Here is a 57,671-nt window from a genome sequence, read left to right as displayed (position 1 = left end):
TGGTCAAGTAAGAAAATTACATGTTATTTTAAACATAAATGATAAGAAAGCAATAAGCATGAACTACACTAGTGGTGTTGCTGTAGACTATTTGCCGGTCTGCGATATGTTAGAAGAAGTCAGTGATAAATATAACATTTGTTCTATTCGAGCAGATGCGGCTTATGATATAAAAAGTGTGTATAAAGAATGCAGAAAATACAATATTGTGCCTATTATTCGCCCTAGGAAGGATACTAAAATTTGTTTAGCTGACTACTTATCAGAAAGAAACAAGTATATTAGTAGAATTAGGTCATATGAGAATTATGAAGATGGTATTAATGAATGGAAGAAAAAAGTTAAGTATGGAGCACGGTCTTATATTGAAGTCTTTTTCTATAGGTTGAAGCAAATATTTGGGTTTGGCTTGAAAAATAAATCAGAGGTAAATCGTGAAAAAGAGCTGTTAATTAAGTGCTACTTACTGAACAAATTTACTGATATTGGTATGGCTAAATTTAAATTAGCTGCGTAAGTTCATTGTGATTTACATGCCTATCAGTGCTATGCAACAAAGCCTATCTGAATACGAAAAAATAAGAGAAGAGCTACGGAAAAGCAAGTATTTACATATAGATGAAACAAGCCATAGGAACCAGGGAAAGAAAGGTTGGAGTTGGGTAGTAACGAATAAAACAGCAACACTTATGAAGTTAGTTGGATCTCGCGGAAAGAAGATATTAAAAGGGCTATTGCCAGAGTATGATGGAATAGTTATAAGCGATAGGTATGCTGCGTATAATTACTTTAATCGTGAAAACAGACAGATATGCTGGGCCCATTTAGCAAGGGACTTTGAAAGGTTTTTTTACAGTAAAAATGTTGAAGTGAGCAGAATTGGCGCAGCATTAAAATCGCTGAGCAACAGGGTATTTGTGGTAGATAGAGCACGTAAACAAAACCTGATAGACAATTTAAGATTTTTCCGGTTAATGAGGAAGATTCGAAAAAGGGTGAAACATTTTTTGCGAGAGATAACAAGGGTTGCAAAAGGAACTCAGGCCTCGAGAATGGCTGCCAATATACTACGTTCTGAAGATATGATGTGGAGATTCGTGCGCAATCCTGATCTGATCGAGACAACCAATAACCTTGCAGAACGTCAGGCTAGACGGTACGTCATTTATCGTAAAAATAGTTTTTTCACTTGGTCAGAACGTGGAGAAAAGTTCATTGAAAGAATGCTTTCGATATTTTTGACTGCACGTTTGAATGATCAGAATCCTGTCCAGAAACTACAGAATTTAGTCGCTATTCCTGCCTAATTGGGAATATTCCGTGAACGGTTACCTGCCGACCCCCTCGGTGTAAACGAGATGCTCTACCAACTGAGCTAACCGCCCTTTTCTTGTTTGTGGATTGGTGGAGGCAAGCGGGATCGAACCGCTGACCTTCTGCGTGCAAAACAGATGCTCTACCAGCTGAGCTATGCCCCCAACTTTTGCTTAAAGCATAAATCACTCAGGCTGAAATGCAAGAAATATTTATTTGTGAGGCTATTGCTAAATAGTGCACAAATTCTGCATTTATGTATAATTCTCTATCTTTTTAGAGTTGTACGTCAGCTTTACCAAATGAATCTTTGAATTAACAAGAAGTTTTCCTTCAAAAATTTTTAATTAAATTATCACTAATACAGTACATTATATAATTTATTTAACCACACATGAAAATTTTAGTTTGATTAAAATGGATAAAAACTATATTACTGTTTAGTATAGCTGAAAAATAAAATGATCCCGTAGCTCAGCCGGTAGAGCAACTGACTTTTAATCAGTGGGTCACGCGTTCGAATCGCGTCGGGATCACTTAGAATCTTAAAAGCATGCTAAAAGAACAGGACAAAATATTCACAAACTTAAATGGTAAAGAAACACCACTACTTGAGGGTGCAAAAAAACGTGGTAGTTGGCAAAAAACAAAGGAATTACTGGATTTAGGATCAGAAAAAATCATTGATGAAGTAAAGAAATCTGGCTTGAGAGGTCGAGGGGGTGCAGGATTTTCTACTGGCCTTAAGTGGAGCTTTATGCCTAAAAATCCTCCAAAAGCATATTTAGTAGTCAATGCAGATGAGTCAGAACCTGGTACATGTAAAGACAGAAACATATTACGATATGAGCCACACAAGCTACTTGAGGGAATTCTTCTGGCTGGCAGAGCGATCAGCGCATCAGCTGCGTATATTTATATCAGGGGTGAATTTTATAATGAACATTTAGTTCTAAAAAAAGCACTTGAGGAAGCCTATAAAGAAAACTTAATTGGAAAAAATGCCTGCAAGTCAGGTTATGATCTTGATGTGTTTATCCATAGGGGTGCAGGAGCTTACATATGTGGGGAAGAAACAGCTCAACTCGAATCCATTGAAGGAAAAAAGGGCTTTCCTCGCATGAAACCTCCATTTCCCGCAGGTGTTGGACTTTTTGGCTGCCCCACTACAATAAACAACGTTGAAACTATATCTATGGTTCCAGATATCCTAAATCGCGGAGGAGAGTGGTTTGCATCTCTTGGTAAACCAAATAATACTGGCACTAAGGTCTTTTGTATTTCAGGGCATGTAAATAATCCATGTAATGTTGAAGAAGAGCTAGGAATTTCACTACGTGAATTAATTGAAAAATATGCAGGTGGAGTGCGAGGAGGTTGGGATAACTTACTTGCTGTAATACCTGGTGGGTCTTCAGTACCATTAATTCCAAAATCTATATGCGATACTATTGAAATGGATTTTGATTCATTGAGAGCTGTACAATCAGGGCTTGGTACTGCTGCTGTGATAGTGATGGATAAATCAACTGACATAATAGCTGCAATAGAAAGATTATCACATTTCTATATGCATGAGTCCTGTGGGCAATGTACACCATGTCGTGAAGGTACTGGATGGATGTGGAGAATTATGAGAAGAATGGTAGCAGGAAATATTAAACCTGGTGAAGTAGATAAGCTACTTGACCTTACAACTCAAATAGAAGGACATACAATTTGTGCGCTTGGCGATGCTGCAGCTTGGCCAGTGCAAGGGCTAATCAGACATTTTCGTCATGTAATTGAAGATAGGGCAGTAACTTAACTTACACTTTTAAGTCGTTTTACTACTTAGCAACCAGAGTTAGAAAATATTGATTTCCTTCCCTTTTAGGCGCTAGCTCTACCTTTGCAATATCTTCAGTGTCTCGAATTAGCCGTTCTAATTTTTCCACTCCAACCTCAGTATTTATAAGCTCTCTACCTCTAAATTTCATTGTGCACTTGATTTTATGCCCAGATATAAGAAAATCTCTTGTTTGACGCAATTTTGTTTCATAGTCATGATTATCAATATTGGGGCCCAGCTTAATTTCCTTTATAGTTAATGCTCTTTGTTTCTTTTTTGCCTCGCTTGCCTTCTTTTTTACATCATATTTTTGTTTACTGTAGTCGAGTATTTTACATACTGGAGGAGTTGAATCAGGTGCAATTTCTACCAAGTCTAAATTGACACCTTGTGCAACTTCCAAAGCTTGTCTTAATGGCACAATTCCAACCATTTTACCATTATGATCAACTAAGCGTACTTCCTTAGCTGTGATGAATTCATTAATTTTGTTTTTATTATTCTTTTGAACTTGCAAATTTTTCTCCCTTAACTCAAATTAATACTTTTTAAAAGCAATTCAGTAGCCTTTTCCAAAGGAAAAGACTCTTGTTCTTCTGACCCTAAATTTCTCACTGACACAGTTCTATTGATGATCTCATTTTTACCTATAACCCATAATATAGGTACCTTATTTGAACTATGCAAGCGTATCTTATAACTAATTTTTTCATTGGTCAAATCGGTCTTAATTCTAACACCTTGTTCTTTTAAAATATTGCTGATTTCAGTAGCATAACCATCAGCTTCATTTATAATGGTCAGAATAGCAAGTTGCGTTGGAGCAAGCCAAATTGGAAATTTTCCTGCATAATTTTCTATCAAAATCCCAATAAAACGTTCAAAAGTTCCAAGAATTGCTCTATGTAGCATAACAGGGTGGTGCTTTTGTCCGTCTGCTCCTATATAAAAAGCTCCAAGCCGCTCCGGTAAAATAAAATCAACTTGCAACGTTCCACATTGCCAATTTCTACCTATTGCATCTTTCAAAACAAACTCTAACTTTGGACCATAAAATGCACCTTCACCAGGATTAAGTTCATAACTAAGCCCTGCTTCTTTAACTGCTTCAAGCAGTGCTCTTTCAGCTCTATCCCACACTTCATCATTACCTGATCTAGTATCTGGACGGTCTGAAAATTTCACAGAAATTTCATTGAACCCAAGTTCTGAATATACTTCTTTTAAAAGGTCACAAAACTTTACAGTTTCAGAATTCACTTGTTTTTCCATACAAAAAATATGTGCATCGTCTTGCGTAAAACCACGCACTCGCATCATTCCATGCAATGAGCCTGAGCTTTCATTTCTATGGCATGTGCCAAACTCTGCCATACGTATCGGTAAATCACGATAGCTTCTGGTGTGAGAATTAAAAATCTGCACATGACAAGGGCAATTCATGGGTTTTATTGCTAGCTTTTTACTTTCAGATTCATCAATAATGAACATATTTTCACGAAACTTATCCCAATGTCCCGATTTTTCCCACAGCTCTTTGCTTACTAAAATAGGTGTTTTTACCTCAAAGTAGCCATTGTTCATTAACTTTTTTCTGATGTAAGACTCAAGAACATTATATAAAGTATATCCCTGTTCATGCCAAAAAATCTGCCCAACAGCTTCCTCTTGAATGTGAAATAAGTCCATATCCTTAGCAATTTTGCGGTGGTCGCGTTTTTCTGCTTCCTCCAGACGTTTAAGATAAGTATTTAATTCATCCTTATTTCTCCACGCGGTGCCATATATTCTTTGCAACATTGGGCCCTTAGAATCGCCACGCCAGTATGCACCTGCTACTTTCATAAGTTTAAACGCTTTAACTCTGCCAGTTGATGGTGAGTGCGGACCACGACATAGGTCTACAAAGTTGCCTTGTTTATAAACAGTTAGGTTTTCGTTTTCTGGTATTGATGAGACAATATCAACCTTGTATCTTTCACCTATATCACTAAAGAAATCAATTGCCTGCTTACGAGTCCAAACTTCTCGGACGAATCTGTGGTTACTTTTTATAATTTCCTTCATTTTTTTTTCTATTGCAGTAAGATCGTCCGTGGTAAAGGCACGATCTGTAGCAAAATCATAGTAGAAACCATCTTGAATTGTTGGCCCGATAGTAATCTGAGTATTAGGAAAGAGCTCTTTTACTGCCTGCGCCATTATATGAGCAGCATCATGCCTTATTATATCTAAACCCGCTTCGTCACTCAGTTGTATTACCTCTATCTCTGTATCAGATTCAATTTCACGTGAGAGATCATACAACTCACCATTTACCTTAAAGGCAATTGCTTCTCTCAAAGCATCCGGTTGTAATATATCAAAGCCAGTGACTCTACCACTGTATTCTTTTACTTTTTGTTCGGATAAAAAGGTAATTTTTATCATTCATTAGACCTTTTGTCATCCCAGTGCTTGACACTGGGATCCATGTTTCTTTCTTTTCTAGATTCCAGCGTCACGCGCTGGAATGACACCAAAAGGTGAGCTACTGATCTTTCAGTTAAATAACAGTTGTACAAGAGATCTATTACATACTTGCTGTAAGAAATTTTAATTGTTGACATACCTAGTTAATAATACGGCCTGTTCTTTTTTAACCTGAGTGCAATTGCTTCTTCCCAAACTTCACCATTACGCAATAGCTTTTCTTTATTGTACATTAGCTCCTCTCTTGTTTCAGTAGCAAATTCAAAGTTAGGACCCTCCACAATTGCGTCAACTGGACATGCTTCTTGGCAAAGTCCGCAATATATGCATTTTGTCATGTCAATATCATAGCGTGTGGTGCGGCGACTACCGTCTTCTCTTTCCTCTGCTTCAATAACTATTGATTGAGCAGGGCAGATAACTTCGCATAACTTACAAGCTATGCATCGTTCTTCACCATTTGGATACCTACGCAACGCATGCTCACCACGAAACCTTGGACTTAAAGGGCCCTTCTCTATAGGATACCTCAAAGTAACCTTTGGCTTAAACATATATTTTAATGTAATAACAAACCCTTTAATTAACTCTACAAAAGACCAGTACCAAGCTAATTTCTTGAGCATAAAATATTTAAAACTTGTGTCAGCCATTATAAATCATATTATCAGTTTTCAAAATAAATATTTTCACCTGGGTGACTTTTTAGGTATTTTGGTTTCTTAAGTGTAATATTGCTAAGTAGTTTATATCAATAATGACAAACACAAATGAAACTATTTTCGCTTTATCGACCGTATTTGGTAAGTCAGGAGTTGCAGTAGTCAGAATTTCAGGCAACTACGCGCTTAAAGCTTTAAATCATTTTCATATTAAGAAAGAAATTAAACCAAGATTTGCTACTTTAGTTGATCTATATGATGATTCCAGTCAATTGATAGATAATGGAATAATCATCTATTTCCCTGCTCCAAACAGTTTCACTGGCGAGGATGTTATAGAGTTACAAGTGCATGGAAGCAAGGCCGTCATAAAAATCATCTTGGAGGAATTATCAAAAATTTTCGTTATGGCCAGGCCTGGAGAATTCTCACTTAGGGCTTTTCTAAATGGTAAATTTGACTTAACGCAAATAGAAGGGATTGCAGACTTAATTGATGCTGAGACGAAAATGCAAGCTAAACAAGCGATTAAGCAGATATCAGGAGAATTGGAGAGACTATACAGCAATTGGAGGCAAAGATTAATAACGATACAATCCAAAATCGAAGCATATATAGACTTTCCAGAGAACATTTGGGCAGAAAAAAGTGAATTGGAAAAAATTAATAATGAAGTGCAATCTCTCGTGCAGTTGATACAAGAGCATTTAAATGATAATAGACGGGGCGAAAGGTTGCGTGAGGGTTTACATATTGTAATAATTGGTGAACCAAATGTCGGTAAATCAACTCTGTTTAATTTCTTAGCCAAGCGTGATATTGCTATTGTTTCTGAATATGCAGGCACAACAAGAGATATACTTGAAGCTCATATTGACATTGGTGGATACCCAATCATTCTCTCTGATACTGCTGGAATTCATGAGAGTTCAGATCCAATAGAATCAGAAGGTATAAGTCGAGCGAAAAAAAGGTCTTTTGAAGCTGATTTAAGAATAGAACTATTTCCTTTTGAACAGCGTCATAATATCAATTGCAACGTTGTAAATAGCGATACTATTTATGTATTGAGCAAAGCTGACGATGTTATCAATAATCACAATATAAAAATTAATGGCATAGATCTTTTACCCATTTCTATTCTAAAGGGAATAGGTACAAACAAATTGATCTCTCTCATAAAAGAGAAGGCAAAGGAAAAATTTGGGCATGATAGAGACACTCCTGTGATTACTCGGCAAAGACATAGGAATCACATGCAGAAAGCACTGGAACATTTACAGCGTTTTAATATCTATAATCCAATTGAGTTGATATCTGAAGACTTGAGGCTTGCTGCATTTGAACTTGGTGCAGTAATTGGAATTATTAATGTTGAGGAAATATTGGATAGTGTGTTTAGTAGCTTTTGTGTAGGCAAGTAAGATTTTTATAGATTGCTTGAAATTAAATATTGTGGTAAAAAAGAGGTGGACGGATGGCCGAGCGGTTTAAGGCACCAGTCTTGAAAACTGACGTACGTGATGAGCGTACCATGGGTTCGAATCCCATTCCGTCCGCACAGCATCTCGCTATGATAGCTGATTTTTAGAGCTTATTTGGACTATGTGGTTCATAACGCTGGAAATCTTATCTAATCTAGCCACATCTTTTAAAAATACATCCCTTTGTAAATTGACCTTGTTAGCAAAGAAAGCTAATATCTATAAATAGATCACCATCTGAATATGGAAACCGATATCGTAATAATAGGTGCAGGGCCTGTTGGAATATTCACTGCTTTTCAAGCGGGAATGCTTGATATGAGATGTCATGTAATAGATGTTTTGGATCAAGCAGGAGGACAATGCACAGCTCTTTACTCAGAAAAGCCAATATATGATATACCTGGTTATCCTGTAATTACTGCCCAAAAATTAATTGAGCGACTAATGGAGCAAGCTTCACCGTTTGAGCCTGTTTACCATTTAAGTCAAAAAGTGGAAAAGATTTCAAATAACGAAGGTGAAAACTTTACTATCATAACGAACATAGTTACAGAGGTAAAATGCAAAGCCGTTATCATTGCTGCAGGTAACGGAATGTTTGAACCTAACCGTCCACCCTTAAGTGGTATATTAGAATATGAAAATAAATCTGTATTTTATAATGTAAATAAAATTTCTGATTTTCAGGACAAAACTATAGTCATTGCAGGGGGGGGGGATTCTGCAGCTGATTGGACTGTAGAACTTTCTAAAGTTGCAAAGAAAATTTATGTGATACATAGAAGAAAGGAATTTCGCTGCACTCCTGAAACTAGAAATAAATTAGAATCACTTGAAAATAATGGAAAGATAGAACTGGTAGTGCCATATCAATTACACAAACTAGCAGGAGGTAATGGGCAATTGAGCGCAGTGATAGTAAAAAACATTGCCTCTAAGGAAGAAAAAGAAATATCCGCTGATTTTTTGCTGCCATTTTTTGGATTGTCAATGAATCTTGGACCAATAAACAGTTGGGGTATAGAGTTAGAACATGGCCGCATAACTGTCGACCCAGTTACACTTAGAACCAGTAGAGATAGAATATATGCAATCGGAGATATAGCTACTTATCCAGGCAAACTAAAATTGATACTAAATGGCTTTGCTGAGAGCGCCATGGCTTGTTATCACATATACAAAGTAATTCACAATTCTCCAGTTAATTTTCAATATTCAACTTCAAAGGGAATTCATCGAAATTAAAGAGTAAAGAGATCCATGAACCTGCATGCAGTTATCTCAAGCATAAGGGAATACAAACGAAAAAGATTACTTTACAAATTCCCCCAACTCCCTTGCCATGACGTCCAGTACAATGTTGCAAATTAAAAATCTCTCCATCCTGGGCTGGTTCTTCGATTCTAAATGCCACCTCTACCTGGTCATGACTAATCTGAATTCGTTCTACTAATGCTTTAATGATACCACGCTTAGTTTGCCAATCTAGCTGTTCCAAGTTCGATTTTATACTAGTATAAAGACTCTTTATACTGTTGATGATAAGGTTCATTCCCTTCTCTATTGCTTTTTGATCAACTACCTTTTTCTTCTCTTCTTCTATCCCTCTTAAGCGTTCCCTCATTCTTTTCATCGTCTGTTTAAATTCTTCCTCACTTATATATCCTTTATCTCCTACATTTTCTTGACTATAATAGTCTTCCATTAACTTTTCGATGCCTTGTTTTATTTGATTTTCCCTTCTTGCAAACTTCTTATCTGATGATTCATCATTTTTATTTTCTGCAATTCTACGGTGATACTCATTTTTTATTATCTCTGGGTTTTTTAGTAAATTTTTCACCTTTTCCCATATAGCTGTTTCTAACATATCTGTACGGACCAATTTATTAGTACACTTCTCCCTACCATCAGTAATACGTATAGTACTACTACAGCGATAATAGCTAAACTTTTTTCCCTCAACTCCACATTGTGCACCACTATACGCATATCCACAGTTTTGACACACAACTAGACCTTGTAATAGATATTTCTTTTTTCCTCCCTCTCTCTGCATCCTTGCTCTTTTTCTATTTTCATCCAGTTGCTTTTGTACTTTATTAAATAACCCTTCATCAACTATTTTTGGTACTGGTATATAAATCCAGCTGTCCTCATCTGTGCGACAGATAGAAATCTTTTGTTTATTTCTTTCTCTTTTTTCAACCCTCTTTAATTTACCAAACGCTGCTTGTCCTTTATATGCTGGATTTCTTAACACCTTCCAAATTATTATTGGACACCACACCTTCTTTCCAGTTCTTGTTCTAATTGACTTATCTCTTAGTCTACGTATCACTTCCCTTATACTTATTCTCTCTTGCCCTACCCACATGAATATCTGCTTTACTATTTTTGCTTCCTCTTCATTTATTTCAAACTTTGTCTTTTCTCTATCTACATGCTTTATACGATTATAACCAAAAGGTGCAATGCCAATTACACTTACACAGCCTTTTTTTGCTCTATGGAGTTTTCCCCTACGACTACGTTCCATAATCTTTGTACACTCATATTCTGCCACTAATCCTTGCATTCCCAATAACAATTTAGACTCTGGATTATTTTCAGTCTTATGATTTAAGAATATTACTTCTACTCCTGCTTTTTCAAATTCATCAAGTAATATCATTTGATGTGCAGATTTTCTTGATAGTCGGTCAGGTGAATGAATATAAATTTTATCAATTTGATCTTCTCCTACTTTATCACGTAATGCATCTAAACCTTCACGTTCTAAACTCCACCCACTAAGCCCATCATCCTTAAATTCATACTCATTCAATAACTCATGCTTATCTGCAGCAATTCTATGCTTGAGCTCGGCAATTTGACTCTCTATTGTATTGTTCTGCGCTTGACTCTTCGATGAAACTCTTGCATATAAGGCCACTGTTATCATTTTTCTTTATCTCCTTTTCATTGTTTCTTTTTACCGCATACCTTAGTAACAGCTCATAGGCGTCTGCTAGATGTTGTTCCGCTAATTCATCTGGCTCGTATCGGCAAGTTAATGTTCTTTTTCTCATAGTTTCTCCTGCAAATGTTTTTGTAGTGCAAGGAGCCTTACCACTCCTTTTTTCCATCAATCCATTTACTCTTATGAAAAAGACCAACTTTTATCAGCTACAGCCTTCAAATTTGGTCTAGCCCTTCCTTTACCAACTGCTGTTGCGCTTTCTGATACGACTCTTATTTTTTTAACAAACTTTCCATTTTCTCTGTTTCTTTCTTTAATACCTCGGCTATTTCTTTGCTATTTTTCGCATAATCCATCGCTGTTATTCCAAATTTATCTGCTTGCTCTATTTCAGCCCCTGCTTTTACTAGCTCCTCCACTATTTCTTTTTCTCCTACCATACATGCAAGATGCAGCGGAGTGCATTTATTGCCATACTCTTCAGCATTTACATTCCCTCCTGATTTTATCAATTCTCTAACTGTTTCTAGACGTTTCTCCGTTATCGCTAGATGCAGTGCTGTATGTCCTCTTACATCTGCTGCATTCACATCTACTCCTTTTTCGATTAATAACCTCACTGTTTTTACCTCTACTGCATAATGTAGAGCTGTTCTTCCTTTTTCGTCTCTTTCATAAATATTTTTAAACGAGTTCTCTAATAGTGACTTATCTTTTTTACCCAGCTTTACCATAACTTACCCCACCTTTTCTTTAAACCTAAGCCTTCCTTTTTACCACCTCATCTATCATTGCATTCACTTGGCTGATTATCTTGCTTGCTAAATTTTGACATTCTTTCTTTATTAGCGATTTGTCTCTCTTCCTTATTTCTCCTATCTCTATTATTTTTAGCTCCGGCAAATAACTCCCATTCAACATGTCTGCTATTTCTCCCACTAGCCCCTCTATTCCATAGCACGTCAGTTCTCTACTTTTTGTTATTCCTCCTTTTTCTCTCAAAAATTTACTCGCCTTTTCACTCTCTTTGCTATCACATAGACGATACTTTTCACTTTCCCAGATGTAATACATTGGCGTTGCGCCGTACTTATTCAGTTGATTAACTTCAGCTCCAGCCTTTACCAGCTCTTTTATTATTTCAACTCCTGCTCCTTTGCACGCAGAGTGGAGTGGCGTACATCCAGTGACATATTGAGTGGCATTTACTTCTGCTCCTTCTCTTAGCAGCACTTTTACATTTTCTAAACTTTTTGCGAATACTGCACAGTGCAGAGGTGTATAACCATTTTTATCTCTTGCATTAACCTCTGCCCCTTTTTTTATTAATAACCTCACTGTTGTGTAATCGGAGATTTCTACTGCTTGGTGCAATATCGTCTCTCCTTCTTCATTTCTTTTATTAATATCGTTACTTGATACTTCTTTAAAAAACTTACTCTTGCTAAAACTGTTTGGTAGAAGCTGTAGCTTTACTCCTCTCGTTTGAGTTTTATTACTACAACTCCCCCTAAAGAACCGTGCTTGCAGATTTCCCGCACACGGCTCATCAATATTAGTTTTCACAGTCGTCCCTCTTATGCATATAAAGAAAAATGTATTTTTGGCTTTGGTAATGGATTTACTTCTACGTAGTGTACAAACTGTTCCCAGGTCATACTCTTTTTCTGACTACGCCGATTTATCCATTTAAATGCTAGCTTTCTTACTGATGTATAAAATTGTTTTAAACACCAATAATTTCCGCTAATACCAAAGTAGTTATAGTGTCCTGTTAATTTAGCCTTCAGTACTTGCCACCAATCTTTAAGTCGAATACTTCCGCGGACTTTTTCCAACCACTCTTTGATTTCTTTTAGTTTTCTGGCTAGATTTAACTTTGAGGTTTTATGTCCCATCATTAATCTACCAAGACGACTTTTTGCACCATAGTGCGTAAACCCCAGAAAATTGAAACTTTCCGTCCTTCGTTTCTCTCTTATCGCTTGTTGCCACTCCCTCTTGCCAAACTTTACTACTCTGGTCTTGTTTTCAGATACTTCCAACCCGAATTTATTTAACCTTTGTTTCAGTAATTCCAGAAATTCTTCCGCGTCTACCTTACTTTCGCAACAAACCACAAAATCGTCGCAAAACCTTATTAGTTGTATATATCCTCTGGATCTTGGTTTAAATTTCTTTTCAAGCCATAAATCCAACACATAATGTAAGTATATATTTGCTAATACAGGACTTACTATACCACCTTGGGGTGTACCTTGTTTTGTTGCTTCATAATATCCAGCTTCAACTATCCCTGCCTTAAGAAAACGCTTTATTAACCACAGTAAATTTGGGTCAGTTATTCGTTCCCTTAGACATCTCATTAGCCATTTATGCTGTATATTATCGTAGAACTTCTTGATATCCACTTCTACAATGTAGTTTATTGGTTTGTACCTAACTGCTTTATCTAGTGCATTTACCGTTTGATGACAGTTTCTTCCAGGTCGAAATCCATATGAGCTGTCCAGAAAGTTTGCCTCGTAAATATTTTCTAATATCTTCTTCAGCATAATCTGTACCAACTTATCCTCAGTTGATGGTATTCCGAGTCCGCGTTTCTCTTTACTTCCGGCTTTTGGTATATACACCCTCCTCACCGGTTGTGGTTGATATTGCTTTCCCTTCATACTATCCACTAGTCCTTCCAGTCGCTCTTTTAGATTTTCTCCGTAAGCTTCCACTGTTACCCAGTCTATTCCACAAGCCTTGTTACGCTTTAGCTCTTTATAACACTCTGCAAGGTTTCCTACATTTATTAGATGTATTAGCGATGTGAATTTCAGTCGCTTATCTTGCTTTGCTCTTACTGCTATCTGGTTTAGTTTATCTTGCATGTTATTCCAACCTCCGTTGTATTGGCATAGCAATCCCTATACCAGTTACTATATTGCTGATCGCTTCCCCTTGTACGTGGCTTTCCCACACTCCGAGTACTATCAATCAGTCCGACTTCCTCTGCATCTTCCGCTAGTTCTTGCCTTTGTTGACTTGTTCCAGCGTACCTTTATAGGAATGCATAGGATCTCCCAAGTTCACTTGAAGTCCATTTCAATACATGGCACGGTCTCAGATCCCGATAGAGTGAGTGATAACTCGCCTTTGCATTATCCCTCATGCTGTCTTCCACCGAAATGAAAATGTCGACCTCTATGTCTTCAGGTATTTCGGGACTCAATCCCTTCACTTTCGTTGTACCCTGCATTGTCCATTCCACTAGCTCTATTACACTCGTTACCTCATGCAACATAGTGGTCTGTTCTAAACTGTTGGCTAGACTTTGTTTATGTTGGATTTTCACCAACTGTTCTCCAAGCACTTCTTGGCGCACCATTTCATACCTCACAAAATTAGCTTTTCTAGCGTCAGATAAATTTCTTATATTTACCTGCTGCTATTCAAGTCATGTCTATTTTAGCATAAGAAAGCAAGTCTTTTTCTTTTTATTTCATACACTTTTACCTATTATTAATATAATATATGAGGATCTAAATATAAATGCTTAGCTTATTAGAGATATTACTTGACTACTTTTCCAACTTCTGTGCAAATGTCGATGTTCGTGCCACCTAAGTACTCCTGGGTAAAACACTAAAATGTAATTTTCTAATTCGTGTATTGAGTCTTTTTGCTCTGAATCTGAGTCATTTTTATAGTAAACGTTGTGTTCTGCTAAAACATATTTTCTGACCTTCTGATCTGTATAATTTTCTACTTTATAGTTGTGAGTAACGCTAAACCTTTCTAAAATTGGTTTGTGTTTTAAATTCCAACGTTGCCCTGAAAGTTTATCGTTTCCCAATACAAATTTATTCCCTCTTTCCTCTACACTACCAACTGGAAAACATGCGTTTATTTCTCCTAAATTCCAACTGTTGTAAGTTAAAAATATGATATAAAGGAGATAAGAGGGAAGATAACCCTACTCACTATAGGAATAGAGTTATCACGGGCGTGTGCGACCGACCAACTGTTGGTATTATAACCGTTCGGATCAAGGTACACTAGCCCATCTCTCGATACGTTTGAATAGTTGCATGGGACATATGTATGCACCCGTTTACAATCTTAAATTAATTAAAACTAATCGAGGTTATTATGATTACATCTTATCAAAATTTTATTGGCATTGATATCGGAAAATTTAAAAATGTTGTTGCAGTTCACAAACAGAAGAACGCTGTCGAATTCGACAATGATACTGCTGGCTGGCAACAATTGTTTCAAGATTTTTCAAATATCTTACCTAATTCTTTAGTAACTCTGGAAAACACTGGAAAATATGAGCTTGGCTTAGCACATTTTCTTGTTGATAAAGATATTGCTGTACATCGAGCTAATACTCGCAAAGTAAAAAGCTTTGTTCTATCTCATGGAACTTTAGCAAAGTCTGATCAATCAGATGCAAGAGCCCTTGCTCAGTATGGGTTTGAACGCTATAGTACTCTATCTCTATTTGCACCTATGTCAAAAGAACAAACAACCTTAGTTGCACTTTGTCAACGTCGTGATGACATTACAAAAATGAGAGCTCAAGAGAAATCTAGGCTTGCAGCACCTGAAAACGACCATATAAAAGAAAGCTGTCAGAAAACTATTGAATTCTTTAATAGCCAGATAGATGAGCTCAACAATACCATACAAAAAATTATTGATGAGAATCCAGAGTTACAAAAGCGCCAAAAAATCCTTAAAACAGTTCCAGGAATAGGTGCAAAATTATCTCAAGATTTTCTGTGTCTAATGCCAGAACTTGGTTATGTAAGTAGGGGAGAAATTGCAAGTCTTGCTGGAGTTGCACCTCATCCGAAAGAAAGTGGTAAAACTATTGGTTATCGCAGAATAAGTGGTGGCAGAAGCAACGTTCGTGAAAAGCTTTTTACAGCTGCGATGTCTGCTTCAAGGTCTAAGTCTGCGTAACCGTTCACGGAATATTCCCAATTAGGCAGGAATAGCGACTAAATTCTGTAGTTTCTGGACAGGATTCTGATCATTCAAACGTGCAGTCAAAAATATCGAAAGCATTCTTTCAATGAACTTTTCTCCACGTTCTGACCAAGTGAAAAAACTATTTTTACGATAAATGACGTACCGTCTAGCCTGACGTTCTGCAAGGTTATTGGTTGTCTCGATCAGATCAGGATTGCGCACGAATCTCCACATCATATCTTCAGAACGTAGTATATTGGCAGCCATTCTCGAGGCCTGAGTTCCTTTTGCAACCCTTGTTATCTCTCGCAAAAAATGTTTCACCCTTTTTCGAATCTTCCTCATTAACCGGAAAAATCTTAAATTGTCTATCAGGTTTTGTTTACGTGCTCTATCTACCACAAATACCCTGTTGCTCAGCGATTTTAATGCTGCGCCAATTCTGCTCACTTCAACATTTTTACTGTAAAAAAACCTTTCAAAGTCCCTTGCTAAATGGGCCCAGCATATCTGTCTGTTTTCACGATTAAAGTAATTATACGCAGCATACCTATCGCTTATAACTATTCCATCATACTCTGGCAATAGCCCTTTTAATATCTTCTTTCCGCGAGATCCAACTAACTTCATAAGTGTTGCTGTTTTATTCGTTACTACCCAACTCCAACCTTTCTTTCCCTGGTTCCTATGGCTTGTTTCATCTATATGTAAATACTTGCTTTTCCGTAGCTCTTCTCTTATTTTTTCGTATTCAGATATACATTTTTCTGATACTCTACCCTCGGTCTTTGATACCAAACCTAGGCTTATATTCAGATTAAATATGCTGCTCAAAATTTGCTGTACTTCCCTTTTTGAATTGATAAAAAATCCACTAAAACTGCTAATTACTGCTTTTGCATTAGCTCCTAAAAGATCCCTTGTCACACCTTCAGGCAGACTAGCTGAGATCCTTTTCTTACACGCCTTACAGTAGCCTTTTTGTAGCCTATATTCAGTCACTATCGGTTTAATTTTTGGCAATTCAACCTTTTGATGCACAGTTTCTTCTTCTAAAATAACTTGGCTTCCACACATGCAAATTGTATCAATTGAACATTTTACCACCTCATCTGCTACCATCAATTCCCGCTTGTGCGCTTCATGTCCTGGCTGCCCGCCTGGTTTTTTATCGCTCTTCTTTTTTGTCTTTTTGCGATATACATCTTGCGATGGTGGCAGCGATGAATTTTTTGAATTTAAACCCAGCTTATCCTCTAGCTCAATTATTTTTGTCCTTAACTTATCATTCTCTGCTTTCAGAGTACCAACTTCTGACTCCAATACCACAATCTTTTCTTGTAGCACCTCTATCATCAACCCCTCATCTATCTAGTTTATTGTTTTTTATACTAATTATGCAATTTTTGTAAACTACTTTCTTATACCGTGAATGGACAAAGTTGATAAGCCTAAACGCCATCATGTCTTTAGGAGAGTCTGCTAATGAAGGCTCTTAAGTTGACGCCATTGCGTGAACGGTTACGTCGGCAGTTCGAACCTGTCATCGCCCATTAAATGGAGAGTTTTTAGCCAAAATTTAAAATACAAAAATACACTAAAAACTAATCAAATAAACACGGTATCTCACTGTCAATATTTACCCATAAAAACTCTATATTTTACATAATCTATTAAGAATACTCTCTATTTCTCTACAATATAGGGTATTTTTCAACAATTTAGATAGAGTAAACAAGTCAATAAAAGAATTTAATTTGACAGTAGAGAGAGGTTTGTTTTGAAAAATATTTTAGATTGAGAAAAATTAGTGCTAAGTTGCAAAAATCTTTTTTTTAACAGTATACTGTAATAACACTAAGGTACTAGTAGTGACAGGGATTACACAAGAAAAATACTCATCAAAAACTCTAGCATCAGAACTGCAAAATCTTCCAGAACCTAGAGCAAGTCTTAATTCAGCTTATGAAAGCAGTGATATTGATGAGAATATTATTTTAGAACTTCCACTCAATAATTTGCTTTGTCTATTAGAAGCTCCTAAAGATGGCGACGAAGGAAGAAATGCTCGGTCAGGGTATCAAACATGCATAGATTTTATAAGAACTCATTATATTGTAAACGAGCAAGAAATAAACTCTAAAAGTATAGCTCTTTTCATAATAGTCCAAACGAGGTAAAATAAGGTTTTATAGTAGTGAAGGTAAGGATGCCAGCAGCATATAGTTATAAAAAAAGCAATGGAAGCACTAGAAGAAGGAGAAAGCAGGGAAACGGTGGCAGCAAGATTTAAAATTGGAAGAACTACGTTATGGGAGTGGCAGCAAAGAAGAAAAGAAACAGGAGATTTTCAGTCAAAAAAACTTGGAAATGGAGGTTATAATCACAAAATTACTGACTGGAATAAATTTACTGAATTTGCTAAAAAATATGGTGGTATCGGAAATGGCTAAGCTTTGGAGCAATGTTAGTATCCCAACGATCCATCGAGCTCTTAAAAAAATTGGACTCACACGCAAAAAAAGACATATAGATACAAAGAAAGAAACGAAGAAAAACGCGCTGAATTTTTGAAAATTATAGCAACAAAAGAACCTCAAAACTTAGTTTATATAGATGAGTCTGGCATTGATAACACCGAGTTATGGATATTGCCAGAAGGGACAGAGGTTTTATGCTCTAAAATCTGGTAAAAAAATTCAACGAATCAGTATGATTGCAGCCTTAAACGGCAGAAAAATAGTTGTTCCGTTAACATTTGAAGGCCACTGTAATATGGATATCTTTAATAAATGGTTTGAGCAGTTTTTGACACCGATTGGCTTTGTTGCATAGCTAGTGTTGGTTGAGGTTATTGTAAGGAGAAAAGCTTATGGTTACTAACGCATTTTGTTGTAAAATAGGCATTTTTCAAACAAGTATAACTTATGCCACAAAAAATGAGAGTAAGTAACCAAAGAGAATATAATGAGTTTCTAAAAAAAAGAGGAAATGTTTTTCATTTTGTTAATCAAGCCATAGAAAATTGGTATGAAAATAGTCCAAAAGTTGCAGGTGGCAATAACACTTATAGTGATAAAGTTGTAATTTTAATACACATAATAGTTCATCTTTTTAGAATTGGCTTGAGACAAGCTGTAGGTTTTGTAAAAGGTTATATGGTACAAATAGGCAAAAAACTTAAGATTATCAGCTATACACAAGCTTCCAGAAGATTTAAAAAGCTTAATTTGAAGATTGATGACCATAGAAGCAATAAAGATGATCTGGAAAATGTTGAAATTGCCGTAGATAGCACTAGAGTTAGTATCTACAATAATAACGGTGGGCATAGTAAGCTTAATATTCGAAAAAGAAAATACAGTGGTTATGGTCAAGTAAGAAAATTACATGTTATTTTAAACATAAATGATAAGAAAGCAATAAGCATGAACTACACTAGTGGTGTTGCTGTAGACTATTTGCCGGTCTGCGATATGTTAGAAGAAGTCAGTGATAAATATAACATTTGTTCTATTCGAGCAGATGCGGCTTATGATATAAAAAGTGTGTATAAAGAATGCAGAAAATACAATATTGTGCCTATTATTCGCCCTAGGAAGGATACTAAAATTTGTTTAGCTGACTACTTATCAGAAAGAAACAAGTATATTAGTAGAATTAGGTCATATGAGAATTATGAAGATGGTATTAATGAATGGAAGAAAAAAGTTAAGTATGGAGCACGGTCTTATATTGAAGTCTTTTTCTATAGGTTGAAGCAAATATTTGGGTTTGGCTTGAAAAATAAATCAGAGGTAAATCGTGAAAAAGAGCTGTTAATTAAGTGCTACTTACTGAACAAATTTACTGATATTGGTATGGCTAAATTTAAATTAGCTGCGTAAGTTCATTGTGATTTACATGCCTATCAGTGCTATGCAACAAAGCCACACCGATTTTGAAACCTGGACAAACTGTTATCCTTGATAATGCTACTTTTCATAAGTCTAATAAGATTTGCTAAAGGAGTTGGCGCAGAAATTTTATATCTACCGCCTTATTCTCCCGATTTTAACAAAATTGAGCATCATTGGTTTGCTATAAAAAACAGAGCTAGGAAAAACATCCCTCTATTCACATCTTTTCGTCATGCTGTTGATTCCGCTTTTCTATAAGCTTTTCGGACTATTATGAAAAGAGCTATAAATGGCTGTTTTATAATGAATTTTGTCAGTCACTGCCAGTTCTTTTCACTTGAGCGATGCAACAAAGACCACTGGGATCCAGCCTGTTTTATCTTTTATCATAGAATGAGACGTTCAGCATATTCATCTTTTTCCATTACCATATCATAAACAATCATTCCATGGGAGCGCATAATTTCAGGTGTATGATCACGAATCAATTTATCAATCTTGAAATAATTTTCTTTATACTTCCTTTGACGGATATCAAAACTTTATTTGGTAAAATCAAACCGTGACTTTCGATTTAACCCAATTATACAATTTACTCATTTTACCATCTTGACCGAGCATTCCAGAGTTATTTTTATAAAAAGTGTCAACTATTAGCTTGATAGAGCCTATGGCAGCAGAAAATACGGGATTTTTATCATACTCGCCATCAAGGCCACTGAGAGACTCAGGGCATCCAATGCGGACTTGTTTGTTGAATATATAGCTTGCAATCTCTTTCATGCTTGTGAGTTGACTGGTTCCACCTGTGAGCACTACTTTATTGATTGGATCTTTTTGTTCTTGAAATTGTTCTCTTACCAGTTCAAATATCTCCTCAACTCTAGGTCTTATGATGTCAATAAGTTCGGACTTGGGTACTCGAGTCGGTTCATCATTTTCACTGTTTTGCAGTGTAATATATTCGTTCTCATCTATTGAAGTTACGACAGTGCTACCGTATAGTATTTTTATGCGTTCAGCATGCTCTATACTTGTGCATAGTCCATAAGCTATATCTCGAGTGATGTGAATGCCGCCAATTGGAATGCTGATTGTGTATATAAGCTTTCCTCTCTTAAAAATTCCAATTGCAGTACACCCACCCCCTATGTCAACAATGGCAGTTCCTAGCTCTTTTTCATCTTCACTTAGACAGGCAAGGCCTGCAGAATATGCGGAAGCAATACAACCAGCCATACTTATCCCGCTATTATTAGTTATACAATTTTCAATGTTGGTAAGCGCTGGACGCGAAGCAGTGACGACATTAACATCAGCAGATAGTCTTTTTCCGTACAATCCACCAACCTCTTTTATATCAGTCATGTCATCCAAGTGATATTTCAGTGGTATATTGTGAATGATAACATTTTCTTCGATATATTTCTCAAACGTCTGAAAGACTACACGTTTTATATCTCGGTCTGAAATTTCGTGATTAGCTGCAATAATTTCGTTATATACGTTAAAAGATGAGACTCCACATCCGGCTACATTCACATATATCTGGTCTATAGTCTCTTCTGATACTTGCTCAGCTAAACCTATAGTTGATGAAATAGAGTAACTTGCATGCTTTGCATCAGTTATTGATCCACCGCTTATACCTTCTGCACTTTTATAACCCGTTCCTATTATTTTATAGCTGAAGTTGCTATTGATCTTAACAATGAGACAGATAATTTTTGTTGTACCTACGTCTAAAACGGCAAAAACATTTCGCTTTGGTTTTATTATTACTGCAGAGTACATTAGTTGACCTTATGACACAATTCCATTCAAATTGTAGCTTCCTTTAATAATTTATATTTCTATTAAAAATACAGCAACATTTTAATATACCCAAAATACTGTACAAAGGAAAAAATAAAACATAAAATTTTAATTTTATGTCTAAATTGCCAATTGTAATTGCCCCTGATGAAAGGTTAACTACACGTGCCAGTGAAGTAACAGATATAAACGATAAAATTAAAGAATTAGTAAACGACATGTTCGAAACTATGTACCATGAAGATGGTCTTGGCCTTGCTGCAGTGCAAATTGGAGTGATGAAGAGAGTTTTTGTCATGGACGTTCAGCCAGAGAAGGCTGAAGATGGGCCAGCAGGATATGAATCAACTGGCAAATTTTGCATGATTAATCCTGAAATTACAGAATTATCGGGTGAACAAGTAATTCTCAAAGAAGGGTGCCTTTCAATTCCAGAGCAAAGCCATGAAATTAAGCGTCCAAAATATTTAACTGTGAAATATAAAAATTTAAATAACGAAGAACAGACGCTAAAAGCTAGTGGTTGGCTTGCAAGGTGTATTCAGCATGAGTTAGATCATTTAAATGGTATATTATACGTTAGACATTTGTCTAAATTGAAGTACGATATGGCTATGAAAAAAGCTCAAAAGGTTAAGAGGCACTATGAACAATGAAGATCTAGAATTGTTGAAGTTCTATCATGAAGTGGGTGTTGACTGCACGCTAACTGAAGGTGAAGAGGAAAAAAAAGTGGAAAATGAGAGAGCTGCACAGTCTTCTGTCATCGAGCAGAAAAAAGCCATGTTCCCAAGTGACTGGATCATTGAAGCAAGGAAGCTTGCAAGTGAATGTGGTAGTGTAGATGAACTAAGAAGTGCAGTTAAGTCATTTGAGGGTTGTGAAATAAAAAAAACTGCAACTAATACTGTTTTTTCTGATGGTAATCCGAATGCAAAAATCATGCTTATTGGTGAAGCACCAGGAGCAAATGAAGACCTGAAAGGCATACCATTTTGTGGTGCAAGCGGAATGCTGCTCGATAAGATGCTCGGTGCAATTAATCTGGACCGCACTAAGGTATATATAAGCAACACCGTGTTTTGGCGTCCACCAGGTAATAGAAAACCAACTGATCTAGAGCTTGATATGTGCAGACCATTTGTTGAGAAGCATATTGCTCTTGTTTTACCGCAGATTCTAATTTTAGTTGGAGGAATTGCATGTTATAGCCTTCTTGATAACACAAAGACTATATCGAACTTGCGTGGCAAATTTCATACTTATACTAACCAATATTTATCTCATGCAATTACCACAGCCGCTATATTTCATCCAGCCTATCTACTTCGTCAACCAGCACAAAAACGCTTAGCTTGGGAAGATTTAAAGAAGATTAGAGAATATCTTGATAATACCAATAACCACACGGACGTTTAGCTCACTACTCGTTGTCATCCCAGTGCCGGCTAATTGCATTAAATATTGAAAAATTTACTAAACAGAGAAAAAGGCAAAAGAAAATCTATCAGCTACTACCTATTTTTTTAATTGGCGTTTTTCATTGTATTAAATGCTTTGATAAGCGCATTTTAGCTTATGTGGGTAAAAGTTTTATAAAGACATAGAGTGCACATAGTGCAAAAAATTAAACATCAAGTATATTGAGCTTTTTGTCGTTTTATCTGCACAGACTAAAGATAAATAATATATCTTCACCCTTATTTTAAGGAGAATGGCGGAGTCCGTCAAGTAACTCTTGCCGTTGCTATAGCTGCTTGAGTTCCTGTAATCACAATGTTGGTGCAATGCACGCATGGAATTTTATTTACTCTATAATATGTTGGTTTATAGTAGTACTAATGCAGAAATAAAGGGAGGAGACATTGGAAAGCAATATAAAAAAATTGAAAGGAAATTTTTTAGAACAAGCAATTAGAGTAAATCATGCTGGCGAATATGGAGCCATTTGCATTTATTCCGGTCAAAAATTTATTCTTAAAAAATCTTCCATAATTGACAAAATAATTAAAATGGAGGAGCAGGAAAAAAAACATTTCCACTATTTTAATGAGAAAATCAAGGAGCAAAGAGTTCGTCCTACTGTTTTGTTGCCAGTTTGGGGTGCTTTAGGGGTATCACTTGGTGTTGTAACTGCCATGATGGGTAAAAAAGCCGCTATGGCTTGCACTGCTGCAGTTGAAGAAGTGATCGGAGAGCACTACAAGGAGCAAGTCTTACATTTAGAAGATGGGGAATTAAGAGAAACTATAAGTAAATTTCGCGATGAGGAATTAGAGCACAGAGATATTGCAATTCAGCACAATGCCGAAAGCGCACTTGGCTACAACGTTTTATCTTTGTTCATAAAAACAAGCTGCAAAGCTGCTATTTACCTCTCTAAATTGATTTAATCAATCACTATTTGACAACCAACCACATTTGCCTTTAGTTCTTGTGCTAATTGCTGCCCCATATCCTCTACTACAATCGAATGCGTATGAATGTTTATAATTAATTTCTTAATTATTATCCTAAAAATACATTAATTTAATTCCCTATTAGAGTTTTCTTGTTGTTGTAAACATGTTTGCATAAGACTAGTAGATGGAACGTTTTTAATAGTCTGAGTTAACTCCTCAGGAATATTTTCAAAACTCTTGCCCATAACTTCTAAAACACTTTTCCCCTGTATAAGATAATTCCCTCCAAAGCTTGATTTGTTTTCTAACTTGCTAAACCTTATTTTGCTTTTCTCATCAATTTCTACTACCATTTTGTTACCATCTTTCCGTAGATAAATACTAATCTCTCCTATTTTAGTAGTAAAAAATATTTCAATACCACCTTTTAAGATATCTGTGTAATTTCTTTTTCCATCTTCTGTAATTTCAACTTTTACTATACTTTCCTCAATCTGAAATATGCCAACTTCTAAATCCTTAGCTTTTTCATTATTTAAAGTTCTCGCAGTTTCAACAATACTACCTTGTGGATACTTAATATAAAAATATTTATTATCTACTTCTACTTCAAGATCATATTTATCAATTTGCTTGTTATTTTCTTTCACAATACCTTCATATGCTAGACCCTCTAGCATTTTTTTCTTACTCTTACATTGTTCGTTAAGATCATTTAAATAATTAGAGCCGTAATATCCGCCTTCAATATCGCTATAAAAAGATAATCCTTTTTCTACCCCACCTTTTAACACTAAATTACGAGTGATCTTTTGTATGATATTTTTTGTAGTTGAATTGTGTGGATTTGCATGAAAGCGATTAATTAATTCTTCCATTTTTTCAAATATAAAATTTGTTACAGTCTTATTATCCTTACCGTAATATGAGTTAATCTTATTCCTTGATTTAAATAACCCTCTATTATGCGTTCCATGTACTTTAAAACGCTTTCTTGCTCATCGTGTTCTGTTATACCTTTTATCATCTCATCACAAAATTTTTTAACTAGAATTTGTTCATCTGTAGTCAATGGTATTTGCAATTTCGTAGAAGATGAGTCTCGCTCAAAAAGATAAATTATTGACAATTCTTCTGCTCTTTTAATAAAGTCATAACTTCTTAGATATTCTGCAACATCTTTGTTTTTTGCGTACCTTTTCTTGATTAAATCCATATGCCTATCTTTACGACTTATAGTCGGTAATTTTGGATTTGATGAACTACTCTGTTGACTATTGAAGAAGCTGTTAGAGAACTGTTCAGGTTCTAAAATAAGATTACTTTCACCTTGTTTACCTACTTGCTTAGACATATTATATACCATAACCACTAAAACTTTTTAGTGATTACTTCAATACATAGATAAGTCAATAAAAATATCTTTTTCTCTTCAGTGCTAAAAAATTGTCAAAAATCTCAAAATTGGTTAATTGCATATAACCTACTTTCTGGTATACATCAAAACTACCGTAGAAAGCTTCAACTTTGAAAGGGATTAACAAATAAAATTCTTGTACTTTGCCTCTACTAAAGTACAATCAGGCTTTATTTAATATTTTTCATGCTTGATGAAGTACATGAGGAGTGCGGGGTATTTGGCATAAGTTATAACCAAAGTGCTGCTTTTAACTCTATACTTGCTCTCCACGCTTTGCAGCATAGAGGTCAAGAGTCTTTTGGCGTAGTAACCAGTAACAACGATAAGCTGCACTCTTATCACTTTCAAGGCCAAGTGAGCAGTGTATTTGATGATATAGATGAAATAAAGAAATCCTTACCTGGGGATTGTGCAATAGGTCATGTTCGATACTCAACAAGTGGTAGTAAATTTGGAGTGCAGCCCATGTTTGGCAAAAGTGGCAAATTTGGGGATTTTGCCATAGCACATAATGGTAATTTAATTAATATTTCTCCGATACGCGAACAATTAATTAAACAAGAGTGCGTTTTTCAGTCAGATATTGATACAGAAGTAGTAGTGCATCTGACAGCAAGCAGTGAAAAAGATAGCTTTTTAGAGAGTTTTATATATGCATTAAAGCAAATACAAGGTGCTTATTCTTTTGTGGCAATCAATCAAGAAGTAGTTATTGGAGTACGTGATCCATCTGGAATCAGGCCTCTTGTTTTAGGAAAGTTAAACGGTTCTTACGTTCTTGCATCTGAAACTTGTGCTCTTGATATAATAAATGCAGAGTTTATTAGAGAAATAGAACCAGGCGAATTAGTTACCATCAGTTCGGATAGTAAGCTAGCCTCAATGTTTCCTTTCCCACAGCAAAAATCAAGTTTTTGTATTTTTGAATACGTTTACTTCTCGAGACCAGACAGCATAATGGAGAAGAGGTCCATATATGATATAAGAAAAGAAATAGGAAGAATACTTGCAGAAGAGAGCCCACCAAAAAACAATGTAGATATGGTTGTACCAATACCTGATTCTGGAATACCTGCAGCTATTGGATATGCAAAGCATTCAGGATTACCTATGGAACTGGGGATAATTCGTAATCATTACATAGGAAGAACTTTTATACAACCCACCGCTGAAGTACGTAAAGTTAGAATAAAATTAAAATTCAATGCTAATAAGCACACTTTGAAAGGCAAAAACATAATTTTAATAGATGATAGTATAGTGCGTGGTAGTACGCTCAGAAATATAATAGTTATGCTAAAGGATGCGGAAGTAAAAGAGATTCACCTCAAAATTTCAAGCCCACCAATTAAGCATTCTTGTTTTTATGGAATAGATACACCAGATTGCAAAGATTTAATTGCTGCGACTCAATCTATAGAAGAGATAAAGGAAAGTATAGGAGTAGATAGCTTAGCCTTTTTGAGTATTGATGGGCTATACAGAGCTGTTAAAGCAGAAAAACGTAACAATGCTACACCGCAATATTGTGATGCTTGTTTCACTGGTGACTACCCAATTGGTAAGTAATCTATTATTAATGAAGGTGAGGTTTTTTCTATGTTATATTAACAGTTTTAAAAATAGATTTTTTGCATAACCATATAGTTTTTGCCTGGGCGTCATTTGAGTGAAAACTACTTTACAAATTTCGTCATTCCCTTTACTATGATACTAAGAGTATTTGTAACCGTTCACGGATTGTGAGAATGAATTAAAGAACTAAGCAGTGACAGCTACTAGATTCTGTAGCTTTGTAACCGTTCACGGAATATTCCCAATTAGGCAGGAATAGCGACTAAATTCTGTAGTTTCTGGACAGGATTCTGATCATTCAAACGTGCAGTCAAAAATATCGAAAGCATTCTTTCAATGAACTTTTCTCCACGTTCTGACCAAGTGAAAAAACTATTTTTACGATAAATGACGTACCGTCTAGCCTGACGTTCTGCAAGGTTATTGGTTGTCTCGATCAGATCAGGATTGCGCACGAATCTCCACATCATATCTTCAGAACGTAGTATATTGGCAGCCATTCTCGAGGCCTGAGTTCCTTTTGCAACCCTTGTTATCTCTCGCAAAAAATGTTTCACCCTTTTTCGAATCTTCCTCATTAACCGGAAAAATCTTAAATTGTCTATCAGGTTTTGTTTACGTGCTCTATCTACCACAAATACCCTGTTGCTCAGCGATTTTAATGCTGCGCCAATTCTGCTCACTTCAACATTTTTACTGTAAAAAAACCTTTCAAAGTCCCTTGCTAAATGGGCCCAGCATATCTGTCTGTTTTCACGATTAAAGTAATTATACGCAGCATACCTATCGCTTATAACTATTCCATCATACTCTGGCAATAGCCCTTTTAATATCTTCTTTCCGCGAGATCCAACTAACTTCATAAGTGTTGCTGTTTTATTCGTTACTACCCAACTCCAACCTTTCTTTCCCTGGTTCCTATGGCTTGTTTCATCTATATGTAAATACTTGCTTTTCCGTAGCTCTTCTCTTATTTTTTCGTATTCAGATATACATTTTTCTGATACTCTACCCTCGGTCTTTGATACCAAACCTAGGCTTATATTCAGATTAAATATGCTGCTCAAAATTTGCTGTACTTCCCTTTTTGAATTGATAAAAAATCCACTAAAACTGCTAATTACTGCTTTTGCATTAGCTCCTAAAAGATCCCTTGTCACACCTTCAGGCAGACTAGCTGAGATCCTTTTCTTACACGCCTTACAGTAGCCTTTTTGTAGCCTATATTCAGTCACTATCGGTTTAATTTTTGGCAATTCAACCTTTTGATGCACAGTTTCTTCTTCTAAAATAACTTGGCTTCCACACATGCAAATTGTATCAATTGAACATTTTACCACCTCATCTGCTACCATCAATTCCCGCTTGTGCGCTTCATGTCCTGGCTGCCCGCCTGGTTTTTTATCGCTCTTCTTTTTTGTCTTTTTGCGATATACATCTTGCGATGGTGGCAGCGATGAATTTTTTGAATTTAAACCCAGCTTATCCTCTAGCTCAATTATTTTTGTCCTTAACTTATCATTCTCTGCTTTCAGAGTACCAACTTCTGACTCCAATACCACAATCTTTTCTTGTAGCACCTCTATCATCAACCCCTCATCTATCTAGTTTATTGTTTTTTATACTAATTATGCAATTTTTGTAAACTACTTTCTTATACCGTGAATGGACAAAGTTGATAAGCCTAAACGCCATCATGTCTTTAGGAGAGTCTGCTAATGAAGGCTCTTAAGTTGACGCCATTGCGTGAACGGTTACACTTTCAGTATAATAAACCAGAGAGGAGAACCTTGCTGCAAAACGGTCCTTATGACCAAGAGTATGTACGGTTCCTCCTCTCTGCGTGTCTTTATACCGCCATTTCGTGACATTTATAAAGACTTGTTTTTAACATATAAGAGTATCAATTCATAACTACCCTTATTATCTTTACGTGCAGTTCTACCTTTAATCTGTGTTTCTTCTTTTATGTCAAGTGAAAAGAATGTCTGTATAACATGCACCCCACCGCTATTTTCTACAGCAACACTAGACTTAAAATCAACACCACGACCCATACCTCTTGTTGCTAGTGTTACTGTTTTTGTAATGCCTGCTTCATCAATATACTTCTCTTTAGCCTGTCCTTCCGTATTTTCTGTTAATGTGTATAAGCGGTCAAATTTGCCGAGGAATTTTTCTTTAAATTTGTTTATTTCAGTATCTGTATCAAAAAATATTAATACTGATTGTCCTGAGCCCATCTTAGAATTTGTATGATTGAAAATTTTGTTAAGCCATTCTTCCTCTGAATCCTGAGATAAAAAATTTTCACTTGAATTAAATTTTAAATGAGAATCACCAAAAAAAGATGGCATGATGGAATTTTCTCTGATGTTATAAAATTCTCTTACCGCTTTTTTCTCATGATCATCTAACGTAGTTAAGGTACCACTCACTCCTAAGATAAGAGGATATTTCTCCGGCAATTTTACATAAGACACTTTGCCACAGTCTATATTCAAATAACCATAATTTTTATGATTAAAGTCTTTTTTCTTCAATCTAAAATAATTAAATATGTTGTAGTAACCAGAGTAAGTATAAATGGAATAAATTCCATTGTCTTTTCTATAGCTTATAATTCCATTATCATTAATTTTATACTTATTAATGTACCAATCTTGATCACTTCCTTTTGTAACGCATATTGCAGCATCAATCATCTTATCAAGATGCTCTTCATAGAGAGACTGATTAGTATACTCTTCCTCAATAACCACATTCTTTTCTTCCTTCAAAAGATAGTATTTTCCAGATTTAAATCTATTAAACTCTTGAAATTCTTGATTTCTTTCTCCTACCTCTTTCAAAATAGTACTTTTTTCATAATCTTTGCTGGCCATTCCCCATATTTTCTCTTGAATACTAGCTAGTCCTGAAATACGTATAGTATTACATGCACCATAAGTATTTCCATAGAATTGATCAGAAAAGAAAACATCTACTTCATCGATTAGTAAAATAGTATTGCTGATATCCTCTTGCTTTATCTGTCCAGATTGCTCCACGCTATGATTTAAAATACGGCCTTCAACTAATTCTCTTAAATCTTGTTTCTTGCCATTTACCTCAGGCTTTATCACTTCATTTGCCATCTTCTCAAATGTACCATAAGTTATCTTGTCACCAATACCAAACTCCTTAAAAAAGCCGTTAAAATCTTGTTGATCTCGAGCTGCTAAGTATTCACTATAACAAACAGTTCTGACCTTATGACCTGTCAATACTAATAGTGAAGAGAGTAAACCTAGTACAAGCGATTTCCCTTGCCCTGTTAAGACTTGCGCAAGATGCTTATCAACACCTTTAGAGTCTTTATCAACACTTAACAATCGCAAAATGCATAATATTTGAATACAATGTGGCTTTAAGCTTTTTCCTGTACTTGCAATATCCTTTGATTCTTGTATAGACCACACAGCAGCTAATCCAGCAAGAAGATCAGGTAAAGTTTCTCTCTTGAATTTTGTGTTCCATTCATCAATTTTAATTTGTTTTGATTGCTCCCGTACCTTTTCAGTAATAAATTTAATTTTATCTTGGTAATTTTTGTCAGAAGTCTCTTGTATATAGGAGTTAAATTCTTTTAAGTATCTGTTATAGCAATCTCTTAGTGTTTCTACTGTGCTATTATTGTTTTCTTTTCTATATAGCTCTAAAGCTTTGTCTATATCAATCTCATCTTGTTTTCTTAAATACCAAAAAGATTCCCCTATGATACCAATTCGTTTTTTAAAATCCTCATAAGATATGCTATTCCCTACTACAGAAATAAACGGCTTTGTACTTTCTTCTTTGAATATATCGAAAGACACGTAGTTAGGTTGCTCCTTTAGATAAAGAAAAGATTTCTTAATTGCTGACAGTAACTCACTTGCTGCACTCAAATTATCGTCATCAGACCATTTTTTTTGCTCAAGTAAATTACTTACACTATTTAATAGATCTTGAGTGATTTCAATTAAGTAGTGATTAGGGATATTATCCTTATATTTTTTGATGAAATTTTCAGGATCTAAAACCTTATATGAATTTTTATCTTTATTGGCTACTTCTACTTCAGTTAAGTCATTATTAGTTCCTTTAATAAACCAACTGAATTCTATACTATTTAAATCCTCTAAAAATTCATTAAACGATCTAAAGTACTTAATGAACCCTTGTGATTTTGCTTTTTTATCAAGTGCAGTACTTGCAATATCAAGTAGTGTGTTACGTATTGCTTCCATGTTTTGCTTGAACTCCCCATAAGGAAACTTATCAGGAATTTTTTCTAAAATAAATTTTCTATTCTTCCAATACTCGTTATATACATCTACCAAGTCTCTAAAATCACTAGATTGTTCATCTAAAAACGCCTTCTTAATAGATTTTATTTGTTTTGTTAAAATATCTCGATCAATTTCTGAAACTTCTTTTGAGAGATAAGGACTTGTTTGTGCTATAAACCTTATAACATTATGTGTTGCTATTCGAAATGACTCATAATGATCACCTTCTGTGTTTTTAATAAAATCCATATAGCCTTGTATGAGAGGTTCAAATAACTTTAATTCTTTTTCGGAAAGCAGATTAGTAATTGCACTGTCAATAATATATATCCATGCTAAGCGCTCTTGAGATGATATGGATGATAACTCATTATTGCCAAAGAAATTGGAAACAGAGTTTTTTATACGTTGCAACCACGTTTCATCACCAGGGTCCTGTAACGATTTAAGTTTGTATTCAAATTCTTTTTTGTCAGAATAATAACCGGGCTCAAAATATTTCATTAGTGTAAAGATAAAGTGATATTGCTGTTCGAGAGAGCGGTTTAGAGAGGAAGTTAATGGCCAATTTATAGTTTGTATTAAGCCCCATTTTCCTTGACCGTCTTTTTTCAGTAGATCATTAACAGAAATATCTGTTTTACTACTAATCTCTAAAATTAGCTCCTGAAAGCTCTTACAAAGATAAAAATACATAGGATGAGTTAAAGGTGTAAAACTTTGTGAAGAAGCAAGTTTCCCTAGTGCTTCTCCCCTCATTTCCTTTATCCTTTTAAATAAAGCATTCCATGAATCACCTACAAGATCCAGGAAAGGTTGCTCACTCATCATATCAACAAGATCTGCAAACAACTCCATATCTTTATTACTGATATAAAATACCGATTTATCATGCAAGTCAGATAAATGATCTACCATAACAGATGGAGCCATTACAGAAATAGACCAAAGATATTTGTCATATAAGATACTTCCGTGATTATTTATTCCATCTTTACAGATTTGTTGTAATCCTGTCAGCAAATCCCTTGTATAAAATTGATCAACTCGAGAAAACTCTTTCTTTCTTATATCCAGAGCTCTTTCTCTATTAAGCAATTGTTGACTACTACTATTTGTCTCGCGTGAAATGTTCTGATTATTAACTACATCATCTAATATCGATATATTACTAGAGAACTTTCTCCAATCTTCTAATCTTTTAGAAAACTGAAAAAGATCCTCTGCATACTCAAGATTATCTGCAGTTTTACCACTTCTATCCTGCAAAAACTGTTTAAATTGTTCATAAGCTTTATCCCTGTTATTTAATAATTCATCTTCTATAATTTTAGTAATTTTAAGCTTTTCAAGAAAATTTCGTTTTATACCTATAGGATGCCCAGCAAAATCTAACTCTTCAATCTTGTTGAAGCTTACTCTTGCAATAAAGTTTTCCTGATCAAAAGTAAATAAATAACCTGGACTTTGCTTCCTAATATAAACTGTTTTATTATTATGTGGATGAGTAAATTGACACGAATCTATTTCTATCAAATGATCGTTCTTCCATTGTCCCTCTATATATCCATTTTCACCAAATGACTTCCTTGTTCCCTTATTTTCATTAAAGCTACTTTGGCCAACTTTTTTAGATTTGCCGTCTTTCCAAGTATGCTGCTTAAAATGTGATACAGTAGGAATAGACTCCAGGTCAGAATCACTTTCACAAGATATAGAAGATCTCTCAACCTTATCACTAGCATCACAGTACTCCTCATCAGAGGAATTAGCTGAAAAAGACAGCAAATTCTGACTTACCTGCTGACTATTAGAATTTCCTACGTGCATAATACCCCCTATAAAGAATTATCAATATTCTTAATTTAAGATGTTTTATTCTTTGAAAAGAGGCAAGAAAAATTTTATATGTCGATAAATAAGGTTCTCAAAACACGGTGTTTTTTTCCAAAATTTGTTGATTGAGTTATGGTGGTTGAAATAGCAAACCAATTAAGTTGCTTCGTCCAGCGCTCTCTTTTAGTTAATTATTGTTTTTTCCTTATAAAAATTTAGCTTACCTTTTACATCTAAATAGCTAACAAAATTCGGCCTTTTATAGATGAGTAACCCTCTAGGAATTATCTTCTTGAATTCTATGATATTATTTTTTGTAACATTGTTATACATATCATAATAACGGTACTGGCTGAGTTCATTAAGTAATTTTATGGGCAGTAGAATGATAAAAAGCGTTTTCACAAACACATTTTACTACATAATCAGCGCTAATATTAAAATGCTTATAAAGAGCTTCATAAGGTGCTGATTCTCCGAAACTTTTCATGCCAATAAATATACCATTTGAGCCTATATATTTATGCCAACCCACTTCACTTCCAGCTTCAATTGCAACTTTGATGCTGTCATTATTTAATACTACCGCTTTATATTCATCACTTTGCTCGTCAAAAAGCCTCCAACACGGCATAGAAATGACCCTTGTTCCTACACCTTTTTCCTGTAATTTTTCTCTTGCCTCAACTGCAATTTCAACTTCAGATCCGGTAGCAAATATCGTCACTTCTAGCTTCCCTGAATATTCGCATAGTATATATGCACCAAATTTTGATAGGTTGGCCAATTGGTCAGTATAAGAGTGCATGTAATTAATATTTTGCCTTGAAAGTGCAAATAACGATGGAGATTCTTTTTTTTCCAATGCAATGCTAATGCACTCCAAAGTTTCAATTGCATCTGCTGGCCTAAAAACATACAGATTTGGTATAGCTCTCAAAGAAGCTAAATGCTCTACTGGCTGGTGAGTTGGACCATCCTCCCCTACTCCAATTGAGTCATGAGTCATTACATATATAACCTGCTGTTTCATCAAAGCTGAAAGACGTATAGCAGGGCGGCAGTAATCGGAAAATACTAAAAAAGTTCCACCATAAGGAATAATTCCACCATGAAGAGCCATACCATTCATACAAGCTGCCATAGCGTGCTCTCTCACTCCATAGTGGACATAAGAACCATCATAATTATTACTATCTATTGCCTGCATGTGCTTATATTTAGTACAATTTGAACCGGTAAGATCAGCAGAGCCACCAATTAGTTCTGGCATAGACTTAGTTAATAGTTCCATTACTCTGCCGAAAGAAGATCGAGTAGCTTCGTTTGGCATGAGCTCACATATTTGTTTCTTCAGGTTAGCCAAATCACTCTCGATGTTATTCGGCAAACATTTCTCAAGTCTTCTTTGTAGTTCTTCATTGATCAAGGATGTATAGTTTTGCTTTGCCCTCTTAACTGTTTCTATCCAAGCATTTCTCACATCTTCTGGTACATGAAATGGTTCATAGTCCCAATTTAATTTTTCTCTCATCTGTTTTACATCTTCCTCTGTAAAGGCACCACTATGAGCAGAAGATGTGCCAGCACGGCTTGAAAATTTTCCGATAATAGTTTTGCAACAGATTAGTGTAGGTTTATCAGACTTTTGCGCCTGCTCTATTGCAAGGGATATAGCATCAAAGTCATGCCCATCGATTTTGTCAACATTCCATCCATACGCTGAAAAACGCTTTTCTACATCATCAGAGCAAGAGAGGCTAGTAGAGCCGTCTATAGAGATGTCATTGTCGTCAAAAAATGCTATCAGCTTATTTAATTTAAGATGCCCAGCAAGGGACGCTGCTTCATGGCTTATACCTTCCATAAGACAACCATCTCCTAGCATTACATAAGTGTAGTGACTGATTTCAAACTGCTTTTCAAGAATCGATTCAGCAAGTGCCATGCCAACAGCAGTGGCAAATCCCTGACCAAGCGGGCCTGTTGTTGCTTCTATACCAGAAGTTAAGCCAAATTCTGGGTGACCTGGAGTTTTTGATGTAAGTTGCCTGAAGTTTTTTAGTTCATCTATACTAATGTAGCCTGTCAGATATAATATAGAGTATTGCAACATTGAACCGTGACCATTTGATAGGACGAAACGATCTCTACTGATCCATTGAGAATCATCAGGGTTATGGTTTAGATATTTAGCAAACAATACAGTGGCAACATCTGCCATGCCAAGTGGCATACCTGGGTGTCCAGAATTTGCTTTTTGTACTGCATCAATTGATAAAAAGCGGACAGCATTTGCCATGGATTTTAGTAGTAGATGATTCATGTATTAATAGGAAAACTTAAAAGTGAAGTATACTACATCATAGTGGCAAAAACAAGTTGACACTTAATGTTAAAATCATTAATAATTTATAGTTAGATTGTGAGAATTTTTGTATGACAACTGTTATCAATAGAAAGTATAGAATCAGTCGCAGGCTTGGTGTAAACTTATGGGGTAGAGCAAAAGATTCGGTCAATAAAAGAAAATACCCTCCAGGTCAGCATGGTATTCTTGGATTTAAGAAGTTATCTGATTTTGGTAAGCAGTTTGCTGCACATAAGAAATTTAAGTTCTACTATGCAATTTCAAGTAAGCAGCTTAGACGTACATTTTTAGATGCCTACAAAAGAAAGGGTTATACGGCTGATAATTTTATTGGTGCCTTGGAATCAAGGTTAAGTTCTGTTTTATATCACTCTGGTTTTGTGCCAACAATTTACTCGGCAAAACAGCTTATATCTCATAAACATGTTACAGTTAATGATAAGGTGGTTAACATATCAAGTTATAGAGTGAAGCCTGGTGATATAGTAAAAATAAGGGAAAGAGCAGCAAAAATTCCTATATTAATAGAGGCTGAACAAAAACAAGAACGTAAGGCTCCAGATTATTTAGAGGCAGATAGCAAAGCACTTTCAGTGAAGTATTTGAGAGCGCCTCAATATTCCGAAGTCCCCTATTCAGCAGACATGGAAGTCAATTTAGTAGTAGAATTTTACTCTAGATAAACAACATAAGGCCCGTGTGGCGGAATCGGTAGACGCAGCGGACTTAAAATCCGTGGGTTTTGCGACCTTGGGAGTTCAAGTCTCCCCATGGGCACCAGTTTAATTTATTAAAAAAGTATGAAATGGCTTGATATAGAAGATATTGCAGAAGCTCTAGAAGAGAAATTTCCAAATGAAGATATAATTAGTATTAGATTCACTGAACTTAAAAGAAAAGTCTTGGATTTAGAAGAGTTTGATGATGATGAAAAGTATTGTAATGAAAAAATATTAGAGGCCATTCAAGCAGCTTGGATTGCAGAAAGATCTTAAAAAACAGATAGCTATAAGAAAATTACTGCATACAGTAAAAAGATAATCTTCTTGGAAATACTATACTTTACTCGAATTTTAATTAGCTTCATAATAATTTAACAAATTAAAATTAAAAATGATTACAAGGTAGGAAACACAAAATTCTGGCAAATGCTAGATATACAAATACTGCTTTTTATGTGTGAGGCCGAGGATTATGAAAACAATAAGTTAGTTTTTTGTATAAGAAAGTTGTAATATAATTTAATTTTAAGCACTGGAAAGATGTTTAAATATAGCGGGCCAAAGAAATTAAAATCTATAATAGAAAACTATGCATTAAAATGCATGAAAAATAAGATCAGCAAAAATGAAATACGTCTTATTTTAAACTGGAAAAGTATAGTTGGAGAGGAATTAGCAGAATGTACAAAACCACAAAAGATCTCATACGCACAAAACGTAAATTCTGGTGTTCTGCATCTGTTAGTAACAAATGGCAGTAAAGCATTAGAAATGCAGCATATGGTTTCTCTTGTAATAGAAAAAATTACAGTGTTTTTTGGCTATAAAGCAGTATACGGTATAAAAATCAAGCAAGGGAGTTGACTATTTAACTATATAAGGTTAACCTAGTTACATAGGATAAATTGGTATATTGAAGTGAGTAGAATTTGTGAATTAACAAATAGAAAAAAGTCTTTTGGTAATAAGGTATCGCACTCAAATCGTAAAACAAAGCGTACCTTTCTCTTAAATTTACATAAGGTTACATTAACGAGTAATATATTAGAAAAAAAGTTTAGCTTTCGTATAGCGACAAGAACTTTAAGAACTATAGATTACAAAGGTGATCTTGATGCTTTCTTGCTCAACACAAAAACAATTAAACTAAGTAAAGAAGCGCAAAAGATAAAAAGAAGATTAAAGAAAGTTTTAGCAAAACAAGAGGTAGAGCTAGCTGTTTCAGATGCATAGTAAGCCTACATGGCTCAGAGCAAAAGCTCCAGCTGGTAAAGTATTCAATGAAACCTTAAACACTGTTAAGCTACATAACTTACATACAGTATGCGAAGAAGCTGCGTGTCCAAATATTGGTGAATGTTGGAATAAACGTCATGCTACTGTGATGATTCTCGGTTCTGTTTGTACTCGTGCTTGTGCGTTTTGCAACGTTGCAACTGGCATTCCTGATAAGCTCGATCCTCATGAACCAGAAAATTTAGCAAAAGCAATAAAAAAGTTAAATTTAAAGCACGTTGTCATTACCTCTGTTGACCGTGACGATTTACCAGATGGTGGTGCAAATCAGTTTATAAGGTGTATAGAAGAAATTAGAAAGATAACTTCGGAAACAACAATAGAGATCCTCACTCCTGATTTTTTAAATAAGAAAGGAGCGTTTGAAGCAATAGCTATTGCATCACCTGATGTTTATAACCACAACATCGAAACAGTACCAAGGCTGTATGCAAAAATAAGACCAAGAGCTCGTTATTTTCATTCACTATATTTGCTAAAGATGGTGAAACAGATTAATTCTAAACTTTTCACGAAGTCAGGGCTTATGGTTGGTCTTGGAGAAACAAAAGAAGAAATCTTTCAGGTTATGGATGATTTACGTAGCGCCGAAGTTGATTTCATTACAATTGGTCAATATCTGCAACCAACTCCAAAGCATGCAAAAATTGATAGATATGTTACTCCAGAAGAGTTTGAGCATTATAAATATATTGCTTATTCTAAAGGCTTCTTGGTAGTTGCATCAAGTCCATTAACCCGTTCATCATATCACGCTGAAGAAGATTTTAACAGGCTCAAGGCTTGTAGTTAATATCTTAATTTTTTCAGAGTACAGTTTAATATAGTAATTAATATCTTGACTTTATTTAGAATATAATTTAATATAGGTATTGATGAAGCGAAAAAGTTATGGGTGATTCTAACGAAAAAGTTGACTACACTGAGTTATCAAAATCTTCTATTTCTGACAAAATAAAGCCAAAAAAAAGGTCACATTTTGTCAGCAAGTCCAAGTTAAAGAAATTACACTCGAAGGAAAAAAAGGAGCATGTAAACGATACAAAGAAAAGAAAGAGAAACAAAAACATGAGCTCAATAAAAAACCACAATTATGGAAGAGAGGTGCTCTTGCTCCACCAGTAATTGGGTTACTAGTAAGTTTAGCATTAATCACAGGAAATTATTCATTCTTAACTACGGCTTTAGTTGCTGTAGCTGTTACATTAGCAATATATGAATTTGAGTATTTACTTAAACCTGAATGGCTTTGTTGCATAGCACTGATAGGCATGTAAATCACAATGAACTTACGCAGCTAATTTAAATTTAGCCATACCAATATCAGTAAATTTGTTCAGTAAGTAGCACTTAATTAACAGCTCTTTTTCACGATTTACCTCTGATTTATTTTTCAAGCCAAACCCAAATATTTGCTTCAACCTATAGAAAAAGACTTCAATATAAGACCGTGCTCCATACTTAACTTTTTTCTTCCATTCATTAATACCATCTTCATAATTCTCATATGACCTAATTCTACTAATATACTTGTTTCTTTCTGATAAGTAGTCAGCTAAACAAATTTTAGTATCCTTCCTAGGGCGAATAATAGGCACAATATTGTATTTTCTGCATTCTTTATACACACTTTTTATATCATAAGCCGCATCTGCTCGAATAGAACAAATGTTATATTTATCACTGACTTCTTCTAACATATCGCAGACCGGCAAATAGTCTACAGCAACACCACTAGTGTAGTTCATGCTTATTGCTTTCTTATCATTTATGTTTAAAATAACATGTAATTTTCTTACTTGACCATAACCACTGTATTTTCTTTTTCGAATATTAAGCTTACTATGCCCACCGTTATTATTGTAGATACTAACTCTAGTGCTATCTACGGCAATTTCAACATTTTCCAGATCATCTTTATTGCTTCTATGGTCATCAATCTTCAAATTAAGCTTTTTAAATCTTCTGGAAGCTTGTGTATAGCTGATAATCTTAAGTTTTTTGCCTATTTGTACCATATAACCTTTTACAAAACCTACAGCTTGTCTCAAGCCAATTCTAAAAAGATGAACTATTATGTGTATTAAAATTACAACTTTATCACTATAAGTGTTATTGCCACCTGCAACTTTTGGACTATTTTCATACCAATTTTCTATGGCTTGATTAACAAAATGAAAAACATTTCCTCTTTTTTTTAGAAACTCATTATATTCTCTTTGGTTACTTACTCTCATTTTTTGTGGCATAAGTTATACTTGTTTGAAAAATGCCTATTTTACAACAAAATGCGTTAGTAACCATAAGCTTTTCTCCTTACAATAACCTCAACCAACACTAGCTATGCAACAAAGCCATTACGAGTTACGATATTCAGAATAACTGCCCATTTTTCTTCAAAAGCTGGAAAGAAGGTAATATTAAGCTAAAAGATGCACTCAGAGCTGCAACGGCTGCCCCTACTTATTTCATACCAAAACATCTAAAAATTGACCAGATAGACAGAGTATTAGTGGATGGCGGGGTTTTTGCAAATAATCCAGCGGCATGTGCATACGCAAGTGGTAAGAAATTGTTTCCAAATGATGAGATTATACTGTTATCGGTAGGTACTGGCAGAACAGATAGAAGCATAGAGTATGCCAATTCAAAGAGATTTGGAAAAATAGGCTGGGTAAAACCACTACTACATGTGATGTTTGCCTCAAGTTTAGATGCAGTAAACTACCAACTTGATCAAGTTATAGCTGATAAATATATACGCATACAATCGCAATTAAAAATAGCGTCACCCGACATGGATAATATTACATCAAAAAATATCAAATCTCTTCAGCAAGAGGCAAAGGCAATGATAGAGGACAACCAGAAAGTGATAGAGAAATTCTGTGATGTTTTATCTTGATAGGTAGAAATACCAAATTCTGCAGAGCTAAACAAAGGTTTAGAATGGATAATATATTAACCATTTTTACTTATATCTTAAACACAATTCAATTTTCACAATCACCCAACTCATCAACAGTTAGGCCACTTGCTCGCACAATAATATCAATTGCAACACCGGCCTTAACTAGATCTTTTGCAACCTTGATCCTTTCTATTTTTTTAACTTTTTCCTTGCCACTTTTCATATCTTCAGATAGAGATTTGACTAATGATTCTTGTTCTCCGTACTCATCCATTAAACTCAATAGCTTTTTGCTTTCTCTTGTTTTAGGTAGCAGAACTTTAATATTCACTGATAATCCTTCTGCTATTTGATATAATTTATCAAATGATATGGCAGTGTATCCTATTTCATACTCGTGTATTTCCTTGAGTGTTAAACCAACTTTGTTTGCTAAATCTTTTTGAGTATACCTTTTTATCAATCTCCATTCTCTTATTCTTTGCCCTACTCTATAGTATATAGAATCAGTGCAGACTTCTTTCTCTGTATTATCATACTCGTAAATAGATAAGGCGGTTGCTTGGGAAATTATGTCAACTGAAACTCCTTCTTTAACTAGATTTTTTGCTACTTCTAATCTTGCCTCCTCTTGATTGATTTTCTCGCTAATATGAACAAACCTGACTAATGAATGTACTATTTTGCCTAACTTTTGATTCTCATATATTTTTGTTAGATAGAGTATTTCTTCGTCTTCATCTTCATACTCTCTTACTGTTATTGGTTTAGGTAATAGATCTACAACATTAACTGACAGTACTCTTGCTATTACATATAGTACTTCAATCGTAATAGGAATATACCCATTTTCATAATTGGTTACTTCTTTATATGCTAATCCGATTTTACTTGCTAACTCTGCTTGAGTACACCTTTGCATTAATCTACAATCTTCTATTTTTTGCCCTATTTTATAACTTATAGAACTAATATCTCTTACAGAAACAAACATATATACCTTACTTAGAAATAAATTTTCATGCAATTTGATCAGCGGATAAACCAACTATTTGCAAAATAATATCAATAGAAATTCCCCCTTTTACTAAATCCTTTGCAACTTTGATTCTTTCCGCTTTCCTCACTTTTTCTTCACAACCTTCAAATAAAGATTTTATTAATGCATTACGTAGTTCTTGGCTCTCAATTTCTTTGTATTCTTTAATCAAATCAGGTAGCTCATTTTCTACTGTACTACCTTCATCTTTCTCTATTAGTAGATCTGTAATATTAATCGATAACGCTTCTGCCATTTCATATAATTTATCAAGTGGAACAGCAGTCCTTCCTTGTTCATAGTTGCTTACTTCGTGACGGGTTGTACTCATTTTCTCTCCTAAATCTTTTTGAGTATACTCTCTCATTAGCCTCCATTCTTTTATCTTCTTTCCTATTTGGCAGTAAATAGAACCTCCTTTTTCTTCAACACATTCATCAGCAGAGAGACCAATTGTTTTCGAAACAACGTCAACAGAAATTCCTGCTTTGACCAAACCTTTTGCAATCTTTATTTTCTCTGCTTTTTTACTACTTTTCTCACTAACTTGAACAAATTTGGTTAATAAACAAAACATCCTACGTAACTCATGATCGTTAATCTTTTTATATTCTCTTACTAGATTTAATATTTCTCCTTCCTCATTTTTAAAGCCGATTTTCTCCTTTGATGCAGGAAGGCTTTGTTGCATAGCTAGTGTTGGTTGAGGTTATTGTAAGGAGAAAAGCTTATGGTTACTAACGCATTTTGTTGTAAAATAGGCATTTTTCAAACAAGTATAACTTATGCCACAAAAAATGAGAGTAAGTAACCAAAGAGAATATAATGAGTTTCTAAAAAAAAGAGGAAATGTTTTTCATTTTGTTAATCAAGCCATAGAAAATTGGTATGAAAATAGTCCAAAAGTTGCAGGTGGCAATAACACTTATAGTGATAAAGTTGTAATTTTAATACACATAATAGTTCATCTTTTTAGAATTGGCTTGAGACAAGCTGTAGGTTTTGTAAAAGGTTATATGGTACAAATAGGCAAAAAACTTAAGATTATCAGCTATACACAAGCTTCCAGAAGATTTAAAAAGCTTAATTTGAAGATTGATGACCATAGAAGCAATAAAGATGATCTGGAAAATGTTGAAATTGCCGTAGATAGCACTAGAGTTAGTATCTACAATAATAACGGTGGGCATAGTAAGCTTAATATTCGAAAAAGAAAATACAGTGGTTATGGTCAAGTAAGAAAATTACATGTTATTTTAAACATAAATGATAAGAAAGCAATAAGCATGAACTACACTAGTGGTGTTGCTGTAGACTATTTGCCGGTCTGCGATATGTTAGAAGAAGTCAGTGATAAATATAACATTTGTTCTATTCGAGCAGATGCGGCTTATGATATAAAAAGTGTGTATAAAGAATGCAGAAAATACAATATTGTGCCTATTATTCGCCCTAGGAAGGATACTAAAATTTGTTTAGCTGACTACTTATCAGAAAGAAACAAGTATATTAGTAGAATTAGGTCATATGAGAATTATGAAGATGGTATTAATGAATGGAAGAAAAAAGTTAAGTATGGAGCACGGTCTTATATTGAAGTCTTTTTCTATAGGTTGAAGCAAATATTTGGGTTTGGCTTGAAAAATAAATCAGAGGTAAATCGTGAAAAAGAGCTGTTAATTAAGTGCTACTTACTGAACAAATTTACTGATATTGGTATGGCTAAATTTAAATTAGCTGCGTAAGTTCATTGTGATTTACATGCCTATCAGTGCTATGCAACAAAGCCATTCTGGAATGAGATCAGTGATACTTACTGACAATGCTTCTGCTATAGCGTACAACCTTTCGATTGAAATTCCACGGTTCCCTTTCTCATATTGCAGTATCACCCAATACTTTACACCAATTTTCTCAGCTAAATCCTTCTGAGTATAACCTCTCTCTAACCTCCAATTTTTTACTTTTTCCCCTACTTCACAGTCTAGACTTTTTTCCACGAAAACAACCATGCGTATAATATTTTCTACTATAGCTCAAAGGCTCCAGATATAACGGTAGAAAAAAACTCTGGAACCTTAAAGTTTGCTGTAGACGCATTAAAGTTCCCTAAAGGTTTCTTTACTACCTCCAAATACCCTATTTACCCATGAAGACGGAGACAATACTTCATCATTGCTAATCTCTTTTATAGCATACTTTTCATTCCATATGCCACATCTAGTGAAATTACCTCTTTCTACCACTTCCTTAAGCTTCACTCCCCCAAAGAGGCAATTTTTTCCAATTTCTTCGCCTCTTTTTTGTAACTCAGCCCACATTTCCTTGTTTTCTACTCTGACTTGTACTTGATCATATTTTTTTACATCGTGGTACAATATAATATTTAGCTTACCAATGCTTGTAGGAAACTCTAATATAATAGAGCTTTCATATGACATATCGATATAGTTTCTTATACCTCCCTTCTCACTTTTAACTTCAACTGCATCATTGCCAATTTTTAAAATATTACTTCCTAACTCTCTCAGTATTTTGGCTACCTCTACCTTGCTATCCCCAGAAAATTCTATATACGATGTTGTATTATCTATCTCAACATCTATTAATTCTCCTTCTTGCATAGCATTTTCGCCAGCTTTCTCTAGTTCTTCTAGTCTCTCATCTATCTGTGGCTGAACTTCTGGTTGTAGCTCATTATAGATTTCACCTATCAGTTTATTCTGTAGTAGAGTATCATGAAACTCTGCACCGCTTAGCATTAATTTACGTATTACCTTTTTACGATCAACCTTATCAAATTTATGAAAATGTGTACTCAACACTACATACTCAGCAAAGCTCCATTCCCCGTCATCACATGCATTTATTCTTGCTCCTGAGGCTAGTACTTGGTCTATAGTTTTGTGCAATTCATTTACGTTTTTTGCTTCTACCACAGCACTTTTAAACCAACTCAACTTTTTGCTTTCACTTATACTTGGCTTTATTTTTTGCAAAGCTGAAGTAAATGGATTTAAATCTTCTGCTTGATCATTTAAAGGTTTTGTGCCATATATGTAGTCAAGTCCTTTCCCATAGTTGATTTTGTTTTCGCGAACTTCTCTACCAGGGAAAGGGGCTATTTCTTCAGGCTTTTTAGCCTTATTAATTTTGCTTACAAAGGTGGATTGCTCCTTAGTACGACCAATTCCTACAATAGCATTCAACACCTCACCTTTTGATAATCTATCAAGATCAATGTTTAACTCGTAAGTACCTCCTTCTTGATCATCAAAAGGTACAATTATTTTATTACCCATATTACCTCCACTATTAAAAATACTTTTTAAGTATACAAACCTTAATTTATACATTATATTACTCATTATAAATTAATGTGAGTAGATTTGCAAATACTTTTTGCTATAACAATCCACTTTCTCTGAAGCTAAAATAGCCCGTACTTGTGATGATAATGTGATCAAATAATCTAACGCTTACAGTACTACACGCTACTGCTAAGCTCTTCGTTACTGCTTGATCTTCTTCTGACGGCTCTAAGCTCCCTCCAGGGTGGTTGTGTGACATTATTATTAATGCTGCATTTTTTATTAATGCTTTTCTTATAATTTCCTTTATGTACACTGGTGCTTTTTCCATTTCACCGATATAGGATTCTTCTCCAATTAGTTGACGCCTTTTATTCAAGTACAGTATTTTTACACATTCCCTTTCTGAGTGGCCTATACTTACGTTTAAGTACTCTACTAGCCTTTGTAAGTCCATTATTGGCTCACTTTTGAGCTTTTCTCTCAGTACCCTTTCTAGTGTTTCCTTAACACACATAATCATTGCTACTGCAGAATCAGTTACTCCTTCTATAACTTTCAGGTCATCCATTTCTCGACCTAAAATCCTTCCTACTCCTGTATAAGTATTCACCAGATTTTTAGCAATTTCCTGAGCTTGTGGCCTTTCATGTACCGCACTTAGAAACGTTTCCATTATTTCACGATCAAGTAGTGCTTTGCCTTTGCTTTCTAATATTCTGAATTCGATTTCTTCTTTACTTTGATTCATATAATTTACCCTTCACTAACAACAAACTTTTTTTAAATATTTACTGCTGTTTTTTTATCAGCATTGGCATAAAGCCATAGCTTTTGAGTGAAGTCAAATCAATTTCTCAATCTTTTTTACTTATTTTTTCATCTAAGAGTAAAGATATTAATATATACTGATTTTTTATTTTAAATCTGTTGAATTTCGCCTAAAGAGAGGCCTGTTATTTGCAAAATAATATCGGTAGAAATTCCTCCTTTCACTAAATCCTTTGCAATTTTCATCTTTTCTGCTCTTTTCACTTTTTCTTCGCAAATTTGTATGCTTTCAAACAGAGATTTTATTAGCGCATAGCGTAATTCTTGACTCTCAATTTTTTTTGTATTCTTTTATTAAATCAGGTAGCTCACTTTCTACTATCTCATCTTCCTCTATGAGCAGATCTGTAATGCTAATTGATAATGTTTCTGCTATTGCATATAATTTTTCCAGTGGAATGGCCACACGTCCTTGCTCATAGTTGCTTATTTCATCACGTGTTGTACTCATTTTTTCTGCTAAATCCTTCTGAGTATATTCCCGCACTAGTCTCCATTCTTTTATCTTTTTTCCTATTTGGTAGTAGATAGAACCCGTTTTTTCTTCAACACATTCATCAGCAGATAGACCAATTGTTTTTGAAACAGTATCAACAGAAACTCCTGCTTTCACCAGACCTTTTGCAATTTTTATTCTCTCCGTTTTTTTGTAACCGTTCACGGATTGTGAGAATGAATTAAAGAACTAAGCAGTGACAGCTACTAGATTCTGTAGCTTTTGAAAGGGGTTCTGGCCATTTAGACGTGATGTCAAAAATATCGACAACATTCTTTCCACGAATCTTTCTCCACGTTCTGACCAGGTGAAAAAGCTGTTTTTACGATAAATTACGTACCGTCTAATTTGCCGTTCTGCAAGGTTATTAGTTGTTTCTATCACTTCAGGTTTTCTTAAAAACTTCCACATCATATCCTCAGATCGTAACATCTTAGCGGCCATTCTTGAAGCTTGAGTGCTATTTGCAACCCTCGTCATTTTACGTAAAAAATGTTTTACCCTTTTCCGAATTTTTCGCACCAGTCGATAAAATCTCAAATTATCTATCAAATTTTGTTTTTTTGCCTTATCTACTACAAACACCTTATTGCTGAGCGATTTTAGTGCTTGGCCAATTTTGCTCACTTCAACATTTTTACTATGGGCAAATCTCTCAAAATCTCTTGCCAGATGTGCCCAACATATCTGTCTATTTTCACGATTGAAGTAATTGTATACAGCGTATCTATCGCTCACAACTATACCATCATATTCTGGCAGTAAACTCTTCAACACCTTCTTACCACGAGACTCGCTTACCTTCAGAAGTGTCAACGCTTTGTTTGTTATTACCCAACTCCAGCCTCTCTTTCCTTGATTTCTGTGCCCTGTTTCGTCTATATGCAAATACTCGCTTCCTTGCAACTCTTCCTTCATTTTCTCATATTCAGATGCACACTTCTTCGATACCCTGCGTTCAGTATTTGAGACTAAACCAAGGCTTATATTTAGATTAAAAATACTGCCCAAAATTTGCTGTACCTCTCTTTTTGAGTTAATAAAAAAGCCGCTAAGGCTGCTTATAACTGTTTTAGCATTGGGTCCTAGAAAATCTCTTGCAACACCTTCGGGTAAATTTGCTGTAATTCTTTTATTACATACTCTACAATGTCCTCTTTGCAACCTGTACTCAGTTACAATTGGCTTAATTTCTGGCAACTCTGCCTTCTGATGAATAATTTCATCTTCTAAAGTAATCTTACCTCCACACATACAAATTGTATCAATTGTGCATCTCACTACCTCGTCTGCAGCCATTAATTCACGCTTATGCACCTTATGTCCTGGCTGACCTCCTGGTTTTTTATCACTTTTCTTTTTTGCTTTCTTACGATATATATCTCGTGATGGTGGCAGCGATGAATTTTGCGAATTTAAGCCCAATTTGTCTTCTAATTCAACTATTTTTGCTTTCAAGCTATCATTTTCTCTGATCAGTGCTTTTATTTCTTCCTTGAGATTAGCCTTTTCTGCTACAACCTTTTCTTGCAGCACTGTTGTCATTTACCCATTCCATATTTAGCTTCCTATCTCTTTACACTTTTATACTTACTTTGTAAACCACCTTATCTCCGTGAACGGTTACGTTTTTTTACTATTTTTCTCACTAACTTGAACAAATTTGGTTAGTAAACAAAACATTCTACGTAATTCCTGATCATTAATCTTTTTATATTTTCTTACTAGATTTAATATTTCCTCTCCCTCATCTTCAAAACAGATTTTTTCATTTGATACAGGAATTAGGTCTACAATACCAATCGACAATATCTCTGCTATAGCATACAACTTTTCAATCGAAATTTTACGTGTTCCTTTTTCATATTGTAGTACTATTTGATACGTTACGCCGATTTTTCCCGCTAAATCTTTTTGAGTATAACCTCGCTTTAACCTCCAGCTCCTTACTTTTTGTGCTATCTGGTACTTTATGGAGATATTTGACATACAGAAATAGATATTATACAGGTTAATACTACCAAATAAAGATATACAAAATGTTTGCATTTTAGTTGAATATTTCTTCACAATTGTGTATAATAATTAATGCTTTTTAGGTTAATTCGTCATGGCTCTTTCGAAATTTCTTGATGCTCGCAATGATTATGCCTTTAAAAGAATATTTGGCACTGAAAAGAATAAAGATATCCTCATTCATTTCTTGAACGATATTTTAGGCTTTACTGGTTTAGCTGCTATTCACGATGTTGAATTCTTAGCTACCATTTTGGATCCTGAAATTGCTGCTAAAAAGCAGAGTATTGTTGATGTTCTTTGTAAGGACTCTCAAGGCTCAAGATACATCATAGAAATGCAATTCACTAAGACTAAGGGCTTCGAAAAGCGTGCTCAATATTATGCTGCTAAAGCCTATTCAAGTCAAGCTGATCAGGGTGATGATTATCATAACCTCAAAGAAATTATCTTCATAGCTGTTGCTGATTGTATTATTTTTCCAGATAAGGCTGAGTACAAATCTAATCATGTCATTTTAGATCAAAATAGCTTTGAACATGACTTAAAGGATTTTTACTTCGTATTCATAGAACTACCAAAATTTACAAAGACAAAAGAAGACCAATTAGAAAATATAGTAGAAAAATGGTGTTACTTTTTTCGCTATGCAGGAGAAACAAGGGAAGAGGATCTAGATAAGATAGTTGGTAGTGACCTAATAATAAAACGAGCTTATGAAGAGATGAATAAGTTTAATTGGTCAGAAGAAGAGTTACTAGCATATGAACAAATGAAAAAACGCATAATGGATGAGGTAGCTGCTTTAGCTCAAAAATTTGATGAGGGTCTTAGAGTAGGTCAAGAAAAAGGTAGACAAGAAGGCATCCAAATCGGCCATGAAAAAGGTAAAGCGGAAGGCATTAAAATTGGTGCGGAAAAAGGTAGGGAAGAGGGTGAACAACAGACTAAAATAGCTGTAGCCAAAAACCTACTTGAAGCTGGCATCTCTATTGACATTATATCACAAACTACAGGCCTTCCTCCTGATGAGATCAAACATCTACAGGCAGAAAAGACCACATAGTCCCCTCAATTTATCGCTCTGCTTATTCCTTGAACCACTGATGTTCCATTTAAGAATGTATCCGGCTTTTTAGATAACTGTACTTTCCTTGAAACTTCCTGACCTAAAACTTTAGAAGGCTTTTCTACTTTCTGCTGTAGTATCATAGTTTCTTCCTTAGCTAAAACTTCTTCTAAGTTACTCTTTAAATGATCTAGAAACTTATCAGTTTGTTTAAATTCTGGACACGCTTCTTTTGCAATTGAATATAGAGTTTTTGCTATTTCAGAAAATTTTCCATTTATTATTTTTCCAATTATAGCTGATTGCACTACTACAGGATCAAAGTTTAGATTTGTCACTGATATTCCTGACTTAATAGCAGTTTTATTCAACACTTTCTCAAATCTATTTGTAATATTTAGTGCATAACCTCTCGCTTCTAATAGAGATATAGACTGATCTACTATAGAAATATACTTCTGACCCGTAACTTTTCTAATGAGCACATCAAGTAACATTATTGTACCATTTATATCTATTGGTGCATCAACTTGTGAGATTGAACTTGGAGTGCTTAATGTTTCCTTAGGTTTAGAACTTAATAACCAACTCACAGAGCTTTTTACCCAACCAAATAAATCATTTGTCCATGAAGATGATCTTGTACCACTATTTATTGTGTATTCACTTCTACGATTTCTAACGTGCTGCCTGCTATGCTCATGTCTATAGAAATTCCATAACTTCTGGAATACGATTGAAAACATCGTCATAGACTTGATCCCTATACTCTTTTTTCACAGTATCAACGTTTCTTGCAGCACTTATTTCTTCCTGATAATCTTTTAATATTATATCTTTATTATCATATTTTATAGACAAGGTTTTCATTTTGGGCTCTTTATAGAAATTTTTAAAATATATGATAAATGACTTATCTACCTCCATATCATTTCCGTTATTTGCGAAGAGAGATATACTATATTGCTTTGAGTTAATCTAATATCTTCGTTTATCATGGACTTTCACGCCCACGACTCCTGGAAACGTTACCAACTCCTGGAGATCTTAACTCATTTCCAGGTCTTGCATCATAGCTACTATCTCTAGCAAATATATATTCTAGGTTAGCTATACGTTGTTGATCTATACTTAATTTCTCCGAAATATCTTTTCTCATATCTATAAAATAATTTTCACCCCTTCCTTGAACTTGCAATTCGTCTCTTATTTGATCAAGGACATTATTTCCACTTCTTTGCAATGCAGCATTAATGTCTCTAGCATTTTCTAATGCCCATAAACCGCAGTTGCAACCGTCTCTCTGTTGAGTAATAGAAACATCATTAACGTTAATTTGAGCATCTTGTAAAACTTGACGAATATTATCTGGAGCATTATTACCCAACGAGTCCGCATAGTAACCATTATACTGCCCATTTTGATGAGAGACAACTAATGTAACCCAATGATTGTTATCTAAATTCACAATTAAAGTTAATGGCTTTCTTTTATCATCTGTTGTTACTTTACTCTGAAATTTTTCCAATTGACTAGCTATATGGTTTACTGACCCTACAACCTCAAATGACTCATCAGTTCCATCAATTCTATAATCATATTGTACCCTTGCAACGTCAGCTATATCATGTTGTTGAAGCCAGTAATGATAATCGTTTTCTGCTGTTGCAGATTCTAAAGTAGGCAATTCTTCTTGTATAGCTATATTCTTAAGTCTTTGTGATAGATCCTTTAGCTTTTCTAAATGTTCTTTCATGAATAAGTGAATAGAACTATGACTCACTTTAGCAGGAATAAGCTCATCACTCGTTAATATTAAAGAATTTTTATCTTTAGCTCGCACATTAACAACTACACCCATGAAAAATATTTTATCACTATCTGTGATTGCTTTCAGTGCTGCCCCTTTAGCATATCTAATGTTTTGTTCTTTTGTTAATTTATCAACCTCTTCTTTCATCCCTTCTTCATCTAAGTTTTTATCTATAAGCTTAAATTCCAGTGCTATAGGAGTGTATTCTTTAGTACCCTGAGGTGAAGGACTAATACCTTGAATTACCATATCAACACGACCACCTGCTCCTACTTGAAATTCAGGTATGATTACAGTCTTCGCAGAAGTCTCCTGTAGCTTTAAATCACTGTAACTACTAAACAAACCATTAAGAATGGCTTGTAATCTTGCTTCATTAGTAATCAAATCTTTAATAGAGTAAATCTTATCTGCTACTTCAGTAAGTAACACTTTATAGGCTTGCAATGAAACCTCACCGTCAGAGGCATGTTGAGAAGTAATTGCTTGATCAAGTTTTCCCTTTAATTCATCAGCATTAGGTATCTTAAGGAAATTACCTGCAAATTGTTGATTTGCACTACTTGGTTTATATTTGCTTATCTGTTCTATTTCAAAAAGTTCTTCAAAAGATAACCCTGTTTCATATTTTTTGAGACTCATTTTAATTTCTATGACATTGCCTACTCTCCCTATTCCGGGTATGTCCAGCACTGGAATTTTTTTATCAGTATAAAATTCTCTCGTATTGGATTCTCTGATATGAAAAATGAATGCTGTTTTCTCTTGCCCTTCATTACCTTGAACAAATATTAATGTTGTAACAGGGCTTTTAGATAAAGTGTATTCTGTTCCCTGAGGCCAATTTAGCGGATACTCATTATATGAATATATATATTTTTTTACGTTACCCTGATCTTGACCAATCTTGTTAATTAAAATTGATTGACCTAATATATCTCTACTGAAATAGTAATGATCTTTTGTTTCTTTATTCGCTGGAAAAGTATGGTATTCGCTTGATAACAAATCTTTTACCTTTCGCTTAAAAACTTCCTCAGAAATTGATTGATTATCCCACTCGCCAACTAGTTCGATAAATTCCTCCATCAAAGGAGCTGGTGGTTGTTTAATAGGTTTTACTTCAGTTTTAAACGGTTCCGCATTATCTAAATTCAACCCAACAGCAATAGCATTATCTGCATTGGTTAAAATCCTCATCTTATTTGGTCTAAAACCTTTTATATAATCTTCAGCTTGTCTCAGCGCATCACTTGGATCAACTTGTCCTTCAGTTCCAGCCTTGAGTTCAATAAGAATTGGAACTGAATCAACAGCACGATTAGGCCCACGAACAAGCAAAACAATATCAGCGTAACCTCCTCCAGCAAACTGTTCCAGATAGAGTTTGGTATTATCACGATATCGAAAGTTATCAAACATTCCTGCTACAAAACCATGTTGATCAGCTTCGCGAGCTCTATTGCCGTAAACACTATCTTGTAAGTTTAAATTAGTATGAATTTTTTTAATATAATTTAGAATAGCTTTAAGATTGTCCTGAACTTGCTTTTTATCTGGACTAGCAAGCTTTTCAATATAACTTTCCAGATAGACAGATTTACCCAGCTTTTTTTTTCACTTCTATAAATGGAAATTCTGTTGGAGGAGAGATAGGTATATCTTTGATCTTCTTTTTACTTTCTAGCTTAATATTTATTTTTTCATCCTCTTCATTACTCTTTAAAGTGTATCCCTTCACTGATGTAAGTCTTGATAATTCCTTTCTAACATCATCACTAAGATCTTTACCTGACTTACCTAAAAACTGCTTAATTTCATCAAAAAATTTATTTTTAAACGCATCGTTACCCTTTAATTCACCAGAATCAATTTGCATTGTTTGAATATTGCCATATATATCCTTAGCTTTACACTCCAATACGTTGTTCTTCAGATATAAATGTAACTTCTTCGACTTAACATCCTTGTCTGACTTTGGCTTGCTTTTTACTAACTCATACTTATCTTTCAAAATTTTTATCACATCAATTTGAAGCTTACGTTCGTCTAATGGAGTGTAATCTCTACCCATCACATTCTTCCACTCACCTGTGGTGAATTCAAAATTCCTAGTGCGTGTTTGTGGAGAGTTAGAATGTTGAGCTTCTATATCTTCAGTAAAAATAAAAACATGCGTTTTGGATTCTGTTTCTGCTACAACCTTTAAAGTTCTTGCCCCTTCAAAACGAAAATATAACTTCCTTATGCTTAGCTTATCGTTAAGCTTAGTATCTAACACACTGGAAAACCAACCTAAAAACCTATGAGGAAAAAAACCAGGCTTTTCACTGGAATGCAAATAAGATTGTATTTGATCAACCAATGACTGATATCTTGCTTCAAAAGATTTATCGAGTAGATCCACTGAATCAGAAGTTGAAGAATCTACCTTACCAAAAAGTAACTCCATTAGCTCAAAATCTTGTGGTCTTTCTTGTTGTTGATTGTTATCAACCATAACCTCCTCCTGATTTTAACCTTTTACAATTTTTACTCTTATTAAACTCTTTGCATGCTTTCGTTTAAGTCTAAGTAATTGAATTTCCAAAAACAGAAACACTATACTTTGCTTCTAACATCAGTCACCTTTTGCTGTATAGTTTCTACATCTAATGATGAAGTTGGCAACTGACTATCACCTGCCCCACAATGCAATTGCGTGTTTCTAACTCTCATAAACAGCTCATATTCTGATTTATCTTCTTCCATAATAGAGTACATTTGCTCTTGGCTAAGGGAGTTAACAATTTCAGATAATATTTTAACAGCTTTATTTCCCTTAATAAGAGAAGCAACCAAATCTCTGGTTGATGAGAGTTGTTCGCTTAGCTTATTTAAATAGTGTTGTTTATGAGACTCAAAGCCAGGACTATTCCACATAGAGGTAAGCATATCACTACCAGATTTGATAAAACTATCACCTGGTGCAGAGGTAATTGAATCTAACACTGTAAAAATTAGTACAGAATATTTTTCAGGAGATAAACATTCTGGCTCCAAATGCTCAAACAAGCTTTTGGCACTTTCAAAGGAGTAACTTCCTGTGAGCGTACTTAACGTATAATGATACTTATTTTGTTTAAAATCTCTTTTTAATAATTCATGATATCTGTTAGGATCAAGATGACGTAGGCAAAAATCAACCATTCCAACATCATCAGTAGAAAAACGTCCTTTATTATATGCTACTTCCATTAATAAATCTTCTTTCCTTTTTGGAGATACAGAATCAATTGACTGTAACTTATCCCAGAAGAATTCCAAGGCTTCAACATGCTTTTCTAGCATCGCACATTTAAAAGCGTAAACATATGGATGCTCATTATTTAATTCCAACTGATGTTCTTGGTTATTCATAGCATGTGACCAGTAGATCATTAAAGCCCCTTTATCACATCCCTTAACCAAACTCTCTACTGGTTTATTACCTAATGTTAATTTAAATTCTTCAAAAATAGCTCTTATCTCGTCTTCAAAACAACACCAGCAGGCAATTCTGTAGCGATCAAAGGGTCTAATAAGACTTCTTTGCCCATCCAAAGTTTTCAAGGCTAACAATTTTTCCCCGAAAGCATACCTATTAAGTCTAATTTGTCCTGAAGCATCTTCTATCTTCCAACAAGTTTCATCTTCTAAAACTTTCTTAAAAAGGGGTGGTATTATTGTGCTATCCCATTTATTCAGCAATGTCTGATATGCAATACACCATCTTTTAATCTCTAACTCTTTAAGCCCTTTATGAGGATCATCCTCTTTAATGGAAGTTAGTAATACCTTTTGTACATTTTCGTAATCTATACTTACCCCCTAACAAGATTTAATATATTTTAGACATGTTGCTCTACCTTTAAAACTTTGTCAATTACTATTATGTATAGAAAAATTTTCTAACCCAAAGTAGTTTTAGGCAAAAGACCCTTAATAGACTCAATACATGACCTTTTATTTATTTTAAATTTTGTTTTTGTCATACGCTTGTTAATTCTTTTACAAGTAAATCAATATTAATTTAGTAAAATATATTATTAATATCTCAAGTAAAACAGCCATTTCCAACGCTCAAAACTACCGTACGTGAGAACAAGTTTTCTTGGAATGCGTTGGTCTACCAAATGATACATACGAACTTTTTAATATAGTAATTTCATTATACGCTAAAACTAGCCACATTAGCCCATTTCATCCATATCTACATATGAACTGATTTGCCTAAGCTTATTGAAATAATTTAAATCTTCTATTTTTATAACCTTATTTTTACTCGGCTTGTTCTCACAAATGTATGACCTTTTTTGAAAGAGTAAATAATTCAATTCTTTATAACACTAACTAGCATGGTACTTTCACTAAAATATTTTTTGAAAAGGTTAGTTGACTTATAAATAATTCTCTACTAATACTGGCATGTGTTTGTTTATTCTGCTGAAATGCAGGTTTGCTGTAAAAACTTCAACAGCTTTCTTCTCTCTTCCATCATATTCTTATGGTCGTAAGTGGGTAGAGGTAATAAAATCTATCATTAATCAACTAAGCCAGAATTTTTTCTTATAATCAAGTTATAGTAAATTGGAACAGTTTTTCACATCTAACAAACTTTGACTTTAGATTTAGGATTGAAATTAGTAAGTGGAATGATTATGTAATGCATGTATTAATAAAAGGAGGTACAACATGAGTAATATAGTTCATTTAAATAAAAACAATAATCGTGATAATTTTAGTGTAAGAGGGTTACAAAGAGCAGTTGATGACATATTTGATAGCTTCTTTACAGGATGGAATCCAGAGCTTTCCAGAAGAAGCAGTCTACTACCAGCTTGTGACTTTTATGAAACAAAGGAAAGCTATTGCCTCTCATTAGAGTTACCAGGTATTCCAAAAGAAAGCATAGATATTAGTATATCTGGCGATAACTTAATAGTGAAGGGTGAAAAAACATGTGATAATGAATCAAAAGATAAGCAGTTTTATCATAAAGAAAGGTACTATGGCTCTTTCTATAGGTCTATTCAGCTTCCAGTAAATGTAGAGCAAGATAAAGTATCTGCTAATTTTTCAGATGGAGTATTGCATGTAACTATACCTAAGTCAGAGAAACACATCAAGAAAATTGATGTAAAGTAACCAGTAAGTAATAGCAGGCTTCTAGTTTGGGGCTTGCTATTTTAAATCATTATAGATAGAGTATAATAAAGTTCCGTTATCTTTGCGTATTTATTATACAGATAGTGTAAAGCCTTTGTTACGCCTACATATTGTCAATAATCTATTAATAATTCTTATGATATAATTGGCTTTGAAGAAAGAGGGAGTATGAGTGAAGCAAATCCATTAGGTACATTGAAGGCTAAAATTAAAGAACTTGGTTTTAGTAGTTTAAGAGCTAAAGATAATAAAAGCGCAAATTCTGGTGAGCAAGCATATAAAGACATTAATAGAATGGATTTCATCATTAACGGAGAGAATATTTTACTATTACCACAAATATAAACGTTTATTGTGTAGCTCTTAATGGTATAACTTTTGCTTGAAACAACTGTTTATATGATACAATTTACAGCCTTCAGTTGCTAAAATTATAACTCTTAATTTAATAATTTTAATCTAATAAGTTTCAGGTTAATAAAATCAAATTATTTGAGCAAATACAATACCATGTCTTTGATTTGTGGGTAATAGTAAGGTTTTAAACCATCCTGGAGAAATACAATTGATACGTATTTTGTAAGGTGATAATTCACCCACTAACGTTTAGATTAAGTGAATTATAGCAGCTTTTCCACCTTTCGCTGGTATGGAATCACCATTAATACTACCAATATTGATAATTGACCCATGAATGTTGTTATATTTCATATGACCAGCAACTGCTTTTGTTACATACCACACACCTATCAAGTTCGTTTGAATAATGCTTTCAAAATCAGTATTTTATCTTCCTTAAAGATAGGTGTCAAAGAAGCAATCCCAGCATTATTTACGCAGATATCGATCTTTATTTGGTATATATCAATTTGGATGGCCTTGGAGTTCTTAATCTCCAAAGCAAATGCTTCAAGTTTCTCTATCCTTCAGCCTATAAGCAAAACACGTACACCTGCATCACTTAAAGTGCGAGCAAATTGCTCTCCAAGAACGCCTGAAGCGCCTGTGATAATTGATGTCTTGCCGTGTAAATCAAATACTTGAGTCATTTAAATTGCCTATTAGGCTTTAAGCACCAATTGCAAATACACTTAATCTTCTACTCACTGTTGGTCAAAGGCATTCATCACTTGTTTTAGAAATTTGATTCATTATTTTCATGACAAAAACGTCTTCTCTACTTTTGCTGGTAATGTCATCAAAAAATAAATTAAATTATTACGAAAAATTTGCTTGACAAACAATCATTTAATTGAGATATTATAAAATGTCTTGTTTCTTACCTACGTTAAGGCTTGGAGGTGAGGTTTTTTATAAATTTGGAGGCTCTATGGTAACAAGTGGTGAATTATATACGAACGTTATGGACAAGTTACGATTTGAACCAGGTATTGATGAATCAAATATAACTATTTCAATTAAGGATAATAGTGTAGTCATATTGGGTGGTAAAGTCAAAAGCTATGCTGAAAAATGTTTAGCTGAAAAAGCAGTACAAAAACTTAAACAAATTAAAGGTATAGCTAATGAGTTAGAAGTGGATCTTACACCAGACTACAAGAGAAATGATGATGACATAGTCCAAGCTGCTCTTACTACTTTGAAGTGGAGTTTTTTTGTCCCGCATCAACAAATTAAAGTAACTTTGGA

Annotated in this window: 48 protein-coding genes, 4 tRNA genes and 8 pseudogenes (2 of these 60 cut by a window edge); 28 read left to right on the top strand and 32 right to left on the bottom strand. The window is 34.6% G+C overall.

Annotated features, from left to right (window positions below):
* Positions 1-517, top strand: the 3' portion of a protein-coding gene (locus OPR58_RS04675; RefSeq protein WP_265022212.1) for an IS5 family transposase. It extends 443 nt beyond the left edge of the window; 517 of the gene's 960 nt are visible here — the last part of the coding sequence; its start codon lies off the left edge, out of view; it ends in the stop codon at positions 515-517.
* A gap of 31 nt (positions 518-548) precedes the next feature.
* The gene (tnpC, locus tag OPR58_RS04670; protein WP_265022370.1) at positions 549-1,307 is read left to right on the top strand and encodes an IS66 family transposase; all 759 of its coding nucleotides are present in this window, start codon (positions 549-551) and stop codon (positions 1,305-1,307) included.
* Between the two features lie 95 nt (positions 1,308-1,402).
* On the opposite strand, the gene OPR58_RS04665 is transcribed toward tnpC (OPR58_RS04670), so the two are convergent.
* Positions 1,403-1,478 (bottom strand) — tRNA-Ala (locus OPR58_RS04665).
* Between the two features lie 299 nt (positions 1,479-1,777).
* On the opposite strand from OPR58_RS04665, the gene OPR58_RS04660 reads away from it, so the two are divergent.
* Together OPR58_RS04660 and nuoF are read left to right on the top strand one after the other, a co-directional pair.
* Positions 1,778-1,850, top strand: a tRNA-Lys gene (locus tag OPR58_RS04660).
* A 17-nt stretch (positions 1,851-1,867) separates the two neighbouring features.
* Positions 1,868-3,121 carry an NADH-quinone oxidoreductase subunit NuoF gene (gene nuoF / locus OPR58_RS04655; protein ID WP_064085745.1) on the top strand — a complete coding sequence of 418 codons (1,254 nt, stop codon included), beginning with the start codon at positions 1,868-1,870 and terminating at the stop codon, positions 3,119-3,121.
* Between the two features lie 22 nt (positions 3,122-3,143).
* On the opposite strand, the gene infC is transcribed toward nuoF, so the two are convergent.
* The 3 genes from infC to nuoI form a co-directional block, all read right to left on the bottom strand.
* The gene (gene infC, locus OPR58_RS04650; protein ID WP_265023092.1) at positions 3,144-3,662 is read right to left on the bottom strand and encodes a translation initiation factor IF-3; all 519 of its coding nucleotides are present in this window, start codon (positions 3,660-3,662) and stop codon (positions 3,144-3,146) included.
* A gap of 11 nt (positions 3,663-3,673) precedes the next feature.
* Positions 3,674-5,575, bottom strand: coding sequence for a threonine--tRNA ligase (thrS, locus tag OPR58_RS04645; RefSeq protein ID WP_265023091.1), 1,902 nt, complete (start codon positions 5,573-5,575; stop codon positions 3,674-3,676).
* A 185-nt stretch (positions 5,576-5,760) separates the two neighbouring features.
* On the bottom strand, positions 5,761-6,243 hold the full coding sequence (gene nuoI, locus OPR58_RS04640; RefSeq protein WP_264376017.1) for an NADH-quinone oxidoreductase subunit NuoI: 483 nt from the start codon (positions 6,241-6,243) through the stop codon (positions 5,761-5,763).
* A gap of 131 nt (positions 6,244-6,374) precedes the next feature.
* Between nuoI and mnmE the strand changes: the two genes are divergently transcribed.
* The 3 genes from mnmE to OPR58_RS04625 all read left to right on the top strand — a co-directional run bounded on the left by mnmE (position 6,375) and on the right by OPR58_RS04625 (position 9,011).
* The gene (gene mnmE / locus OPR58_RS04635; protein WP_265023090.1) at positions 6,375-7,703 is read left to right on the top strand and encodes a tRNA uridine-5-carboxymethylaminomethyl(34) synthesis GTPase MnmE; all 1,329 of its coding nucleotides are present in this window, start codon (positions 6,375-6,377) and stop codon (positions 7,701-7,703) included.
* A gap of 47 nt (positions 7,704-7,750) precedes the next feature.
* Positions 7,751-7,838: transfer RNA gene (locus tag OPR58_RS04630), tRNA-Ser, on the top strand.
* Positions 7,839-8,006: 168 nt separating this feature from the next.
* Entirely contained in the window at positions 8,007-9,011 is a 1,005-nt protein-coding gene (locus OPR58_RS04625; protein WP_265023089.1) for an NAD(P)/FAD-dependent oxidoreductase, read from the top strand.
* Positions 9,012-9,042: 31 nt separating this feature from the next.
* Here OPR58_RS04625 and OPR58_RS04620 read toward each other — a convergent pair whose 3' ends face one another.
* From OPR58_RS04620 to OPR58_RS04595, 6 genes and pseudogenes are all read right to left on the bottom strand, one after another.
* The gene (locus OPR58_RS04620; RefSeq protein WP_265023088.1) at positions 9,043-10,710 is read right to left on the bottom strand and encodes a recombinase family protein; all 1,668 of its coding nucleotides are present in this window, start codon (positions 10,708-10,710) and stop codon (positions 9,043-9,045) included.
* Positions 10,619-10,894, bottom strand: coding sequence for a hypothetical protein (locus OPR58_RS04615; RefSeq protein WP_017532679.1), 276 nt, complete (start codon positions 10,892-10,894; stop codon positions 10,619-10,621). Before OPR58_RS04615 ends, OPR58_RS04620 begins: the two co-directional genes overlap by 92 nt.
* Before the next feature lie 106 nt (positions 10,895-11,000).
* Positions 11,001-11,462, bottom strand: a complete 462-nt coding sequence (locus OPR58_RS04610) for an ankyrin repeat domain-containing protein (RefSeq protein WP_236514967.1) — start codon at positions 11,460-11,462, stop codon at positions 11,001-11,003.
* Positions 11,463-11,487: 25 nt separating this feature from the next.
* Complete coding sequence (locus tag OPR58_RS04605; RefSeq protein ID WP_265023158.1) at positions 11,488-12,135, bottom strand: ankyrin repeat domain-containing protein; 648 nt, start codon at positions 12,133-12,135, stop codon at positions 11,488-11,490.
* 170 nt (positions 12,136-12,305) lie between these two features.
* Positions 12,306-13,607, bottom strand: coding sequence for a group II intron reverse transcriptase/maturase (ltrA, locus tag OPR58_RS04600; RefSeq protein ID WP_265022346.1), 1,302 nt, complete (start codon positions 13,605-13,607; stop codon positions 12,306-12,308).
* Between the two features lie 665 nt (positions 13,608-14,272).
* Positions 14,273-14,647, bottom strand: a pseudogene (locus OPR58_RS04595) (phage tail protein); the annotation flags it as partial.
* Between the two features lie 221 nt (positions 14,648-14,868).
* Here OPR58_RS04595 and OPR58_RS04590 point away from each other — a divergent pair.
* A pseudogene (locus OPR58_RS04590) lies at positions 14,869-15,684 on the top strand (IS110 family RNA-guided transposase); the annotation flags it as partial.
* Positions 15,685-15,711: 27 nt separating this feature from the next.
* Here OPR58_RS04590 and tnpC (OPR58_RS04585) read toward each other — a convergent pair.
* Positions 15,712-17,055, bottom strand: a complete 1,344-nt coding sequence (gene tnpC / locus OPR58_RS04585) for an IS66 family transposase (RefSeq protein ID WP_265022247.1) — start codon at positions 17,053-17,055, stop codon at positions 15,712-15,714.
* A gap of 515 nt (positions 17,056-17,570) precedes the next feature.
* On the opposite strand from tnpC (OPR58_RS04585), the gene OPR58_RS04580 reads away from it, so the two are divergent.
* The 4 genes and pseudogenes from OPR58_RS04580 to OPR58_RS04565 form a co-directional block, all read left to right on the top strand.
* Entirely contained in the window at positions 17,571-17,879 is a 309-nt protein-coding gene (locus OPR58_RS04580) for a hypothetical protein (RefSeq protein ID WP_264704516.1), read from the top strand.
* Positions 17,880-17,908: 29 nt separating this feature from the next.
* Positions 17,909-18,519: pseudogene (locus OPR58_RS04575) on the top strand (transposase); the annotation flags it as partial.
* 107 nt (positions 18,520-18,626) lie between these two features.
* On the top strand, positions 18,627-19,586 hold the full coding sequence (locus tag OPR58_RS04570) for an IS5 family transposase (protein ID WP_265022212.1): 960 nt from the start codon (positions 18,627-18,629) through the stop codon (positions 19,584-19,586).
* 44 nt (positions 19,587-19,630) lie between these two features.
* Positions 19,631-19,856 (top strand): annotated as a pseudogene (locus OPR58_RS04565) (transposase); the annotation flags it as partial.
* Between the two features lie 297 nt (positions 19,857-20,153).
* Here the strand turns inward: OPR58_RS04565 and ftsA are convergent.
* Positions 20,154-21,392: a cell division protein FtsA gene (gene ftsA, locus OPR58_RS04560; protein WP_265023087.1), complete on the bottom strand. Its 1,239-nt coding sequence runs from the start codon at positions 21,390-21,392 to the stop codon at positions 20,154-20,156.
* Positions 21,393-21,529: 137 nt separating this feature from the next.
* Here ftsA and def point away from each other — a divergent pair, with 137 nt between their 5' ends.
* The 3 genes from def to OPR58_RS04545 all read left to right on the top strand — a co-directional run bounded on the left by def (position 21,530) and on the right by OPR58_RS04545 (position 23,806).
* Entirely contained in the window at positions 21,530-22,069 is a 540-nt protein-coding gene (gene def / locus OPR58_RS04555; protein WP_010403849.1) for a peptide deformylase, read from the top strand.
* A complete protein-coding gene (locus OPR58_RS04550; protein WP_064085643.1) occupies positions 22,059-22,832 on the top strand; it encodes a uracil-DNA glycosylase in 774 nt (257 codons plus the stop codon). Before def ends, OPR58_RS04550 begins: the two co-directional genes overlap by 11 nt.
* A 446-nt stretch (positions 22,833-23,278) precedes the next feature.
* Positions 23,279-23,806, top strand: a complete 528-nt coding sequence (locus OPR58_RS04545) for a demethoxyubiquinone hydroxylase family protein (protein ID WP_265023086.1) — start codon at positions 23,279-23,281, stop codon at positions 23,804-23,806.
* A gap of 131 nt (positions 23,807-23,937) precedes the next feature.
* Here the strand turns inward: OPR58_RS04545 and OPR58_RS04540 are convergent, their stop codons facing one another.
* Together OPR58_RS04540 and OPR58_RS04535 are read right to left on the bottom strand one after the other, a co-directional pair.
* The gene (locus OPR58_RS04540; RefSeq protein WP_265023085.1) at positions 23,938-24,693 is read right to left on the bottom strand and encodes a hypothetical protein; all 756 of its coding nucleotides are present in this window, start codon (positions 24,691-24,693) and stop codon (positions 23,938-23,940) included.
* Between the two features lie 20 nt (positions 24,694-24,713).
* Positions 24,714-25,181, bottom strand: coding sequence for a hypothetical protein (locus OPR58_RS04535; protein WP_265023084.1), 468 nt, complete (start codon positions 25,179-25,181; stop codon positions 24,714-24,716).
* Between the two features lie 237 nt (positions 25,182-25,418).
* On the opposite strand from OPR58_RS04535, the gene purF reads away from it, so the two are divergent.
* Positions 25,419-26,804 (top strand): amidophosphoribosyltransferase, encoded by a 1,386-nt coding sequence (purF, locus tag OPR58_RS04530; RefSeq protein ID WP_264375095.1) that lies wholly within the window; start codon positions 25,419-25,421, stop codon positions 26,802-26,804.
* A gap of 251 nt (positions 26,805-27,055) precedes the next feature.
* Here the strand turns inward: purF and tnpC (OPR58_RS04525) are convergent, their stop codons facing one another.
* The 3 genes from tnpC (OPR58_RS04525) to tkt all read right to left on the bottom strand — a co-directional run bounded on the left by tnpC (OPR58_RS04525) (position 27,056) and on the right by tkt (position 35,285).
* The gene (gene tnpC / locus OPR58_RS04525; protein WP_265022247.1) at positions 27,056-28,399 is read right to left on the bottom strand and encodes an IS66 family transposase; all 1,344 of its coding nucleotides are present in this window, start codon (positions 28,397-28,399) and stop codon (positions 27,056-27,058) included.
* Between the two features lie 282 nt (positions 28,400-28,681).
* The gene (locus OPR58_RS04520; protein ID WP_265023083.1) at positions 28,682-32,953 is read right to left on the bottom strand and encodes a hypothetical protein; all 4,272 of its coding nucleotides are present in this window, start codon (positions 32,951-32,953) and stop codon (positions 28,682-28,684) included.
* A gap of 367 nt (positions 32,954-33,320) precedes the next feature.
* On the bottom strand, positions 33,321-35,285 hold the full coding sequence (tkt, locus tag OPR58_RS04515) for a transketolase (protein ID WP_265023082.1): 1,965 nt from the start codon (positions 35,283-35,285) through the stop codon (positions 33,321-33,323).
* 113 nt (positions 35,286-35,398) lie between these two features.
* Between tkt and rpsD the strand changes: the two genes are divergently transcribed.
* The 6 genes from rpsD (at position 35,399) to lipA (ending at position 38,141) form a co-directional block, all read left to right on the top strand.
* A complete protein-coding gene (rpsD, locus tag OPR58_RS04510; RefSeq protein WP_006012690.1) occupies positions 35,399-36,013 on the top strand; it encodes a 30S ribosomal protein S4 in 615 nt (204 codons plus the stop codon).
* A gap of 10 nt (positions 36,014-36,023) precedes the next feature.
* A tRNA-Leu gene (locus tag OPR58_RS04505) sits at positions 36,024-36,110 on the top strand.
* Between the two features lie 20 nt (positions 36,111-36,130).
* On the top strand, positions 36,131-36,325 hold the full coding sequence (iscX, locus tag OPR58_RS04500) for a Fe-S cluster assembly protein IscX (protein ID WP_007302643.1): 195 nt from the start codon (positions 36,131-36,133) through the stop codon (positions 36,323-36,325).
* A gap of 330 nt (positions 36,326-36,655) precedes the next feature.
* The gene (locus OPR58_RS04495) at positions 36,656-36,916 is read left to right on the top strand and encodes a DciA family protein (protein WP_254229807.1); all 261 of its coding nucleotides are present in this window, start codon (positions 36,656-36,658) and stop codon (positions 36,914-36,916) included.
* A 54-nt stretch (positions 36,917-36,970) separates the two neighbouring features.
* Positions 36,971-37,285 (top strand): 50S ribosomal protein L28, encoded by a 315-nt coding sequence (gene rpmB, locus OPR58_RS04490; protein ID WP_007302640.1) that lies wholly within the window; start codon positions 36,971-36,973, stop codon positions 37,283-37,285.
* Positions 37,278-38,141 carry a lipoyl synthase gene (gene lipA, locus OPR58_RS04485; RefSeq protein ID WP_108784143.1) on the top strand — a complete coding sequence of 288 codons (864 nt, stop codon included), beginning with the start codon at positions 37,278-37,280 and terminating at the stop codon, positions 38,139-38,141. The genes rpmB and lipA overlap by 8 nt, the downstream gene beginning before the upstream one ends.
* A gap of 496 nt (positions 38,142-38,637) precedes the next feature.
* Here the strand turns inward: lipA and OPR58_RS04480 are convergent, their stop codons facing one another.
* Positions 38,638-39,597 (bottom strand): IS5 family transposase, encoded by a 960-nt coding sequence (locus OPR58_RS04480; protein WP_265022212.1) that lies wholly within the window; start codon positions 39,595-39,597, stop codon positions 38,638-38,640.
* 98 nt (positions 39,598-39,695) lie between these two features.
* On the opposite strand from OPR58_RS04480, the pseudogene OPR58_RS04475 reads away from it, so the two are divergent.
* Positions 39,696-40,253: pseudogene (locus tag OPR58_RS04475) on the top strand (patatin-like phospholipase family protein); the annotation flags it as partial.
* 88 nt (positions 40,254-40,341) lie between these two features.
* Here OPR58_RS04475 and wmk (OPR58_RS04470) read toward each other — a convergent pair.
* Both wmk (OPR58_RS04470) and wmk (OPR58_RS04465) read right to left on the bottom strand, forming a co-directional pair.
* Positions 40,342-41,253, bottom strand: coding sequence for a WO male-killing family protein Wmk (gene wmk / locus OPR58_RS04470; RefSeq protein WP_265023081.1), 912 nt, complete (start codon positions 41,251-41,253; stop codon positions 40,342-40,344).
* Between the two features lie 25 nt (positions 41,254-41,278).
* On the bottom strand, positions 41,279-41,989 hold the full coding sequence (gene wmk / locus OPR58_RS04465) for a WO male-killing family protein Wmk (RefSeq protein WP_406846508.1): 711 nt from the start codon (positions 41,987-41,989) through the stop codon (positions 41,279-41,281).
* 94 nt (positions 41,990-42,083) lie between these two features.
* Here wmk (OPR58_RS04465) and OPR58_RS04460 point away from each other — a divergent pair, with 94 nt between their 5' ends.
* Positions 42,084-43,043 (top strand): IS5 family transposase, encoded by a 960-nt coding sequence (locus OPR58_RS04460; protein WP_265022212.1) that lies wholly within the window; start codon positions 42,084-42,086, stop codon positions 43,041-43,043.
* 30 nt (positions 43,044-43,073) lie between these two features.
* On the opposite strand, the pseudogene OPR58_RS04455 reads toward OPR58_RS04460, so the two are convergent.
* The 6 genes and pseudogenes from OPR58_RS04455 to OPR58_RS04430 form a co-directional block, all read right to left on the bottom strand.
* A pseudogene (locus OPR58_RS04455) lies at positions 43,074-43,310 on the bottom strand (helix-turn-helix domain-containing protein); the annotation flags it as partial.
* An 87-nt stretch (positions 43,311-43,397) separates the two neighbouring features.
* Entirely contained in the window at positions 43,398-44,600 is a 1,203-nt protein-coding gene (locus OPR58_RS04450) for a hypothetical protein (protein WP_265023080.1), read from the bottom strand.
* Positions 44,601-44,703: 103 nt separating this feature from the next.
* Entirely contained in the window at positions 44,704-45,360 is a 657-nt protein-coding gene (locus OPR58_RS04445; protein ID WP_265023079.1) for a JAB domain-containing protein, read from the bottom strand.
* 170 nt (positions 45,361-45,530) lie between these two features.
* A pseudogene (locus tag OPR58_RS04440) lies at positions 45,531-46,089 on the bottom strand (helix-turn-helix domain-containing protein); the annotation flags it as partial.
* 36 nt (positions 46,090-46,125) lie between these two features.
* A complete protein-coding gene (gene tnpC, locus OPR58_RS04435; protein WP_265022241.1) occupies positions 46,126-47,481 on the bottom strand; it encodes an IS66 family transposase in 1,356 nt (451 codons plus the stop codon).
* Between the two features lie 84 nt (positions 47,482-47,565).
* Positions 47,566-47,925 (bottom strand): annotated as a pseudogene (locus tag OPR58_RS04430) (helix-turn-helix domain-containing protein); the annotation flags it as partial.
* A gap of 121 nt (positions 47,926-48,046) precedes the next feature.
* Between OPR58_RS04430 and OPR58_RS04425 the strand changes: the two are divergent.
* Positions 48,047-49,018, top strand: a complete 972-nt coding sequence (locus OPR58_RS04425; protein WP_265023078.1) for an Rpn family recombination-promoting nuclease/putative transposase — start codon at positions 48,047-48,049, stop codon at positions 49,016-49,018.
* Between the two features lie 5 nt (positions 49,019-49,023).
* Here OPR58_RS04425 and OPR58_RS04420 read toward each other — a convergent pair whose 3' ends face one another.
* The 5 genes from OPR58_RS04420 to OPR58_RS04400 form a co-directional block, all read right to left on the bottom strand.
* Positions 49,024-49,773 carry a latrotoxin-related protein gene (locus OPR58_RS04420; protein WP_265023077.1) on the bottom strand — a complete coding sequence of 250 codons (750 nt, stop codon included), beginning with the start codon at positions 49,771-49,773 and terminating at the stop codon, positions 49,024-49,026.
* Complete coding sequence (locus OPR58_RS04415) at positions 49,727-49,948, bottom strand: hypothetical protein (protein ID WP_265023076.1); 222 nt, start codon at positions 49,946-49,948, stop codon at positions 49,727-49,729. Before OPR58_RS04415 ends, OPR58_RS04420 begins: the two co-directional genes overlap by 47 nt.
* Positions 49,949-50,015: 67 nt before the next feature.
* On the bottom strand, positions 50,016-52,256 hold the full coding sequence (locus tag OPR58_RS04410) for a Ulp1 family isopeptidase (RefSeq protein ID WP_265023075.1): 2,241 nt from the start codon (positions 52,254-52,256) through the stop codon (positions 50,016-50,018).
* Between the two features lie 178 nt (positions 52,257-52,434).
* Positions 52,435-53,334 (bottom strand): hypothetical protein, encoded by a 900-nt coding sequence (locus tag OPR58_RS04405; RefSeq protein ID WP_265023074.1) that lies wholly within the window; start codon positions 53,332-53,334, stop codon positions 52,435-52,437.
* 101 nt (positions 53,335-53,435) lie between these two features.
* Positions 53,436-54,563 carry a hypothetical protein gene (locus OPR58_RS04400; protein ID WP_265023073.1) on the bottom strand — a complete coding sequence of 376 codons (1,128 nt, stop codon included), beginning with the start codon at positions 54,561-54,563 and terminating at the stop codon, positions 53,436-53,438.
* 984 nt (positions 54,564-55,547) lie between these two features.
* Between OPR58_RS04400 and OPR58_RS04395 the strand changes: the two genes are divergently transcribed.
* Positions 55,548-56,000 carry an Hsp20/alpha crystallin family protein gene (locus OPR58_RS04395; protein ID WP_264336590.1) on the top strand — a complete coding sequence of 151 codons (453 nt, stop codon included), beginning with the start codon at positions 55,548-55,550 and terminating at the stop codon, positions 55,998-56,000.
* A gap of 189 nt (positions 56,001-56,189) precedes the next feature.
* On the top strand, positions 56,190-56,366 hold the full coding sequence (locus tag OPR58_RS04390) for a hypothetical protein (RefSeq protein WP_264336591.1): 177 nt from the start codon (positions 56,190-56,192) through the stop codon (positions 56,364-56,366).
* Positions 56,367-56,627: 261 nt separating this feature from the next.
* Here the strand turns inward: OPR58_RS04390 and OPR58_RS11270 are convergent, their stop codons facing one another.
* Positions 56,628-56,765, bottom strand: coding sequence for a hypothetical protein (locus tag OPR58_RS11270; protein WP_264336592.1), 138 nt, complete (start codon positions 56,763-56,765; stop codon positions 56,628-56,630).
* A gap of 586 nt (positions 56,766-57,351) precedes the next feature.
* Between OPR58_RS11270 and OPR58_RS04385 the strand changes: the two genes are divergently transcribed.
* On the top strand, positions 57,352-57,671 hold the start of the coding sequence (locus tag OPR58_RS04385; protein WP_264336594.1) for a BON domain-containing protein. Its footprint extends 337 nt past the window's final position; 320 of the gene's 657 nt are visible here — the first part of the coding sequence; it begins with the start codon at positions 57,352-57,354; its stop codon lies beyond the right edge, outside the window.

It is taken from the genome of Wolbachia endosymbiont (group B) of Ischnura elegans, assembly GCF_947251585.1.
In the GTDB taxonomy this organism is placed as follows: Bacteria; Pseudomonadota; Alphaproteobacteria; order Rickettsiales; family Anaplasmataceae; genus Wolbachia.
Note: the sequence above shows the minus strand (reverse complement) of the source record. Positions and strands in the feature narration are given on the sequence as shown.

Coding starts and splice junctions, on each gene's coding strand:
- tnpC (WP_265022370.1), top strand. CDS start 549: ATGCAACAAAGCCTATCTGAATACGAAAAAATAAGAGAAGAGCTACGG.
- nuoF (WP_064085745.1), top strand. CDS start 1,868: ATGCTAAAAGAACAGGACAAAATATTCACAAACTTAAATGGTAAAGAA.
- thrS (WP_265023091.1), bottom strand. CDS start 5,575: ATGATAAAAATTACCTTTTTATCCGAACAAAAAGTAAAAGAATACAGT.
- nuoI (WP_264376017.1), bottom strand. CDS start 6,243: ATGCTCAAGAAATTAGCTTGGTACTGGTCTTTTGTAGAGTTAATTAAA.
- mnmE (WP_265023090.1), top strand. CDS start 6,375: ATGACAAACACAAATGAAACTATTTTCGCTTTATCGACCGTATTTGGT.
- OPR58_RS04625 (WP_265023089.1), top strand. CDS start 8,007: ATGGAAACCGATATCGTAATAATAGGTGCAGGGCCTGTTGGAATATTC.
- OPR58_RS04620 (WP_265023088.1), bottom strand. CDS start 10,710: ATGATAACAGTGGCCTTATATGCAAGAGTTTCATCGAAGAGTCAAGCG.
- OPR58_RS04615 (WP_017532679.1), bottom strand. CDS start 10,894: ATGGAAAAAAGGAGTGGTAAGGCTCCTTGCACTACAAAAACATTTGCA.
- OPR58_RS04610 (WP_236514967.1), bottom strand. CDS start 11,462: ATGGTAAAGCTGGGTAAAAAAGATAAGTCACTATTAGAGAACTCGTTT.
- ltrA (WP_265022346.1), bottom strand. CDS start 13,607: ATGCAAGATAAACTAAACCAGATAGCAGTAAGAGCAAAGCAAGATAAG.
- tnpC (WP_265022247.1), bottom strand. CDS start 17,055: ATGATAGAGGTGCTACAAGAAAAGATTGTGGTATTGGAGTCAGAAGTT.
- OPR58_RS04570 (WP_265022212.1), top strand. CDS start 18,627: ATGCCACAAAAAATGAGAGTAAGTAACCAAAGAGAATATAATGAGTTT.
- ftsA (WP_265023087.1), bottom strand. CDS start 21,392: ATGTACTCTGCAGTAATAATAAAACCAAAGCGAAATGTTTTTGCCGTT.
- def (WP_010403849.1), top strand. CDS start 21,530: ATGTCTAAATTGCCAATTGTAATTGCCCCTGATGAAAGGTTAACTACA.
- OPR58_RS04550 (WP_064085643.1), top strand. CDS start 22,059: ATGAACAATGAAGATCTAGAATTGTTGAAGTTCTATCATGAAGTGGGT.
- OPR58_RS04540 (WP_265023085.1), bottom strand. CDS start 24,693: ATGGAAGAATTAATTAATCGCTTTCATGCAAATCCACACAATTCAACT.
- OPR58_RS04535 (WP_265023084.1), bottom strand. CDS start 25,181: ATGGTATATAATATGTCTAAGCAAGTAGGTAAACAAGGTGAAAGTAAT.
- purF (WP_264375095.1), top strand. CDS start 25,419: ATGCTTGATGAAGTACATGAGGAGTGCGGGGTATTTGGCATAAGTTAT.
- tnpC (WP_265022247.1), bottom strand. CDS start 28,399: ATGATAGAGGTGCTACAAGAAAAGATTGTGGTATTGGAGTCAGAAGTT.
- OPR58_RS04520 (WP_265023083.1), bottom strand. CDS start 32,953: ATGCACGTAGGAAATTCTAATAGTCAGCAGGTAAGTCAGAATTTGCTG.
- tkt (WP_265023082.1), bottom strand. CDS start 35,285: ATGAATCATCTACTACTAAAATCCATGGCAAATGCTGTCCGCTTTTTA.
- rpsD (WP_006012690.1), top strand. CDS start 35,399: ATGACAACTGTTATCAATAGAAAGTATAGAATCAGTCGCAGGCTTGGT.
- iscX (WP_007302643.1), top strand. CDS start 36,131: ATGAAATGGCTTGATATAGAAGATATTGCAGAAGCTCTAGAAGAGAAA.
- OPR58_RS04495 (WP_254229807.1), top strand. CDS start 36,656: ATGAAAAATAAGATCAGCAAAAATGAAATACGTCTTATTTTAAACTGG.
- lipA (WP_108784143.1), top strand. CDS start 37,278: ATGCATAGTAAGCCTACATGGCTCAGAGCAAAAGCTCCAGCTGGTAAA.
- OPR58_RS04480 (WP_265022212.1), bottom strand. CDS start 39,597: ATGCCACAAAAAATGAGAGTAAGTAACCAAAGAGAATATAATGAGTTT.
- wmk (WP_265023081.1), bottom strand. CDS start 41,253: ATGTTTGTTTCTGTAAGAGATATTAGTTCTATAAGTTATAAAATAGGG.
- wmk (WP_406846508.1), bottom strand. CDS start 41,989: ATGCAACAAAGCCTTCCTGCATCAAAGGAGAAAATCGGCTTTAAAAAT.
- OPR58_RS04460 (WP_265022212.1), top strand. CDS start 42,084: ATGCCACAAAAAATGAGAGTAAGTAACCAAAGAGAATATAATGAGTTT.
- OPR58_RS04450 (WP_265023080.1), bottom strand. CDS start 44,600: ATGGGTAATAAAATAATTGTACCTTTTGATGATCAAGAAGGAGGTACT.
- OPR58_RS04445 (WP_265023079.1), bottom strand. CDS start 45,360: ATGAATCAAAGTAAAGAAGAAATCGAATTCAGAATATTAGAAAGCAAA.
- tnpC (WP_265022241.1), bottom strand. CDS start 47,481: ATGACAACAGTGCTGCAAGAAAAGGTTGTAGCAGAAAAGGCTAATCTC.
- OPR58_RS04425 (WP_265023078.1), top strand. CDS start 48,047: ATGGCTCTTTCGAAATTTCTTGATGCTCGCAATGATTATGCCTTTAAA.
- OPR58_RS04420 (WP_265023077.1), bottom strand. CDS start 49,773: ATGACGATGTTTTCAATCGTATTCCAGAAGTTATGGAATTTCTATAGA.
- OPR58_RS04415 (WP_265023076.1), bottom strand. CDS start 49,948: ATGGAGGTAGATAAGTCATTTATCATATATTTTAAAAATTTCTATAAA.
- OPR58_RS04410 (WP_265023075.1), bottom strand. CDS start 52,256: ATGTTTGATAACTTTCGATATCGTGATAATACCAAACTCTATCTGGAA.
- OPR58_RS04405 (WP_265023074.1), bottom strand. CDS start 53,334: ATGGTTGATAACAATCAACAACAAGAAAGACCACAAGATTTTGAGCTA.
- OPR58_RS04395 (WP_264336590.1), top strand. CDS start 55,548: ATGAGTAATATAGTTCATTTAAATAAAAACAATAATCGTGATAATTTT.
- OPR58_RS04390 (WP_264336591.1), top strand. CDS start 56,190: ATGAGTGAAGCAAATCCATTAGGTACATTGAAGGCTAAAATTAAAGAA.